Raw genomic sequence first — 57,671 nt, forward strand, 5'->3', positions numbered from 1 at the left:
CTTCGACAGCAGCTCGCGCACTTCCATTTCAACCAGTTCCAGCAGTTCTGCGTCGTCAACCAGATCGCACTTGTTCAGGAACACGATGATGTATGGAACACCAACCTGACGGGCCAGCAGGATGTGCTCGCGAGTCTGTGGCATTGGGCCGTCAGCTGCGGAGCAAACCAGGATTGCGCCGTCCATCTGTGCAGCACCGGTAATCATGTTTTTGATGTAGTCGGCGTGGCCTGGGCAGTCAACGTGAGCGTAGTGACGACCCGAGGTTTCGTACTCAACGTGAGCGGTGTTAATGGTAATACCACGTGCTTTCTCTTCTGGAGCAGCATCGATCTGGTCGTATGCTTTAGCTTCGCCGCCGAATTTTTTCGACAGAACAGTAGCGATTGCAGCGGTCAGGGTGGTCTTGCCGTGGTCAACGTGGCCGATGGTGCCGACGTTAACGTGCGGCTTGGTCCGCTCGAATTTCTCTTTTGCCATTTTAGACTCCTAACGATTTGGTGTAATTACCTGGGCTGACGCCCGACTGTCTTGATAATACTGGGTAGTTTCTGTGACGCCAGCCTTCGGCGCCTTGATCGCTGCAAGTGCAACGACCGGACCTGCGGGATACTGCGAATTCTGGTGCCCTTGACGTGGATTGAACACGTGGCCTCTCCCTTACCAAGGGAGTGCTCTACCACTGAGCTACAAGGGCTTATGGGATACTGCTGCGATGCCGGAGCATCAGACTGCAAACCAACTGGAGCGGGTGAAGGGAATCGAACCCTCGTCGTAAGCTTGGAAGGCTTCTGCTCTACCATTGAGCTACACCCGCGAGGATTTCAATTCAACTTCTTTACTGCATCACTCAGTTTTTTTGCAAAAACTTGGTGGAGGGGGCTGGATTCGAACCAGCGTACTCGAAAGAACAGATTTACAGTCTGTCGCCTTTAACCACTCGGCCACCCCTCCGCAATGAGCCGCAGAGTATGAAGCAACTACTTTGACTTGTCAACCCCGTTTTGCGTTCGTTTTTACTGCTACGCCGCGCTGTCGTGATCAACTGCCTGCTTCGGGGCGAAATTGTAAACGAGGCTGAGGCAAATGTGCAAGTGTTGTTTTTGCGATGAACAATTTACTATACAATCTTTCATCTACCCGAGCCTCGGAGCCCCGCAGTTGAAGCCGCGTCAACGCCACTGGTATAGCACGATCCTGGCCAATCTGGTCCTGTGGGCCTGCTACTTTATTGTTGGCCGGCTAGGCCTGTTGCTGGCCCTGCCGCCCGGCTATGCGGCGCCGATATTCCTGCCGGCCGGTATCGCGCTGGCCGCCGTGGTCGTAGGCGGTATGCGGCTACTACCGGCTGTGTGGCTGGGTTCGCTTAGCATCAATCTGGTCTATCCGGCCCTGTCGCCGGAGGGCATCAGCGCCAGCGCCTTCCATGGCGCCAGTGCAGCCGCCCTCGGCGCCCTGCTGCAAGCCTGGGCCGGCAGCAGCCTGTTCCGCCGCTATATCGATCCCGCGATTGCTTCCGGCCGCGATGTGGTGCGCTTCATCCTGCTGGCCTGCGGGATTACCCTGATCAGCAGCACGGTGTCGGTGGGCGGCATGGCACTGGTGGGCGTAGTGCAGCCCCATACGGCGCTAGCGGACTGGCTGGCATGGTGGATGGGCGACACCATCGGCATATTGCTAGCAGCGCCACTCAGCTGGATCGTCATCGGCCGGCCACGCCTGCTGTGGTCGCGCCGCCGTATGCTGGTCGGCCTGCCACTGCTGCTGTCCACGGCCGCCTTCATTGCCATCTATCTGCAGGCCGATCGCTGGGAGAATATCCAGCAACTGCAGACCTTCCGCCTGAAAGCCCAGCAGACCGGCGATCTGCTGCAGGAACAGTTCAGCGAACATGAACGCTTCATCTACGCCATCGGCAAAGCCCTCAACGACCCGCAGCACGTTTTGAGCAACGAACATTTCGCCACGCTCGCCCACGGTTATCTGGACCAGCGCCCCGAGTTGCTGTCGATGGCCTGGCTGACGCCGATCAAGGATGGCCAGCGCGCCAGTTTCGAGGCGTGGGCCAAACGCCACATTGCGCCCGATTTCGAAGTGCGCCAGCGCACGGCCGATGGCCGGCTGGTGCGCGCCGATCAGGCCGAGCGCTACGTGGTATCGACCTATATCGAACCGGTCGAGCGGCGCGCCTATCTGGGCTACGACCTGCTGACCGAACCGCTGCGCCGTGCCGCCATGGAGCGCGCCCTGCGCTCCGGCCAGCCCACCGCGACCGCACCGCTGGCAGTACTGCCCGGCAGCACGGCAGCGGGCATGCTGCTGCTGCAGACCGCCTACCCCAACAAACAGCAACATGAAGCAGTGGGTGCACTGCTGATCGCCATGCAGTATCAGGCGCTGCTGGAACAGGCGCTCAAGCGTTCCGAATTCCCCCACTTCCTGCTGCGCTTCGAAGACAGCGATGACGAAGGCCCCAACCACGTCATCCACGATACCCTGCAGCGCCCGGCCCAACACGGCGACTTCCAGCGCCAGCTGCATTTCGGCGGCCGCATCTACCAGCTCACGCTGGCCCCCACACCAGCCTATCTGCTGCAGCAGCGGGGCTGGCAAAGCTGGACGGTGCTGACTTGCGGCCTGCTGCTGTCCGGTCTGCTGGGCACACTGATGCTGCTCATTAGCGGCGAGCGCGCACGCATCCAGGCGCAGGTGGCCGATAGCACGGCACGCCTGCGCGAACGCGAAGCGCGTCTGCAGGCCATCCTCAACAAGGCAGCCGACGCCATCCTCACCATCGATAGCGAAGGCGTGCTGATGTCGGCCAATGCCGCGGCAGGCCGGCTGTTCGGCTACAACGCCAGCCATATGACGGCACTGCCGCTATGCCAGCTGATTCCGATCGGCGTGGGCGAAGCGGCCGGCCTCGATGCGGCCGGCATGCTACGCATGATCGCCTGCGGCGTCACCCACGAATACGAACTGCGCGGCTGGCGCAGCGATGGCAGCGAGTTCCCGCTGGCGATGTCGGTGAGCGAAGTGGAACTGCCGGATGAACACCTGTTCGTCGCCATCCTGCATGACCTGACCGAACAGCAGATGGCGCAGGAGCGCATCCACCATCTAGCCCACCACGATACGCTGACGGGGCTGGCCAACCGGCTGTCGCTGAATCTGCGGCTGGATCAATTACTGGCGCAGACCCGGCGCACCAACGGCCGCTGCGCGCTGCTGTTCATCGACCTCGATCACTTCAAGAAGATCAATGACACCCACGGCCACCAGATGGGCGACCTGCTGCTGGTCGCCGTCGCCCAGCGCCTGAAAGACCTGCTGCGCGATGTCGACACCATCGCCCGTCTGGGCGGCGACGAATTCATCGTGGTGACGGCCGGCGATGTGACGCCGGCGGCAACGTCGAATATCGCCGTGCGCATCGTCGAAGCGCTGAACGCGCCCTACCAGCTGCAGGGCATTTCCGTGCACAGCGGCGCCAGCGTGGGGGTTGCCATGTTCCCTGACGACGGCGGCGATGCCAGCATTCTGCTGCGCCATGCCGATACCGCCATGTACGCGGCCAAGAACCGCGGACGCGGCAACTTCCAGTTCTTCTCGGCCGAAATGAACCGCGCCACGCACGAACGCCTGATGCTGGAGAACCGCCTGTGGCTGGCACTGGAACAGAACGAATTCGAACTCTACCTGCAGCCGCAGGTGCATCTGGCCAGCCAGCGCATCATCGGCGCCGAAGCGCTGCTGCGCTGGCACCATCCGGAACTGGGGCTGGTCAAGCCGGACCGCTTCATTCCCATCGCCGAAGAATCGAATCTGATCGTCAGTCTGGGCGAGTGGGTGCTGCAGCGCGCCTTTGCCCTGCTGGCCGGCTGGCGCGGCACGCCGCTGGCGCATTTGCGGCTGGCAGTGAATCTGTCCGCACGCCAGTGCCACAGCCCTGCCCTGCTGCCCCATCTGGACCGCCTGCTGGCCAGCAGCGGCATCGACCCAACACTGCTGGAACTGGAAATCACCGAATCGGCCGCCATGCAGGACCCCGAACGCAGCCGCGCGCTGCTGGTGGAACTGCGCTCGCGCGGCCTGCGCGTGGCGATCGATGATTTCGGTACGGGCTATTCCTCGCTCAGCTACCTGAAGATGTTCGAGATCGACCGCATCAAGATCGACCGCAGCTTCGTCAAGGATATCGAAACCGATCCGGACGATGCCGTGATCGTCGCCGCCACCATCGGACTGGCCCATGCGCTGGGGCTTGCGGTAGTAGGCGAAGGGGTGGAAACGCCGGCCCAGCGCGATTTCCTGCGCGCCAAGCACTGCGATGAAGGCCAGGGCTATCTATGGTCGCAAGCGCTGCCGCGGACCGAATTCGAAGCCCTGCTGCAGGACAGCTTGAGCGATACCGCCTAATAGCGTCGGTCGTAGGACACTGCCGATACGCTCGTACGAAGCTGCAAAAGAAATAGTAAACCGGCTTATCAGCTTGTTTTTCTTGCTACATTAGCTCAAAATAACTTATTGGCAAAAATTACAAATTACCCAATAGGTCTCATCTCCGGCACTGGCGCTGCCTAGTTGGGACTAGTGCTGTGTCGCGTAAATTGCCCCACCCCGTTTTGCTGCCCTAGGCTGCATTTTGCCGCTGATGAATTGTCACTTTCCGGTCTGGTCGCAGAGCCAGTACAGCCTCCAGCCCGCCCCTAGCAAAGACTGTCGCACCCTACTCGGAGAGCATCCATGATGAGGCTCTGCCTGAACAGCGTATGTTCGCGCCGCCTGTTTAGCCCGGTACCCTACTGCCCTTATTGCGGCAGCTCCCAACAGATCAAAAGCAAGGCGCACACCGACACCGATGCTGTGCCCGTCAGCGGGGAGCGTACGCCCGTTGCCAGTAACGGCGCAGTAGCCAACACAAACACCAGTCCGGCGTCGAGCGCCGTCCAGAGCAGCGCAGGCGAGCTGCCGCCACCATCCGTACCCGCGGCCCAAGCAGAGCGGGATACACCGGTGCGAGTGCTAGCGGCACCATGGCGCTGGCTCGCCGTGGCGCTAGCACTACTGGCAGCAAGCTTCTACCTGCTCCGGCCGCACTGGCCCGAAACTGGCTACGCTGCCGTAGCCTGTGATGCGCCTGCGGCTACCGAACTGACTATTTTGCTAGATCTACCGGCACAGCTGGAGCCCTCCACCAGAGCCGAGGTATTGGTCAGGCTCACGCAGGCGCTTGATGCCGAGCATCGCGGTGTGCGACGCATCAGCGTTTTCAGCACCCGCGCACGGCAAAGCGATGTGGCCATGCCTGTGGTTTCTGCCTGCACAGCGCCAACTATGCTGGGAGCGCTGCTTGGCGCGCGTGGTGTGGCCCCGCAACTCAAGACCCACATCCTGGGCAAGGTCGAAAACCAGCTTGCCCTGCAGGACGGTGCTGCCGCACTGACGCAGGTGGTGTCCGATCTGTCGGTCAGCCAGTATCTGCGCGCACCGCAGAACACTTTGCTGATCTTTTCCGATCTGATCGATAAATCGGCCCGCTTCAATCTGTATAGCTGTGACAACAGCCAGGATGTCATATACAACTACCGCGCCAGCCACGCAGGTGCCGTACAGCGCCCCGTTTTCAGTAACACCACGGTCGATCTGAACGCCCTACCCGATATCAGCATCAGCCCGGCGACAGCACGCTGCCGCAAGGCCTTCTGGCAATGGTATTTCAGCGATTCGGAAGGCGCGGGAGCCCAGCTGACCATGCATTTCCTGCCGGGCCGCCTGAAGAAAAAAAATTAACTGTAAAGGGAAATATGAACCACCAAGACTTCGTAAGAATGCGCAATTTGATGCTGCTGTCAGTAGTCATCCTGAGCATCACTACTTTTTTGCATGTACCAGCCCTGTTGTCGATTCCAGTGGCGATAGCCCCCCTCAGCTACTACCATCTCAAGATTCTGTTACCGCGCGCCCATGAAGGCCTGTCCTCCACCACCATCGACAGCGTCTACTATTTTGGCTTTCTCGTCACGGTCGCCGCGCTGTGCGTAAGTGCAATTCTGGTCGGCACACGCGGTGCCGGCCAGAGTATGAGCACCGTTATCATGAATTTCGGCGCAGGTCTGATTGCCACCGCCTATGCCGTGATCGCCCGCATGCATTTGCAGAGCCGCGCCAGCTATGCTTCCGACCTCAGTATGGAGGCTGCCATGGAAAAATACGTCGCCAAGTCCGGCGAACTGGTCAAGCAGGTACAGATCGCCTCGGATCACCTGAGCGGCTTCTCGCAGGAGATCCTGAGCAAAACCATCGAAGCGGGTGAACTGACACGCAAAGCGGCCAGCGACAAAATGCTCGACCTTGCCGAAGAATTTTCCGACCAGATCGCCGAAGCGCTGGATGATGCCCGCTTGGGCGTGCAGGAATTCCGCGCTGTGCTTAACAGCACGGCTTTTGCCAGCGAGCGTGCGCAATATGTCGATAATCTGAAGGAAACCGTACTGGCATCCAGCGCTCTCAACCAAGTGCTGGCGGATCTACTGGTGCAGCGGCGCGAGGAAGTCAGCCTTGCCCAGCAAAATGTCAGTCACACGGGCGAACTGGCAGAACGGCTTGATGCCCTCTCGGCACATGTCCATGCGCTGGGTGCAGCGGACGGCACCATGGCGCAATCGGCCGCAGCCATGCAGCACACTACGACCATGGTAAGCCGTGCCAGCCAGGAGATTGCCGGCACCATCGAGGCGCTGGCAAAGACGCTTGCTCATGCGGAAGATAGCCAAAGCGCGCTCAAAACCATCGGCACCCTGAGCAAGCGCGCTGCTTATCACATCGAAACGCTGAGCCAGTCGTCCAAACAGGCGGCAGAGGCGGCGCAGCACATGAACGAACTGTCAGAATCGGCCAAGGTGCTGGTGCGGCGCGTGCGCGCGCTCGATGGTCTGGTCGAGAATCTGTCCGACAGCACCGCCACGCTGGCCAACAATTTCGGCCGGGCCGATGCCGCCAGCAGTAGCCTGGACCAGCGCCTGGCTCACTTCCCTGCGCAGGCCGACGCGATCGCCGCCTTCGGCACCCGGGTCGAGCAATCGCTCGAGGCAATCGCCCGTAAATCCGAACAACATCTGCCACCCGCCCAGGCGCCGATTGACGTAGCGTCCCGACCATGAAAAAAAATAATGACGTCTATTTCATCACGCTGATCGATCTGCTGGTGCAAGTGGTGTTTCTCGGCCTGCTGCTTTACGTGGTGGCAGAAGCCGACCAAGAAGGCCCCGCTACGACAGTGGAAGTCGACCGCAACACCGTGGAACGCCTATTGGCTGCCTCCGGCGTCTCCAACCTGACCGAGCTGACCGATGAATTAAGCAAATTGGCGCCGGTCAAAGAACTCAAAGGTATGGCCGACTTTATCCAGAAAGCCGGCGGACCTGATGCGGCCAAACAGATCGTCGAAGTGGTGAAGCAAGCCGGCGGCGCGAAACAACTGGGGCCTTATCTGCAGGATGCAAGAGACGCCAAGGAGATGATAGACAAGGCGGGGGGCAAGGAAAAAGTCGCAGCCATCATCAAAAAAGCGGAAGAAGGCAGCGGCAAACCGCCGTGCCTATTCACCGAGGAAAATGGCAAGAAAATCGTTAAACCGCTGGCCAGCATAGACGCAGACAATGCCGAACTGGTCTTCGAAGCCACAACGCCTGAGCTGGAAAAAGTGCTGACGCAAATGAACACGTCCTATGCAGCGATCCGGAAACTGACGTTTGCGGAGTTCTCATCGGCCTTCGCGCCCCTGACCCGTATCAAGCCTGAATGCCGCTACACGCTGCGCTTTATCGAACGAACCAACTTCGTCCACGCACGTGATGCCGCCAGCAAAGTGTTCTACCTGAACATCGTCAAGTCGAAACCGCAGAGCGCGGCACCGGAGGCCAGCAACTAGCAGCCACAGGCTATGCACACGGTCGCAGTGAGCGGCCGTGCCGCCTAGTCCGGCGTGTGGCCGATATTCGGATCGCGCTCGATCAGGTCGAGCAGCGCCGCCACCACTTCCGGATCGAACTGCTTGCCGGAACGCTCGGTGATGTAGCTCATCACTTCCGTATGGGGCCATGGCTCCTTGTAGGGGCGCTCATGCAGCAGCGAATCGAAGACATCGACCACGGCCACGATACGGGCCGAGACGGGAATTGCATTGCCCTTCAACTGATTCGGGTAGCCATTGCCGTCGAAGTGCTCGTGGTGGCCGCCCGCAATCTCGGCGCCGTAAGTCAGATAGCTGACGCCATCGACCATATTGGCGGCGCGTTCGAGGATGGACTTGCCGACGGCGGCATGGGTCTGCATCTGGCTGCGTTCTTCCGGCGTATGCTGGCCCGGCTTGAGCAGGATGTGATCCGGCGTGGCCACCTTGCCCACATCATGCAGAATACTGGCCAGCCCTATCATGTCCAGCAACTGCGGCGTCAGCTGGTCGGCATACACGCCCCGTTCCGCCATCCGGCGCGCCAGCGCCGACGACAGGTTCTGCACGCGCCGCACATGGCCACCCGTGCCACTATCGCGGAACTCGGCCAGATCGGCCAGCGCCACCACGGTAGCTTCCTGGGCCTTGCGCAGCTGGCCGAACATATACAGATTATCGAAAGCGGCGGCGATCCGCTGGCAGAACACTTCCAGCAGATCGCGCTGGATTTGCGCCAGCGGCCACGGTGGCGTGACGGAAATCGCCACTTCGCGGTTTTCCTGCGTGTGGATGAACAGCACATTGGCCGGATGATCGAACTGGCTCTTCTTTTCCGCAAAAGCTTTGGCGATGGTGGGCCACAGCGGGTGCTGGTGCGGCATCAGTTCGTGCTCGCTGAGCGGGGTGTAATTGCCGGTCGCCGCCACCACGGTGGTACGGCCCAGATCACCCTGCATCAGGCACAGCACGCCATCCGCACCCACATCAAGAATCGCGCTGACCTGATTCAGCACGCCGGAGGCAAATTCGCGCAGCGAATGGATCTGGTACAGATTGGTGGCACCGGCCAGTATCTTGCCCAGCCCGATGCGGCTGCGCTCCAGCATGTTCAGGCTTTCGTAGGCGCGCAGCGCCGAGATCACGGTAGTGAACAGCTTCTGCGTGGTCAGTTCCGTCTTGGCTTTATAGTCGTTGATATCGTATTCGATGATCACGCGCTGCTCCGGTGCCTGACCGGGCTGGCCAGTGCGCAGCACTACCCGCACGATACCGTTATGCAGTTCCTCGCGGATGCGGCGCGCCAGCAGCAGACCGGCATCGTCGGTTTCCATCACCACATCCAGCAATACCAGCGCGATGTCGGGCGTGGTGCGCAGGAATTCGTAGGCTTCCTTGCCGCTATAGGCCGAGAACAGTTCCAGCTCGCGTCCTTTGAACGAGACATTGCGCAGCGCCAGCCGGGTCACGGCATGGACATCGACATCGTCGTCGACGATCAGCACTCGCCACAGCCGCTGTTCTGGCGATTCCTGTCCGGCGGCGGGCGCATCGTCCTCATCCTCCTGAATCAGCCAGTTGTCGTCTGCGTTGGAATCGGTCATACACATCTCCAGAGGTGCGTTGTCGTTCTAGCATAAACAGATTCCCCCCCTATGACAACCTTTTTGCAAGGGCGAGCCGACTCTGTTACCCTGCCGGTATGGATCGCCGCTAACGCGCCGCACAGGCGTTGCCAGTGGCCCCCAAACGTTCAAGGAACCCCATCATGCAAGAGACAGCAAGCGATATCACGGGCCGCGAATTCCTCGCCTTTACCCTGGGTGCGGAAGAATACGGCATCGATATCCTCAAAGTGCAGGAAATCCGTGGCTATGAAACAGTGACGCGTATTGCCAACGCACCAGCCTTCATCAAGGGTGTGATCAACCTGCGCGGCATCATCATCCCCGTGGTGGACATGCGCATCAAGTTCAATCTGGGCGAGCCCGTGTACGACCAGTTCACCGTGGTGATCATCCTGAATATCGGCGGCCGCGTGGTCGGTATGGTGGTGGACTCGGTATCGGATGTGACCACCCTGATGCCGGAACAGCTGAAACCGGCGCCCGACATGGGCAATGCCTTCAGCCATGAATACATGATAGGGCTGGGCACCATCGACGAGCGCATGCTGATTCTGGTCGATATCGACCGCCTGATGGCCAGCGAAGAAATGGGGCTGTCGGACGTCGAAGTGTCCGCCTGAGCCAGCGGCGGACTAGTTACTCACTGGCGGCGTCAGCGCCGCCGGCGTGGCCGCTGCCGTGCGGCTATTAGTACTTTGGGTGGCACAACCGCTGCGGTTGGCACCCTGATCGAGATTCTGGTAGCGCACTTCGTACTTGCCGTTCGCCAGCTTATCCACCACCAGTTTGTCATGCGCCTGCACATAGGCATAGCGCACATTCGAATGGCGCTCGGTATCGTAAATCTTGATGAACACGGCCGAAGCATTGGCGCCGTTATCCAGCAGTAGTTGCATATCGTCGCCCTTGTTGGCGACGGGGAAGCCGGCCATATAACCCGACTGTTCCGGCCACGGTTCGCCATTCGGCGCCACCAGCGTCTGCGGCTCTGCTTCGCACTCGGGCGCCATATTCGGCAACTGCACCTGCGATAGCGCCTGCACCTTGATGGGCGCCGGCTTGCTGTTATTCGCTTCCGGATAATACGGCTGGGCGGTAGCCCAGGCTTCGCGCATTTCCACTTTCGGATCGCGCGCCGGCGGCCGCGCTGCGGCACGGGCCGCCCGCTCCGGACTCTCGGCCTTGCTGCCCCACGCCGCCGCCAGTGCGCTCGACAGCAGGTGCGGCTCGTTAACCATGGTCACGCCGCCCACCCAGCCCAGCACCAGACAGGCAGCCATGCCGCCCCACCAGCGCCAGGCGCTACGGCGGAACGGCCGTGGCGCGTCATCCACCGGCTCCGGACTCCAGGCCCGCTCGGGGCCATCCTGACGTGGCTTGTCGCCGCTACGCTGGTCTTCGTTGCGGGTACTTTCCAGCCACTCGATTTCCCACTCTTCGGCCGCGATCCACTCGTCGTGCTCTTTGCGCCGCTGCGGATCGGACAGGGTGTTGTAGGCGCCGTTCAAGATCGCCATGATGCGCGCAGCCTTCTCGTCACCCGGATTCTTATCAGGGTGGTATTTCTGACTGAGTGCCTTGTAGGCGGCACGTATGACCTCCTGCGGTGCCATCCGGGACACCTTCAGATTGTCATAGTGAGTGTGTATCTTTGCCATCGTTCCAATTATTGTTCGGCCAGCGCGCGTCCTTCATGATAGCCGATCTTGCGTGGTGCAACGCAATGATCTGGCATGGAAAGACCTTGCAATTCTAGCCACTGTGCTTTTCTGTCTACAGGCGGTGGCTGCGATCCTGCGCCAGCAGAGTTTCCGGCAGGCTCACGGCATGACCGATCAGCAGTACTTTGAACAATTCTCCCATTTCTGCCGGTGACAGCAGCTTCTGCAAAGCGCGCGCCTGCGGCAGATAGCGCAGGCTATCGGCCGGATCGGTACGCAACAGTAATTCGCTGGCACCGGCCGCCAGCAGGAAGCCCGCTTGATTCAGATAGCCCAGCACTTCCGCACCGGCATCCTGCGCCGCCAGCGCCATGGCCGTGAAATCCACGTGGGCGGTAATGTCCTGCAGGCCCGGATAGTAAAACGGATCGGGATGGGCATGGTGGCGGTAGTGGCACATCAGCGTGCCGGTGGCGCGCTGGAAGAAATAGTATTCGTGGCCGGGGAAGCCGTAATCGAACAGCAGCGCGGCGCCGCCCCGTCCGGCCGTCAGCATCTGGCTCAGGGTCGCCATGAAGGCGCAGGCCACGCTGTGCACTTCCGTCACATAGCCCACCGGCAGACTGTCATGTTCGGGGATCTGGCGTTCGATCTGGGCCAGCACGGCAGCGCTGGCCGGCACCGGCAGATAGTCGAAGCGGCCATCCTTGACGGTGACTTTCAGCTCCTGCCAGCCTTCCGGATGGCGGATCACCAGTTCCACCGGCATGGCGTCCAGCACTTCATTACCCAGCACCACCCCTTCGAACGATGGCGGCAGCGCATCGAGCCACTCCACCTGCGGGAAGGCGCGCAGCTTGTCCTGCTGGCGGCCGCGCAGCTCGCCGGACAGTTCGACAATGACGTAACGCTCGATGGTAATGCCCAGCACGGCCATCTCGCTCAGCACATCAAAGGCTAGCTGACCCGTGCCGGCGCCAAATTCGAGGATCTGCGGCGCAGTTTGGGCGATAATAGCGGCTGCCGCATGGGCCAGCGCCGCACCGAACAGGGGCGTGAGCTCAGGTGCAGTTGTAAAATCGCCATCTTTACCCAGCTTGGCCGAGCCGCCGCTGTAGTACCCCAGACCGGGGGCGTACAGCGCCAGTTCCATATAGCGGGAGAAGGACATAGCACCATCGTGGGCCGCAATCTCGGCGGCGATCTGCTGCTGCAGGGCGTGGGACGCGGCCAGCGCGTCACTGGTAGGGACAGGTAAGGACATAGGCGGCATTGTAACGAATCGGCAGGCCGCGCCGCCATTTTAAGCATCACAATAGCTATGAATCAGCCACAACACAGCGCGCCAGCGGCTTCGGCCGGCGCAACAGCACCAGTAGCGGCCCCCGTCGCCCTCGTCACGGGCGCGGGCCGCCGCATCGGCCGCGTGATCGCTCTGGCGCTAGCCCGCGCCGGCTGGGATATCGCCGTGCATTACCGCAGTTCGGCCGGCGAAGCGCATCTGCTAGTCGACGAAATTACTGCGCTGGGCCGGCGTGCCGTGGCCCTGCAGGCCGATCTGGCCGACGAAACGGCCGTGCGCACGCTGGTACCGGCCTGCGTGGCAGCGCTGGGTAGCCTGCGCTGCGTGGTGAATAACGCCTCGCTATTCGAATATGACAGCGCGGCCGATTTTTCCATCCGCATGCTGGATGCCCACATGCACGCCAATCTGGCCGCCCCGATATTACTGGCACAGGCCTTGCACGGCGCCACCGGCACCGGCCAGCAGGCCGTGGTCATCAACCTGCTCGACCAGAAACTGTACAATCTCAATCCGGATTTCCTGTCCTACACCCTGTCCAAGGCAGCGCTACACACGGCCACCACCATGCTGGCCCAGCAACTAGCGCCCAAAGTACGGGTGGTGGGGGTGGCGCCCGGCATCACCATGGTATCTGGCGACCAGACCGAAGCAGGTTTTGCCAACGCCCACCAGCAAACCCCGCTGGGCCGTTCCAGCACGCCGGAAGATATTGCCGAGAGCGTCGTCTACGCTGCCTCGGCCCGTGCCCTGACGGGCACTACCCTGCTGGTCGACGGTGGCCAGCATCTGATGCCACTGCCGCGCGACGTGATGTTTCTGGCGCAGTAAGCGCCCGCGCTGACCGAATAATTTAAACGAAAGAAGGTATTCCCCATGCTGTCCGCCCTGTACCACCCGCAATTGAGCGATTGCCGCCGCCTATTCCTGCGCAACTATGAAGTGCTGATCAATATCGGCGTGTACGAATTCGAGAAAAAGGGCGAGCAGCGCTTGATGATCAACGTCGATCTGTACATCCCGCTGGCCGTCTCGACCCCGACCAAGGACCAGCTCGACGAAGTGGTGGACTACGATTTCATCCGCGACACCATCGCCAAGCTGATGGCACGCGGCCATATCCAGCTGCAGGAAAGCCTGTGCGATGACATCGTGCGTGCCATGCTGGCTCACCCCCATGTACGCGCAGCGCGTGTTTCCACCATGAAGCCCGATGTCTATCCCGACTGCGAAGGCGTGGGCGTGGAAGTATTCAGCATCAAGGAGGGCGTATGAGCGTCGTTAGCGAAAACGCGCAGCCAGTCGTCAGCGGTAAGGCGGCAGAAAAGATCGCACTGGAGAACAACAAGCTGCACAAGCGTTTGTGCCGTCTGGTCGGTCAGGCCATCGGTGACTTCAACATGATCGAAGACGGCGACAAGGTGATGGTCTGCCTGTCCGGCGGCAAGGATAGCTACGCCCTGCTGGATATTCTGCTGACCTTGCGCGAGCGCGCACCGATCCACTTCGACGTGGTAGCCGTGAATCTGGACCAGAAGCAGCCGGGCTTCCCGGAAGATGTGCTGCCGACCTATCTGACCAGTCTGGGCATCCCCTTCCACATCGAAAATCAGGATACCTACAGCATCGTCAAACGCCTGATCCCCGAAGGTAAAACCACCTGCTCGCTGTGCTCTCGCCTGCGCCGCGGCATTCTGTACCGCGTAGCCGATGAACTGGGCTGCAACAAGATCGCGCTGGGTCACCACCGCGACGACATCCTCGAAACCTTCTTCCTGAATATGTTCTTCGGCGGGAAGCTGAAAGGCATGCCGGCCAAGCTGGTGTCCGACGATGGCAAGCACATGGTGATCCGTCCCATGGCCTACGTCAAAGAAGAAGATACCGAGCGCTATGCGGAAGTGAAGAACTTCCCCATCATTCCATGCAATCTGTGCGGCTCGCAGGAAAACCTGCAGCGCAAGCACATCAAGGGCATGCTGCGCGAATGGGAGAAAAAGCATCCGGGCCGGGTGGAGAACATCTACTCCTCGCTGTCCACGGTGGTGCCGTCGCACCTGATGGACCGGGATCTGTTCAGTTTCACCGATCTGCAGATCGACGGGGTCGCCAATCCTAACGGCGATGTCGCATTCGATGAAGATCCATGCTCGACGCCAGACACGACGCCCGGCATCATTACACTGCAACGCGAGCTCTAGGCGCTTGCTGCTCCCCCCGGCTAGAAAGGGTAGGCGCCGCAAGCGCGGTGCCGCCATTCACTTACAGGGAGCAGTAGACAAGATGAATCTGAAAATACAGAGCGATGCCTTGCAGGCATCCATGCAGGCGAATTTTCCGGCCAGCCGCAGCAGCGGCAGTGATAATAGCTTTCAAGCCGCACTGGAAAAGGCCAAGAAACCCAGCGCTGCACAGGAACTCGACGACTACATGAAAAAATCGCCGACCGAACGCATGGTCGACGCTATCCTGAAAGGGATGGGGCTCACACGTGAAGAACTCGCCGCCAAGCCACCGAAGGAGCAGGCCGAGATCATGGAAAAGGTCAACCAGATACTCAAAGAGAAACTGGAACACACCGCCGCCAAGCAAAGCAATGGCAGCGGCAGTATTAATACTCTAGCCTAAGTCGGCCTAGAAAGTCTGGGCCGAACGTAACACCGGATACAGGTTGTAGCGCTCATCCCACGAGGCGTGGCGGCGGGCAAAGAACTCCAGCCGCTTGGCCGGGCTCTTGTTGAACTCCGCATCGCTGTCACGCTTCTTCTGGAATTCCTCGCGCAGGGCCGGATCGGTTTCCAGCTGCTCGCGCGCCACCTGCTCGGCCACGTAGTCCTCCATATATTCCTTGCGCTCGAAAGCGTTATTGAACTCGCCCCATGCCAGCAGCGAATCGGCACCACGTGGTTCCAGCATGGTCATCACCAGACGTGCCTTGGGCTGGGCGATCGGCACGAACAGCGAACCTTTGAGCAGGCTGCGACGCTCGCGCGCCCAGTCGCCTTCCACCGTCAGCCCCTGATGGCCCTCGAACGACTGCTTGGCAAAGGTGGCTTTACTGGCGCGGAACACTTCCACTTCGGCCGCCATCTGGTCGGCGCCCAGCACCTTGTACTGGATACCGTGCAGCTTCAGGCGCGGCGCCACACGGGCAGCTTCGGCCAGCGGCACCAGATAGCCGCCTTTGGGTGCCGTCACGCGCAGATCAGGCACCACTTCATCCCGCAACGGCACGCTCCAGATCTGCGGCTTGCTTTCGTCGTACACCGTCATGGTGCCGCCAGAGATCTCGGAATAGCCACGCGTGTATTCATAGCCGGGGAATTCGATGGTCTTGCTGTTGAAAGTGGTGCGGTAGCTGAGCGGGAACTCGGCACCGGCCAGTGTGCTGGCACGCTGGTCAGCCTGCTGCACCTGCTGCTGCCACGTTTTGCCATGCTGCGCCACCTGCGCCAGCAGCGAGACGATGGTGTTGCGGGTAATGCGCACACGGGTCGGATAGTCTTTCCACGAATGGGTCTCGACCAGCACGGCAAAGCGGTTACGCATCGGGAAGTAGCCGGTCGAGAAGCGCGGCGTGGACATCGAATCGACGAAGCCGGACATCGGATCATCTTCCTTGGCGAACGAGATGTAGTAAGGCTTGGGATCGGAGCCCTGCTGCTTCAGATCAGCCATCACGGCAGTCTGCAGCGCCAGACCGGCGCGCTTGAGTTCTTCATCGCCGCCATGCACTGGCTCCACCTGTATCGACACGTCAGGCTGGAACTTGGCACCATCGGTCACGTGCAGATCGATGTAGGCCAGCGGGTCCCACGCGTTCACCAGCGCCAGCATGGCCTGCATCTCCGGCGCGTCGGCTTTGACATAGTCGCGGTTCAGATTGTAGTTCTGCGCCGTGGTGCGCCAGCCCATTTCCACCGGACCGCGCTGGTTAGGACGGTTCCACTTGCCGAAGCGCTCGTGACCGTCGACGTTAAAGACCGGCACGAACAGCAGCACCTGCTTATCCAGCGCACCGGCTGCCGCCTTGTTCTCCAGCGCTTCACGCAGCGCGAGGAAGCCGGCATCCTTGCCATCGATCTCGCCAGCGTGGATACCGCCCTGCACCAGCATCACCGGCAGCCCACGTTGTTTGGCCTGTTGCGGCGTCAGCGCGCCCGTACGCGACACGGCCAGCGCCAGCATGGGGCGGCCTTCCGGCGTACGGCCGAATTCGAAGCAGCGCACCGCCTTGGGATAGGCTTGCTGGAAGCGCGCGCACAGCGCGATCACTTCATCGTAGCGGCCCGTATGCTGGAAGCCGGAGCGCTCGGAAATGGTGCTGAGGGCAGCGCTGGCAGGTGTCGCTGGCGTAGCAGCATTCGCCGCCACGGCAGCACCCAGTGGTGCGCCGGCAAAGGCAATCGAGAGAGACAGTAACAGGTCAGAACGTCGCATCGGCATGACTCCAGTTAGATGCCGGTGCTCACACTGGCACCGGACAGATCAAAAATTATAATCGGCTTTACTGCACGCCGCCGGCAGCTCAGCGCTGCGCTGGCAGGATGCTGATTTCCTTCAGTGGCGAGCGCACCTGCACGCTAGCCGCATCGCTATCGCCCGCGAGCGGCGCGGCTGCCGCGCTGCGCCCGCCCTGGCGCGGTGCCGCACTCGCGCAGGCAGCACCGGCATTTAGTCGCAAGGCCGTAGCCAGCAAGCTTTCCGCCGGATCGCCCAGCGCGTGACTCATATCATCTTCTACCCTGCAGTCAGGAGCAAAACCTTCGTCAAATTCACCCCAGCCTTTATCGTTGGTGCCACGGTACTGCACCATGAAATAAGTGGTGCCGCAATTGGCCATCGGGATAAAAGCATACGGCTTGCCGCAGGTCTGCCCTCCTACCAAGCGCACTTCCACATCGATGCCACGCAAGCCATTAATCAGCGCCTCGCTGGCGGAACAGGTGGAAGGGCCCGTCAGCAGGGTAACCCGCTTCAGATCCAGATGGGGCAGCACGGTACCGAAGGGCACAGGCTTAGGACCAGCAAGACCGGTGGTGCGATCAAAGAAGATGCTGGGACGGCCCGCACCCAGACGGCCGTTGGTGGTGTAGCGCATGAACACCTTGCCGCTAGTAGCTTGCGGGCCAGCGATCATGTAAGCCAGTTCGCTAGCGAGGTTGATCAGACCACCGCCGTTGTAGCGCATGTCCAGCACCAGCTCGCGCACACCCGCTTTGCTGAAAGTGCTCATAGCATCATACAGCTGACGCTCGGCCGGTCCGTTGTGGAAAGTGAAGTGCAGATAGCCGGTCTTGCCGGCTGCACTATCAAGTATCTGCACGGCCTGCACCGGCTCCGCGTTCACGGCACCCGGCAGCATAGTGGTTTCGAATAAGCGACCTTCGCGCCACCAGGTAAAAGTATGCGGCTGATCAGCCTTGGACGGCGTGAGTGCCGCGTTGAAGCGCGCCACCGCCGCGGAATCGCCGCGGTTGATGAAATCCTCGCCATCGATCATGATCAGCTGATCACCACGCCGTACACCGGCATTGGCGGCGGGCGAAACAGCATCCACCATGGAAACGCGCCACTGGCGCGGCACGCGATTAGCCCCCACGCTCCAGTTCAGGCCATAGGAAAATTCCACTCCGCGCGACAGGGCTTCCCACACCTCATTGGGATAGCTGTAATGAAAGCGGTCCTTGGGCCGGCCATTGGCCAGCAGTGCTGGCGTCTTGAGTGCATTGAAATAGGCAACCACGCTCGGATAGTCACTCGCCTTAATGGCGGGAAGTTCGGCACTCCAGAGATAGGTTTCCTCCGTGGCGGAACGGATAAAGCCTTTTTCATCGGCCTGACTTCCGGCCAGCGCGCCAGCAGTTTTCAGCTCGCAGCGGTTCATCAGCTCCACCGCGGAACCAGCGGTCGCATCGGCATACACCGTGGGAACAGGATCGGGGGGTAGCACGGGATCCGGCGGCGGCACAGGAACCACCACCGCAGGTGAAGATGAGCCGCCGCACGCTGTCAGCGTGAGTGCCAGCGCAGCGGAATAAAGCAGGTAGAAAGGAATTTTCATCGACGGGAATTATAGACAGAATGTCTAAGATTCCCGCCGATGTTTATGATTGCTTACAAATTTATAACAATCAGGCAGCGTGCGGTGCCACCTGCTTGTCCGCTTTGGCGAAATCGGCCAGCAATGCGGCCTCCTTGCGCTTGGCGGCAGCAAAATGACGCTCCTTCACGTGGCCATAGCCGCGGATATCTTCCGGTATGCTGGCAATCGCCACCGCCTGCGCCAGATTCTCCGCCGTCAGCTTGGGCAGCAGGCCCGCTACTGTCTGGCGGTAATCCACGATCAGCTGGCGTTCCATGCGACGCTCGGCCGTGTAGCCGAAGATATCCAGAGCGGTACCACGCAGGCCTTTGAAGCGCGCCATCACGGCAAAGGCTTTCATCAGCCACGGACCGTACTCTTTCTTCACCAGATGGCCCTGCGCATCGTGCTTGGCGAACATCGGCGGCGCCAGATGGAACTTCAGCTTGATATCGCCATCGAACATGCCGGCGATCTTCTGCTGGAACGCACCATCGCTGTACAGACGCGCTACTTCATACTCGTCCTTGTAGGCCATCAGCTTGTAGTAGTAACGCGCTACGGCTTCGGTCAGACGGGTAGTCTTGCCCAGCTTGGCTTCCTCGCCACGCACCTGATCAACAAACGATTTATACTGTTTAGCATAATTCGCATCCTGATAGGCCGTCAGCAGCTCCACCCGCTTGCTGATGATGTCGTCCAGCGTCTGGATACGCTTGAACTCGATCACCTTGGCCGGCGTGGTCATGCGGGCAACGGCAGCCAGATCCTGCGCCGCCGTGCGGCCCCAGTTGAAGGCCGCCTTGTTGAAGCCGACCGAAACCCCATTCAGTTCGATGGCTTTGAGCAGCGACGCTTCGCTCAGCGGCACATGGCCTTTCTGGAAGGCGTAGCCCAGCATGAACATATTGGTGGCGATCGAATCGCCCATCAGCGCCGTCGCAATCTGGCCGGCATCGACGAAGTCCACCTGACCAGCGCCGCAGGCACGGCTGATTTCATTGCGCGACGGCTCGTCAGGGAACTGCCAGTTCGGATTCTTCACAAAAGCCGCGGTGGAAGAACCGGTCGAGTTGATCATGGCGTGGGTACGTCCTTCGCCCATGCGCGACAGCGCATCGCGCGAAGCCGTTACGATCAGATCGCAACCGATCACCAGATCAGCGCTACCGGTACCGACGCGGGTCGAATGCAGATCGCTCTGATTATCGGCCAGACGCACGTGCGACATCACCGGGCCACCCTTCTGGGCCAGACCGCTCATGTCCAGCACAATGGCACCCTTGCCTTCCACGTGCGCCGCCACGGCCAGAATCTGCCCCACCGTTACCACACCCGTACCACCGATACCGGTGATCAGAATGCCGTAAGGCTGGGCCGTCGATGGCAGCACCGGTGCCGGCAGCGCCACTTGCGGCGCTTCGCCGGTGGCAGCTTTCTTCGGCTTCTTCAGCGCACCGCCTTCCACCGTCACAAAGCTCGGGCAGAAACCGGTCACGCAGGAGAAGTCCTTGTTGCAGGAGGACTGGTTGATCTGGCGCTTGCGCCCCAGATCCGTTTCCAGCGGCTCCACCGACAGGCAGTTCGACTGCACCGAACAGTCACCGCAGCCTTCGCACACGGCTTCGTTGATCACGGCGCGCTTGGCCGGATCAGGGTATTCGTTGCGCTTGCGGCGGCGGCGCTTCTCCGAAGCGCAGGTCTGATCATAGATCATGGCCGACACACCGGGCTTATCGCGCAGTTCGCGCTGCACATCCATCAGTTCCGAGCGGTGACGCACCGTGACGCCGGGTGCCCAGTTGTAATCGGACGGATATTTTTCCGGCTCGTCGGTCACGACAATAATCGGGCTCACGCCTTCCGCTGCGATCTGGCGCGAAATCATGCCGGGATCAAGCGGGCCATCGAAGTTCTGCCCGCCCGTCATGGCCACGGCATCGTTGAACAGAATCTTGTAGGTGATGTTGACCTTGGCCGCTACCGCAGCGCGGATCGCCAGTATGCCGGAGTGGAAATAGGTACCGTCACCGAGGTTGGTGAACACATGCTTCTCGTTGGTGAACGGCGCCTGTCCCACCCACGTCACGCCTTCTGCACCCATGTGGGTGAAGGTGGAAGTTTCGCGATCCATCCACAGCACCATGTAGTGGCAGCCGATACCGGCCAGCGCACGCGAGCCTTCCGGCACTTTGGTGGACGAATTGTGCGGGCATCCGGAGCAGAAGTATGGCGTACGGTCGGTTTCCGGATTCGATTTCAGCGGCAGCGACTTCAGTGCCAGCTCTTTCGCTTCGAGGAAGGCCACCCGTTCGCGCACGCGCTCGGCCACCGGATGGCCGTCGCAGTAATGCGCAATACGCGAAGCGATGGCACGCGCGATCTGGGCCGGATTGAGTTCGTAAGTAGCCGGCAGCAGCCAGTCGCCGTGACCGGTCTTGCTGTTCTTGCTCCACTCGCCCGTATCGTCGAACTTGCCCACCACGCGCGGACGCTTACCGTCCGGCAGGTTATACAGTTCTTCCTTCAGCGCGTATTCGAGGATCTGGCGCTTTTCTTCCACCACCAGAATCTCGTCCAGACCTTCGGCGAATTCCTGCACGCCTTCCGCTTCCAGCGGCCAGGTCATACCAATCTTGTACAGACGGATACCGATATCGGCTGCGGCCTGCTCGTCGATGCCCAGATCGGCCAGCGCCTGACGGGTATCGAGGTAGGATTTACCGGCCGTGATAATGCCGATCTTCGGCTTCGGGCTATCCCAGATGATCTTGTTGAGCTTATTCGCGCGGCAGTAGGCCAGTGCGGCGTACCACTTGTAGCTGTTCATCCGTACTTCCATATCCAGTACGGTGTCGGGCCAGCGGATATTCAGGCCGCCTTCAGGCAGTTCGAAATCTTCCGGAATCTTGATCTGTACGCGATCCGGATCGAAATCGATCACGGCACCCGATTCGATGATGTCGGTGACGCACTTCATCGACACCCACAGACCCGTATAGCGGCTCATGGCCCATGCGTGCAGGCCATAGTCGATGTACTCCTGCACCGAGGACGGATACAGCACAGGGATGCCGCAGGCATTCAGGATGTGGTCGGACTGGTGCGCCGTCGAGGACGATTTGGCGGCGTGGTCATCGCCAGCCAGCACCAGCACGCCGCCATGTTTGGCCGAACCGGCGTTGTTGGCATGTTTGAACACGTCGCCGCAGCGGTCCACGCCGGGGCCTTTGCCATACCACATGGAGAACACGCCATCGTACTTGGCGTCTTCGAACAGATTGGTCTGCTGCGTACCCCACACGGCGGTGGCAGCCAGATCTTCATTCATGCCGGGATGGAATTTAACGTGGTGCGCGTCCAGATACTTCTTGGCCTTCACGGCCGTCATATCCACACTGGTAACGGGGGAACCACGGTAGCCGGTGATGTAGCCAGCCGTATTCAGGCCCGCTTTGAGGTCGCGTTCGCGCTGCATCATGGGCAGGCGGATCAGCGCCTGCGTACCCGTCATAAAGGCACGGCCGCGCTCTAGCGTCCACTTATCGTCGAGGGAAATTTCGTGGTCCGAGTGCGAGCCCGGCTCCAGTTGCGAGCCCTTGTGAGGTGCGTTCATATTGTCTCCATTATTGTTTTGACCATGCACTGCAGGGCCGTGTTCGGCCCGTTCGTGCGCGCCGTGCAAACTCTTGTGAAGTTCTCCCGGCGGTTATGTATGTGGTTTGGTTTAGGGTACCACAGGCCGCTGCCCCGTTCTGTGCGGGACTCGCGGCTTTTCACCCTTGTTGTTTATGCGGCAGCAGGATCTTTCAGCACGCCACGACGGATCTGATCGAGTTCGATCGATTCGAACAGCGCGCGGAAATTACCCTCGCCGAAACCTTCATCACCTTTACGCTGGATGATCTCGAAGAAGATCGGGCCGATCACGTTCTGGCTGAAGATCTGCAGCAGCAGTTCGCGCGAGTGCTCGCTGCTGCGGCCATCGATCAGAATGCGCAGACGGCGCAGTTCGTCCAGATTCTCGCCATGCTCGGGCAGGCGGCGGTTGACCAGATCGTAGTAAGTCTCGATGGTGTCCTGGAACACGATGCCCGCGTCTTTCAGCGACTGCACGGTCTTGTAGATGTCATCGGTACCGAGCGCGATGTGCTGGATGCCTTCGCCGTGGTATTCGTCGAGGTACTCGGCGATCTGGGATTTGTCATCCGACGATTCGTTGATCGGAATGCGGATTTTGCCGCAAGGCGAAGTCATGGCCTTCGACTTCAGGCCGGTCAGCTTGCCTTCGATATCGAAGTAGCGCACTTCGCGGAAGTTGAACATCTTCTCGTAGAAGTCCGCCCATTCCTTCATGCGGCCACGGTAGACGTTATTGGTCAGGTGGTCGATATAGGTCAGGCCATGGCCGACCGGATTGGCGACCGTGCCCGGGATGGCGACGAAGTCCACATCGTAGATGCTGATATCGCCGATCGCGCCTTCGGCGCCACCGTTCTTGCCGCGCCAGCGGTCGACCAGATACACCAGCGAATCGCCCACGCCTTTGATGGCAGGGATATTCAGCTCCATCGGGCCGGTCTTGTTATCGAAGCCCCAGGCACCCTGCTCCAGCGCGCGCTGATAGGCGAATGCGGCATCCTTGACGCGCAATGCGATCGCGCAGACGGACGGGCCATGAGTGCGGGCGAAACGCTGAGCGAAGGAATCCTGCTCGGCGTTGATGAGGAAATTGATATCGCCCTGACGATACAAGGTGACGTTTTTATGGCGGTGGCGGGCGATGGCGGTGAAGCCCATGCTCTCGAACAGCTTGCCCAGCGCGACAGGATCAGGGGCGGCGTACTCGACGAACTCGAAGCCATCCGTGCCCATCGGGTTATCCCAGGGGGTAAATTGCATGCTAGTCTCCTTGTTTGAATGAGGCACAGTATAGTGGCCTTCCGACGGCATTAAATTGCAAACAATTCCCCAAGTTCGCGCTTATGCGCAATAATATTGCATGTTTTTCCGAATTAAGAGGGTTTTATGACCAAAATTACGCTAGACAAAACCGACCGCAAAATTTTGGGGATTTTGCAGGCCGATGGCCGCCTGTCGAACCAGGATGTAGCTGAACTCGTAGCACTGTCGCCCTCGCCGTGCCTGCGCCGCATCAAGCGGCTGGAAGAAGCGGGCGTGATCCGCCAGTACGTCGCGCTGCTCGACCCCGACAAAATCGGCCTTGGCCTGCTGGCCTATGTCAACGTGCGGCTAGAGAAGCACAGCGAAGCGGGTGCGCACAGCAATGCCCGTGCACTGGGGGCAGCCAATGCACCCGCCTCGCCCCGCGCCGACTTTGCCGTCTCGGTGGAGCAGTGGCCGGAAGTGGTGGCCTGCTACGCCATGACGGGCGAAATGGATTATTTATTGCGTGTGCACGTCGAAGACATGGATCACTTCTCGCGCTTCATGATGGCCACCCTGCTGCGCCATCCGGCCGTGCTGGACGTGAAATCCAGCTTTGCCCTGCAGCGCATCAAAGACACCACCGCCCTACCCCTCGTCTAAAACGCCGGGCCTAACTTCGGGGTCAGATCTGTCATTCGGACATCAGGAGCGCACTTTTGAGATCACTCAAGCTGCGCTCTTTACTTGTTAGTCCTGATTGACCATCAGACTCTGCTGATTAGCAAGCTGCAACTAAATACCCGCACTAATAGGCTAGCCAGGGTATTGCGCTAGCTTAAAGGTACACCCTCGATGTCCGAATGACAGATCTGACCCCGAAGTTATTTGCGGCCTAGCAGGCGGTCCAGCCATTTGAGGGCGAAGCGTTTGTTGGCTTTCAGGGTGTAGTCGAGTGTGGCGAACTGTTCGTCTAGCGCTTCCTGCAGTACGCTGGCCGGATTGGCCGGCGGTAATTTCAGGTAGGCGTCCGCTTCGCCATAGTCTCGGTGGATTTCCATGCCCGCCTTGCGGGCGATGTGCATCATGGTTTTGTTCGACGATAGGCAGTGCATATATAAGGTGTCTACGTCGCTATTGCGGCAATGGATGGCGGCCCGTTCGAACAGTTTGGAGCCCACGCCCTTGCCGCGCGCCGATCGGCTGACCGAGACGCCAAATTCGGCTACCCGCTCTTTTTCTGTCACTTCGCCACGGCTTGCGTCGCGCGGGGCAAACGCCAGATGGCCGACCGCCACCAGCTTGAAGACGCGGTTGTAGACGCCAAACACCATGTCGCGCGTGAAATCGATGCCGTTCGCATAGTTCTCTACTTGTTCGTCCGGCAGCATGCTGCCGAAGCGCAGCAGGCGGTCGCTGGCTTCCAGTCCGAGAAAGTGTTTGACCACGCGGCGGCGGTCCCGCTCATGCAATTCCTTGACCAGCACCGTGGGCCGGCGCTTGCCAGCACGCCAGCGGCGCAAAGGGTTCTGGAACAGATCAGGCGATTCCATCGTCGCCTACCTGACTCGATGGTAGCGCTGCCGCCACCGCATGCACGCGCGCCTGATGTACGCGCTGGGGTATCTGCGCGGGCTGCTCGCTGCAACTGCGCGCAATCGCGCCAGCATCGACCGCGCGGGCTGCTGCCAGTGCTTGCTCCAGATGGGCGCGCTGGGGGAACGGTGTATCACGGAAGCTGGCCTGCGCGCCGATGCGGCCGCGCGAATCGCATTCCGTGGCGGCCAGCATCTGGATAAAGCGGGCCGGTTTGCGGAACGCGTCGCAGCGCTCCAGCAGCTTCACCATGGTGTTGGCGCGCAGTTGCAGCGCCCGTCCCACATTGCCATGTTCGCGCGTGGTCATCACGGCCAGATCGCGGCATTCGGTCGGTACGCGCAGGCGCTGGCATACGGCTTCTACCAGCGCCACGCCCAGCTCTTCATGACCATGGTGGGCCGGCCAGTTGGCGGACGGCGTCACGCCCTTGCCCAGATCGTGTAGCAAACAGGCCACTCGCACCGGCAGTTCCATGCCCAGTTCGGCCGCACAGTCGATCACCTGCAGCACATGGAGGCCCGTATCGATTTCGGGATGCCATTTCTCCGGCTGCGGCACGCCCCACAGGGCATTAAGCTCCGGCACGATGCGCGCCAGTGCGCCACAGGCGCGTAGCACTTCCAGCATGCGCGATGGCTTAGCTTCCATCAGCCCGCGCGAGAGTTCCTGCCATACCCGTTCCGGCACCAGTGCATCGACTTCGCCCTTGGCCACCATCTGCTGCATCAGCTCCATGGTTTCCGGCGCTATGGTGAAATCAGCAAAGCGGGCAGCAAAGCGCGCCAGCCGCAGTATGCGCACGGGATCTTCCTCGAACGCGGGCGAGACATGGCGGAAGATGCGCTGCTCCAGATCGCGCACGCCGCCATATGGGTCGGTCAGCGTGCCATCTTCCGCGCGGGCGATGGCGTTGATGGTGAGGTCGCGCCGGATCAGGTCTTCTTCCAGCGTGACGTCGGGCGAAGTGTGGAACACAAAGCCTTTGTAGCCGGGCGCGGTCTTGCGCTCGGTACGGGCCAGGGCATATTCTTCCTGGGTTTTTGGATGCAGGAACACGGGGAAGTCCTTGCCGACGGGACGGAAGCCCTGCGCCAGCATGTCCTCGGGTGTGGCACCAACCACCACGTGATCGTGATCCTGCACGTCCAGCCCCAGCAGGCGATCGCGCACGGCGCCACCGACAACATAGATCTGCATGGCTTAATCCGGCATATCGGCGTCGTGCTTGGCGGCGCGCTCGGTTTCGGCCAGCGCTTCGCTGATCCAGCGCGCCACGGCCGGATGGGCGATCACGCGCTGGCAGTAGGCTTCCAGCGCCGGCGCCAGTGCCACGCCATAGGTACGGAAGCGCATCACCACGGGTGCGTAGAAGGCATCGGCCAGCGAGAATTCGCCGAACAGGAACTGGTGGTGGCCGAAGCGCGCCAGGCATTCTTCCCAGATTTCGCAGATGCGGCCGATATCGGCCTGCGAGCCGTTGGTGCGGCCTTTGCCCGGATAGCTGGCGCGGATATTCATCGACATGGCGTTACGCAGATCGCTGAACCCTGCGTGCATCTCTGCGCAGATGGAACGCGCCATGGCGCGCGCAGCTACATCCTGCGGCCACAAATGCAGTTCGGGGAACTGCTCGGCCAGATATTCGCAGATGGCCAGACTGTCCCAGATGGTCATCTCGCCCGCCAGCAGCACGGGCACGCGGCCACTGGCCGTGTATTCGCAGATGCGGTTGGCCGTGTCGGGCTGGTCCAGCAGCACGCGCACTTCCTGGAACGGTATGCCGAACGCCGTCATGGCCACCCACGGCCGCATCGACCACGACGAGTAGTTTTTGTTACCGATGACCAGCGTCAGGCCGGGAGCGCGCGCGGCGGCCAGAGTCTGGGTCAGGCTAGGATCGAGTTTGGTAGTGTGCATGGCGGTTCCGTATGAGTGGTGCTTCAGCGTGCGCCGAAGCTGCTTTCCTGCTGTTCCTGTTCGCTATAGCCTTTGGGCGCGACATTCCCCAGCCGCAGCTTGAGCGACTGTGGCCGGCCCTCGAACAGAGCGGCGTAATAGGCGGTATTCGACATCACGTTTTTCACATACACGCGGGTCTCGAAGAACGGGATCGATTCGATGAACACGGCGCCTTCCATCGGCTTGTTCAAGGTGCTGCGCCAGCTGCGCAGACGGCCCGGCCCCGCGTTATACGCGGCCGTGGCCAGCACCTGCGAGCCGTCCATATTCCCCAGCACCATATTCATGTAATTGGCGCCGAGCAGAATATTGGTACGCACATCGCTCAGCATTTCCTGGGCAAAGTCGGTCAGGCCGATTTTCTTGGCCACCCAGCGTCCCGTCGACGGCATCACCTGCATCAGACCGGACGCCCCCACATGCGACTGCGCATCCATGATGAAGCGCGATTCCTGCCGGATCAAACCATACACCCATGCCTTGTCCAGCCCCAGCGTCTGGGTGGTGGGGTGCATGATGTCATGGTGGGGCGAAGGGAAGCGCTGGGTGTAGTCCACCTGCAATCGGGTGCGGTCCGAGGTGTTGACCATGCGGTCGAGGATGTTGTTCTGGCGGGCGAATTCGGCCGCCGCCAGATGTTCGCGTTCGCTCAGGCCGCGCAAGCCCCAGTTCCATTCGCGTGTACCTTCAAAGCGCAGGCGCATGGAGAAGAACTTGAGCGCGCGCTGGAAATTCGGATTGCTGGCAAACGGCGCTACCTCGGCCTGACTGATGGGCGGGCCAGCCTGCGGAATGGTGACCAGTCTGCCCAGTTCTTCACCGGCCAGCTGGCCATAGAAATTCGGCTGCTCGGCGATGCTGCGCAGCAGCTGGGCCGCTTCGCCACTCGGCTGGCTACTGCCTGCATCGGCCATCTGAGCGCGCGCCAGCCAGTACACCCAGACCGGTTCGCTGCGCAGCGAGGCGGGCATGGCACGGATAGTCTGGCGCACGGTTTTCCAGTCGCCGTTACGCAGGGCGATGCGGGTTTTCCATTGCAACTGGTCGATGGACAGAGCTGCGCCCTGCGATTTATGCCAGTAGTCGCTAGTCTCCGGCGCCAGTGTGTAGGACGATTGCAGCGCAATCGCCGCCCATGCCTCCTGCTGTTCCAGCGCACTCAGTTTGGGTGTCGCGCGCTGCAGCGCCAGCTTGGCCAGCTTGACGCTGGTCTTGGCCATGCGCCCCAGCGCGACGATGAAGATTTCATGTTCGGTGCGGCCGCTGCCCACGCCCTTGGTCAGGGCAACTGCCGGCAGATCCACCGCCTGCACGGCGCGCTTCTCGTTACCGTTTAACAGCGCAACGATGCGGCGTGCCTGCCCCGTGGCGTTGTACTCGCCGGACAGGCGCAACTGCGCATACAGGTCGTCGGTATTGAACTGGCCGGCCGCATACAGGGTGGCGATCAGGCCCGCGCACGGTTCGCCGTAACCATTCGGCGCCGTCAGCACTTCGCGCGCATCGCTGGCGACTTTCTGGCCCTTCAGCGCACGCGATTGCAGCGCATAGCATTTCACCTGCACGTCGTCGTTCAACACAAACAACGGCAGTTGTTCGTCAAAGGTGGTCCAGTCGCGCTTGCGGCCCAGTTCCAGCAGCCAGTCGTTACGCAGACGGTCAACGATAGCCTGACCTTCGTAGCGCTTGAAAAAATCGCGGATTTCGCCATTGCTGGCATCCTTCAGACGCGGTTTCAGCCGATAATAATCAACGTAGGAAGGAATCGAATAACTGGCCAGACGGTTGGCATAGAAATCGGCCTTGGCTGCATCATCCTGCCGCACCGCGTCGCGCAGCAGCAGGAAGGCGTCGTCGGCGCGACGGCCGTCATCGCCGATATCTTCGGCGTGGGCCGTCAGGGTCAGCGCCAGCAAGGCTGCGCTGGCGATCCATTTCAATGCATAACTCAATCTACAACTCTCTAAAGTCTGAAAAACCGAAGCGATGACCAGCGACCCTAGAATACCATGCGCCACGACGGAACCACCAGCCCTGCCGGCCGAGCAGAAGGCGTTATGGCGCAAGCAGTTGCGCCTGCGCCGCCGCGCCATCGATAGCGCCAGCAAGGCGGCGTGGGATCAGGCCATAGGCCAGCGCCTGCTAACATGGTGGCAGCAGGCGCAGCCAGCCTCGCTGGCCGTGTACTGGCCCCTCAAGGATGAGCCCGATCTGCATGTGGCCTATGCGGAACTGGCCGCACGCGGTGCCCGTCTGCTACTGCCGGTGGTACTGGAAAAAGATGCGCCGCTGGCCTTTGCGGAATGGCGTATCGGTGAAGCCATGCTGCAAGATGCAATGGGAGTGGCGGTGCCGCAGGACTTGCGTCTGCAGGCCGAGTATCCGGCTGCCATGCTGGTGCCCTGTCTGGGCTTTAATGAAGGGAATTACCGTATGGGCTACGGTGGCGGGTATTACGATCGCACGCTGGCCGCGACACCGCGGCCGCAGACACTGGGCATTGCCTACCAGTGCCTGCGCGCTGATTTTGCTGCAGACCGCCATGATGTGGCGCTCGACCACATCATCACGGAATAGAACGCCAACAAGCGTTCAAGCACGCTATTACTTGACCAGCCGCTGCCACAGCGCCGTGGTGGCCGCTGCCTGATTCATGCTGTAGAAGTGCAGCCCCGGTGCGCCACCGGCCAGCAGGCGTTCGCACAGTGCGCTCACTACATCCAGACCGAAAGCCTTGATGGACGCGCTATCGTCGCCGAAGCTGGCCAGTTTCAGGCGTACCCAGCGTGGGATCTCGGCACCGCACATATCCGAGAAACGCATCAGCTGGGTGTAGTTGGTGATCGGCATGATGCCGGCCACCACCGGTACATCGATACCCAGCTTCCGGGTCTGCTCGACGAACTGGAAGTAAGCGTCGGCATTGTAGAAATACTGGGTAATGGCGGAATTGGCACCGGCTTTTACCTTGCGCTCGAAGGCCAACAGGTCATCCTGCGGCGAACGGGCCTGCGGGTGGACTTCCGGATAGGCCGCCACTTCGATGTGGAACCAGTCGCCCGTTTCGGCACGGATGAATTCCACCAGCTCATTGGCGTAACGGAATTCGCCGGCCGCCCCATAACCGCTGGGCAGGTCGCCGCGTAGCGCCACCAGACGGCGGATATTGTGCGACTTGTATTCGTTGAGAATCTGGCGGATCGATGCACGCGTGCCACCCACGCAGGACAGGTGGGGCGCAGCATCTTCACCGGCTGCCAGAATTTCCACCACGGTATCGAGCGTACCGCGCTGGGTGGTGCCGCCAGCACCAAAGGTTACCGAGAAATACTTGGGATGCAGCTCGGACAGCTTGGCGCGCGTGACGCGCAGCTTTTCCGCCCCTTCCGCCGTCTTGGGCGGAAAGAATTCAATACTGAAATTATGATTAGCCATCGGAGTTCTTCAAGAAAAGAGTCGTGAGGGCCCAGGAAATCACGCTGTACAGCAATGCGCCACCGATGGCCGACAGGAAGCTGTCGACATGGAAACCGTCCACCCACTGGGCGACCAGCCAGAACATGAAGCCATTGATGATGAAGATGAACAGACCCAGCGACACCAGAGTCACGGGCAAGGTCAGCAGCAGCAATACGGGGCGGATCAGCGTATTTACCAGACCCAGAACCAAAGCCGCGACGAGGGCTGCACCGAGGCTTGTGACCTCGACGGAATGCATCAGGTAGGGAATCGCCAGCAAGGCAATTGCATTGATTAACCAGGTAAGGACCAAACGCATAATAGAGACTCGCTGCAAGTAGGGAAGCTGTGCCGCTGCCTGCCATTGCTGGCAGCGACACAACGCCGGCCTAGGCCGGATTACAGTTAATAGCGCAGATTAATAGCGGTAGTGCTCAGGCTTGTACGGACCTTCCTGCGACACGCCGATGTAGGCAGCCTGTTCAGCGGTCAGCACGGTCAGCTGGGCATTCAGCTTCTTCAGCTGCAGACGGGCGACTTTCTCGTCCAGATGCTTAGGCAGCACGTACACGCCAACCGGATATTTGTCGGTGTTAGCGTACAGCTCGATCTGGGCGATGGTCTGGTTGGCGAACGAGGACGACATCACGTACGAAGGGTGACCCGTACCGCAACCCAGATTCACCAGACGGCCTTCGGCCAGCAGAATGATGCGCTTGCCCGATGGGAAGATCACGTGATCGACCTGTGGCTTGATGTTTTCCCAGGTGTACTTCTTCAGCGCAGCAACATCGATCTCGTTGTCGAAGTGGCCGATGTTGCAGACGATGGCCTGATCCTTCATCTTCAGCATGTGCTCTTCGGTCAGGATATGGTAGTTGCCGGTGCAGGTGACGAAGATGTCGCCGTGTTCGGCAGCGTAGTCCATGGTGACAACGCGGTAGCCTTCCATCGCCGCCTGCAGTGCGCAGATCGGATCGATTTCGGTCACCCATACTTGGGCCGACAGCGCGCGCATAGCCTGAGCCGAACCTTTGCCCACGTCACCGTAACCGGCGATCACGGCGATCTTACCGGCCACCATCACGTCGGTAGCGCGCTTGATACCGTCGACCAGCGATTCGCGGCAGCCGTACAGGTTGTCGAACTTCGATTTGGTGACGGAGTCGTTAACGTTGATTGCTGGGAAGTGCAGCTTGCCTTCCTTGTGCATCTGGTACAGGCGGTGCACGCCGGTAGTGGTTTCTTCGGTCACGCCCAGAATGTGCGGCAGACGCTTGGAGTACCACTGCGGATCTTTCGCCAGATGGGCTTTGATGGCGTTGAACAGGCAGATTTCTTCTTCCGAACCGGGGTTGGCCAGCACCGAGATATCGGTTTCGGCACGGGCGCCCAGATGCAGCAGCAGGGTTGCGTCGCCGCCATCGTCCAGAATCATGTTGGAGTACACGGCATTGCCGGCCGCATCGGCTGGCCACTCGAAGATGCGGTGGGTGTAGTCCCAGTATTCATCCAGCGTTTCGCCTTTGATGGCGAACACAGGGGTGCCGTTGGCGGCGATGGCAGCAGCGGCGTGATCCTGCGTCGAGTAGATGTTGCACGAAGCCCAGCGTACCTGTGCACCCAGCGCTTCCAGCGTCTGGATCAGTACGGCGGTCTGGATGGTCATGTGCAGCGAACCGGTGATGCGTGCGCCTTTCAGCGGCTGGCTAGCGGCGTATTCCTCGCGGATCGCCATCAGGCCCGGCATTTCGGTTTCTGCAATCTTGATTTCTTTGTTACCCCAGCCTGCCAGCGAAATGTCGGCAACCAGATAGTCTTGGGAAGATTTGAGTACGGCGTTCATCACGCCCTCCTTTCATGTGGTGAAAAAAGTAACGTGAGCGCGGTTTGGGACTCCGAGCCTGGCGCATCAAAGTTTTGATGCGTCGCAACGCTCCTCGGAAGCAGGATTTTACCATCAAATGCAGCAAAAATCAGCAAGACGGTGCTGCGACGGGAGCGAAAACCATGGTAACCGATCCACGTGATGCAATCTGGGCGGAAGCCTACCAACTGCACTATCAGGTGCACTACGCCTTGCAAATCGAACATCAACTACTTTCTCGCTGGGTGAAGCTGGATAGCACGACACGTATCATGCTGGCCATTGCATCGGCAGGCTCTGCGCTTGCCGGACTGATATTCTGGAATAACGCGAGCTACACTGTCCTGTGGCCGTTGCTAACATCGGCCAGTACGCTGCTCGCCATCATTTCGAAGCAACTTAATGTCATCGAACGAGTCAAACAGCACACTGCTTCGGCATCTGGTATGAAGACACTAAAGATCGACGTAGAAACACTCATGGTACGAATGCGCATCAATACACGCTTTCCCATCGTGCTGTTTGAGCGTCGCTTACTGGCACTGCGCGAACGCTTTCGCGCCGAATTGCAAAGTACGGATTTCGACCTGTTGCTGACTCGCGGCATACGGCAAGCCGCCCAGAGCGCTGTCGATGCAGAAATCAAAAACCGGAGTACGTTATGAATCGCGATGAATATCTGCGGCGCTATCTGCCGCTTAAACCACCGCCACCACCACCACCACGTCCCAAATGAAACGCCCCGCTGACGCAGGGCGAGCGGGGCGTTTGATGACAGGCGGCGTGGGCCGCGCTGGGCGGGATTACTTCAGACCGGCAGCGTCGCGCAGGATGGCAGCCTTGTCGGTGCGCTCCCAGGTGAACTCCGGCTCTTCACGGCCGAAGTGACCGTAAGCTGCCGTTTTGGCGTAGATAGGACGCAGCAGATCGAGCATCTGCACGATGCCTTTCGGACGCAGGTCGAAGTGCGCCATCACCAGTTCGGCGATTTTCTCGTCCGGAATCACGCCCGTACCTTCGGTGTACACGGTGATATTGATCGGACGGGCCACACCGATCGCGTAGCTGACCTGCACCTGGCACTGGCGCGCCAGACCGGCCGCTACCACGTTCTTCGCCACGTAACGGGCCGCGTAGGCTGCCGAGCGGTCGACTTTCGATGGGTCTTTACCGGAGAACGCACCGCCGCCGTGCGGGCTGGCGCCACCATAGGTATCGACGATGATCTTGCGGCCCGTCAGACCGCAGTCACCCTGCGGGCCACCGATCACGAAACGGCCGGTCGGGTTGACCAGATAGCGGGTGTTGGTCAGCCATTCGCGTGGCAGCACCGGCTTGATGATCTCTTCGATCACCGCTTCTTCGATCTGCTTGTGCTCCATTTCCGGCGCATGCTGGGTCGACAGCACAACCGTATCCACCGCCACCGGACGGCCGTTGACGTAGCGCAGAGTCACCTGCGATTTGGCATCCGGACGCAGCCATGGCAGACGGCCATCTTTACGCAGTTGCGACTGGCGCTCGACCAGACGGTGCGAATAGTGAATGGCAGCTGGCATCAGTTCCGCCGTTTCATCGCAGGCGTAGCCGAACATCAGGCCCTGATCGCCCGCGCCTTGATCGAGATCAATGCCTGCGCCTTCATCCACGCCTTGCGCGATGTCGGGCGACTGCTTGTCGTAGGCCACCAGCACAGCGCAGCCTTTGTAATCGATACCGTATTCGGTGTTGTCGTAACCGATACGTTTGATGGTTTCGCGCGCAACTTGAATATAATCAACATTGGCGTGGGTGGTGATTTCACCGGCCAGTACAACCAGACCGGTATTGCACAGGGTTTCTGCGGCAACACGGGCTTTCGGGTCCTGGGTCAGAATCGCGTCCAGAATCGCATCGGAAATCTGGTCGGCAACTTTGTCGGGGTGGCCTTCCGAAACGGATTCGGAAGTGAAAAGATAATCATTAGACATCGCAAGCTCCTGAAGATTGGTGAAGAATAACGGTCGCTTACCAATACGGCTTGCGACGCTTTAGCGACATTTATATTCCGCTTCGCAAGTTGTCTGTTAACTCAGCGGTTACTGCTAACGTGGTATTTTACGCTTCTTTGAAAATTTTGGCACAGCAACACCTGCCCGCAGCACCGTAACCTAGATGAATTTCTCATGTTAGTTCCCATATTTCGCGCTTTTTCCATCTTACCTTTGCCAATTTTGCATGCTTTAGGCAGCGTGCTGGGCTGGCTGGTATATCTGAGCTCGGCCTCGTATCGCCGCCGCATGCGCGACAATCTGCGTCAGGCCGGCTATGGCCAGCACCTGTCCGCCGCCATTGCCGAAGCGGGCAAATCCATCGTCGAACTGCCCTTCATCTGGTGCGCCAAGCCGGAACGGGTTTCGCGCCATGCCAGCGATGAAGGCTGGTCGCTAGTCCAGACGGAACTTGATGCAGGTCGCGGGATTGTGTTTCTGACCCCCCATCTGGGCTGCTTCGAAATCGTTGCACAGGAAATCGCTCTGCGCACGGAACTGATGGTGATGTACCGCCCACCGAAAAAAGCCGCGCTCAAGCCGCTGATCGAAGGCGCCCGTGCGCGCGACAACCTGCTGCTGGCGCCGGCCAATATGTCGGGCGTGCGCATGCTGGCCAAGACCCTGAAAAAGGGCAAGCCTATCGGCCTGCTGCCCGATCAGGTGCCGCAGGAAGGCGAAGGCGTCTGGGCCACTTTCTTCGGCCGACAGGCCTACACCATGACGCTGCCGGCCAAACTGGCGCAAATGGGCGACGCCACCATCATCGTCACCTACGCCGAACGTCTGCCGGGCGGACGCGGCTATGTGATCCGCTTCGTACCGTTTGAAGGGTCGCTGGAAGGCAGTGCGGCCGAACAGGCCCAGACCATCAACCACGCAATGGAATGCCTGATTGCCCGTTGCCCGTCGCAATATTTCTGGAGCTATAACCGCTACAAAGTACCAGCCGGCATCAGCGCACCGGACGCAGGAGCGCAGTCATGAAGTTATTACTCGGTTTTATGTGGCTGCTGCACTGGCTGCCCCTGCCCCTGCTGGGCCGCTTCGGTAATCTGATCGGCAGCCTGTTGTTCATCCTGCTGCCGGCACGCCGCCATATCACCCTGACCAACTTGCGCCTGTGCATGCCGGAACTGACGGAAGCTGAACGCGTCGTACTGGCACGCCAGCACTTTCAGGCCTACTCGCGCAGCGTGTGGGAGCGGGGCGTGCTGTGGTGGGCATCGGAAGCCCGTCTGCGCCGCCTGATCCAGCTCGATCCGGCCAGCGTTCCTGTCGAGCAGATGACGGCCCAGCCCACCATTCTGCTGTGCCCCCACTTCGTCTGCCTCGATGTGGCCGGTGCCGCGGTGGCGATGGAAACCAGTGCGTCCTCGATGTATGTGCAGCAAAAGAATCTGGCTTTCGACCGCGTGCTGCGCGCCGGCCGTTCGCGCTTCAAGCCCGTCAAGCTGTTCACCCGTCAGGATGGCATCAAGCCCATCATGCGGGCGCTGCGCGACAAGCTGCCCTACTTCATGTTGCCGGATATGGACTTCGGCGAGAAAGATGCCGAGTTCGTGCCCTTCTTCGGCATCGACGCTGCCACGCTGACGGCCACGGCACGGATTGCCGCCACCACGGGTGCGCAGGTAATGCCGGTGATCGCCACCTTCCTGCCGAATTTCCAGGGCTGGCGTGTGAAATTCTATCCGGTGTGGGACAATTACCCCGGCACCGACATGGTGGCCGCCACCCGCCGCATGAATGCCTTTATCGAGGAACGCGTGCGCGAAGCGCCGGCAGAGTACTTCTGGACCCACAAACGCTTCAAAACCCGTCCGAATGGCGAACCGTCGCTGTACCAGCGCGCGCCCAAACCGTAAGCACAGAATACTGCAATGAAACTCAAATTCACCAAAATGCATGGCGCCGGCAATGACTTCGTGGTCATCGACGGGATTAATCAGGATATCCGCTTCACGCCGCAACAATGGCAGCTGCTGGGCGACCGCCGCTTCGGCGTGGGCGCCGACCAGATACTGCTGGTGGAAAAACCAACCGAAGCGGGCTGTGATTTCCGCTACCGGATTTTCAACGCCGATGGCGGTGAGGTGGAACAGTGCGGCAATGGTTCCCGTGCCTTCGTGAAATTCGTCGCGGAAAAAGGCCTGACCAATCAGCGCAGCATCACGGTGCAGACCAAGGCCGGCATCATTGCCCCACGGCTGGAAGACGATGGCAGCATTACCGTGGACATGGGGGCACCCGTGCTGGAACCGGCCCGCGTGCCGTTCGATGCGGAAAATCTGCAAGGCCAGCCGCAAGGTACTGACCTGCTGTGGCCGCTGATGCTGGAACTGGGAGGTGCGCGCGAAGAAGTGCTGGTCTCGGTAGTATCGATGGGCAACCCGCACGCGGTACAGGTAGTGGACGATGTGGATACGGCACCAGTAGAGCTGAGCGGCCCGCTGATCGAACGCCATGCGCGCTTCCCTAACCGCGTCAACGCGGGTTTCATGCAGATCGTCGACCGCCATCACATCCGTCTGCGCGTGTTCGAACGGGGCGTGGGCGAAACGCTGGCCTGCGGTACGGGCGCTTGCGCGGCTGCCGTGGCCGGTATCCGCCGTGGCCTGCTCGATAGTCCCGTGCGGGTCGATGCCCGTGGTGGTCAGCTGTCCATCAGCTGGGCCGGCGCGGGTCAGCCGGTCTTCCTCACCGGCCCTGCCGTCACCGTGTTCGAAGGCGAAATCGAGATCTGATCAGCGTCTCAGGCAGCCAGCAGGTCGTCCACGTGGGCGGCCACAGGCGCCCACGTTTTCAGCCGGTACAGGCGCTGACGGTAATTGCCTTCGATGCCGTCGGCACTGTTATCGAACGGTTCAAACAGCCGTACCAGCCGGTCCAGTGCCTGCCGTTCGCGCGCCGTGCGCAGCAGCACCAGCCGGCGCTTGCTGCGGCCATAGCTGGCACGGATATCGATCACCAGACAATGGCCCTGATCGGCTGCGGGTATATCCAGCAGCAATGCTTCCGGCCGGCTCAGGCCAAACAGACAGGCCAGTTCCAGCCGTGCCGTCAGCAAAGGCTGGCATTCCAGCGATTCGCGGCTCAGACTATTGAGTATGGTTTCCGCCCACAGGGCAGGCTTGGGCGGCGCGGCCACCCGCGCCAGCGCCACTTCGGCTTCGCGACAGCCTTGTGCCACGGCTTTCTGCAGCCAGTAAGCGGCGCGCACATCGCTCTGTTCATCGGTACGACGGTTACGCCAGGCATACATGCCGCATTCCAGCTGGGCAGCGCTATGCCCCATCTCCGCGGCGCGCTCCAGGTAGCGCTGGGCTTCGGCCACGCAGCGCTGGGAAAATTCCGGTTTCAGATAGATGCGCGACAGGGCAAACCACGCTTCCGCCAGCCCCTGCTCGCCCGCCAGCGTCAGCCAGCGGATGGCGCGCTTGAAGTTGGCCGCAGCAATGCCGTGCGTCTGCCGTCGCCCTTCGCCATCCATGCGGGCAAACCACAACCCTAGCGCCAGCTGGGCCTGCCGGTCGCCGCCATAGGCCGCCAGTTCGCGATATTGCAGCAACTCGGCCTGGGCCTGATCGCTGTCGTCGGCGCGCGCTTCCAGCAGTTCGGCACAGCGCGACAGCATAGTCAGTTGCACCGGCAGCACAGCCCACTCTACATTGCGCGCCGCTTCGGCATCGATGGGGGCACTGGCCAGCAACTGGCGCGACAGCGGCAGCGCGCGCTCCAGATAGGCGGTGGGATCACTATTCCATGCCTGTTCCAGCACGGCATACTGGGCTGCGGCCAGACCGTTGTCGGCCGCCCGTGCCAGCCACTGCTGGCCGCTGGCCGGCACCAGTGCCGGCTCGGCACACTCGCCTGCGCTGTCGGTAACGCAAGCCGCCACACGCGCAACCGGCTGCTGGGCCAGCAACCACTGGGCTTCGGCACAGCCACTACGGGCCGACGCTTCGAGTAATTGCAGGGCCTTGCCCTGCAGCGCCTGCACGGCCGGCGCGCTGCCGCCATGGAGTACCAGCTGGGCCAGCGCCAGACCGGCCTGTTCGATCCCGGCCCCATAGGCGCGTTCGTACCATGCCAGCACTTCAGGCATTTTGTGCTGTGCCTGTTCGTAAGGAATGTAACTACCAATCAACATCCACGCTTCATCCTGCTGCTGGCTAGCCGCTCTATCCAGCCAGTGCAACGCGGTTGGCAGACTACGCGGCAGGCTGGCGCCGCCAAACAGATAAAGCTTGCCAAGTGCCAACTGGCACGCTGCATCCCCTGCGCGCGCGCCACGTATGATCCCCAGTTCTTCTCGATTCGCCATGGTCTCTCTATTACTCCGATTCATAGAAGCGGATGGTGCTCTCTGCCTGTAAGCTCAGGTCTATGGCAACCATTGGTAACGGAGAGTGTAGCGTGCCATTGGCGCCACACAGCAAAGAATATGGTGAACATTTTGATATCGCTCAAAGGCCGCCTGCCACGGAACAGAGTACGCTAGAGCTAAATTGATGCCTGTGTGAAAGGAATTGATGGTTGAGACAGGACAGGCAGGGAGCCGCTAGCGCGTTTCATTAATACAACAGGAACGCCATTTTGACGGGCTTTCGACCAAAATTAAGCGTCCTAATCGACCATTTCAACGATTTTGCCGCAGCAGCAGATTAAGGTTTCAGCATCCGCGGGGCTCAAACCACGCCCTTCAGCTTCAGAAGTATTGATGTTCACTCTTAAAGGAATAGCTAAAATGAAAAAATCTTTAGTGGCTCTGGCGCTCATGGGCGCATTTACGGGCGCAGCCTATGCCCAATCGTCCGTGACCATCTATGGCACTGTAGATGCAGGTATTTCCAAACTGACGGGCGGCACCACCTCCGTTGGCAAGCGCGATAACAACAAGCTGGGCTTCAAAGGCGTGGAAGATCTGGGCAGCGGCCTGAGCGCTCTGTTCCAGCTGGAAATCCGCTACGAGCCAGACACCGGCACCATCGAAAACACTTCGGGCGCGAATAGCCGTCCGCTGTTCCAGGGTCAGAGCCGCGTCGGTCTGCAAGGCGACTTCGGTACCGTTCGTCTGGGCCGCGGTCTCACCGCCTTCCAGGAAACCAGCACCCTGTTCGAACCATGGAGCGGCCTGCCAGCCGTGGCCGGTTACCAGACCGACCTGCAAGTAGCCGGCTACACCAGCGATCCGATGAGCACCACCGGCAACTCGCGCAACCGTTTCTCCAACTCGGTGTTCTACAACAGCCCTGTCGTTGGCGGCATGTTCCAGCTGAACGTCACGGTACAGGCCAAAGAAGCCAACCAGAATCCTGTCATCATCGGCAAAGGTACGGCGGCCAACCCGCAATTCCCGGCTAACTCGGCACCAACCACCACCCCTTACTCGCTCAGCGCTACGGCCATGAATGGCCCGTTCGGCGCCTACGCTGCCTACGAAAAGAATGCCATCGCTACCAAGATCTGGTCGCTGGGCGCTTCGTACAAACCGATGCCTGAGCTGAAGCTGATGGGTTCCTACCAGTCGCAAGACCAGACGGAAAACGTCACCGTCAATCCTAAGACCAAAGCCTGGCTGGTGGGCGCCAACTACACCGTGGGTGCCGGTCTGGTACGCTTCGGTTATGGCCAGAAAGATCCGGACAATGTCCTGCATAGCGCCGCCATCGCCAAAACCAAACAGGTATCGATCGGCTACGACTACAACCTGTCGCCACGCACCTATCTGTACATCGATGCCTCGAACAAGAAGGCAACGACCACGGCTAACTTCTACAGCCTGGGTATCCACCACAACTTCTAATCAACACCGGCCCGTCAGGGCCGGTAGCGGACGGAAGCCAACACGGACATGGGTGACCATGTCCGTTTTTTTCGTTTAGAATGAAGCTCGATCTTTCACCAAGTTAATAAAGCACCACCATGACTGTCCCACTGGATTCCACCCTCGTCGCCCAGTACCTGAGCGACAACCCGAAATTTTTCGAAGAACACGCTGACCTGCTGGCGGAAATCAAGCTGTCCAGCCCGGTAACTGGCCGCGCTGTCTCGCTGCAGGAACGCCAGATGGAAGTCATGCGCGACAAATACAAGACGCTGGAGTTGCGCATGGGCAATCTCATGCGTCTGGCCTCGGAAAACGAAGCCATCGCCAACAAGTTCCACCGCTGGACTCGCACCCTGCTGGAATCGGAAGATGTGGGTTCCATACCACACGCTGTGACCAGCGGCCTGAAGACCGCTTTTGATGTGCCGCAAGTAACTTTGCGTATCTGGGGCGCCGAAGCCGACTATCAGGACGAGTGGTTTGTGCGCGGCGTTACAGACGATGCCCGCATCTTCGCCAACAGCCTGCAATCCCCTTACTGCGGTACCAACAAGGATTTCGAAGCCGTGCGCTGGCTGGATGATCCGACCGGCATCACCTCGACCGTGATCATTCCCCTGCGCAAGCTGGGCAACAAGGATGCCTTCGGCCTGCTGATCCTCGGCTCGGAAGATCCGGCCCGCTTCACCTCGCTGATGGCGACCGACTTCCTGGTACATATCGGCGAAACCAGCAGCACGGCACTGGCCTGGCTGCTGGCCTGATCGGTCCCCCATGAACGCCTATCCAGACCCCAGACTGGGCTGGATAGACGGCTATCTGGCGCAGCTACGCACGCAGCGCCAGCTGTCCCCCCATACCGTCAGCGCCTACGGGCGCGACCTGCAGCAACTGGCCAGCCTTACCCAGGGGCAAGACTGGCCGGCCATCCAGAGCAACCAGATCCGCCGCCTTGCGGCCAGCTTGCACGCACAGGGCTTAGATCCCCGCTCCATTGCCCGCAAGCTATCGAGCTGGCGCGGCTTTTTCGACTGGCTGGGCGAACAGCAACTGGTCAGTAGCAATCCTGTGCAGAGCGTACGCGCGCCGAAACGGGCCAAAAGCCTGCCGCGCGCACTGGCGATCGACGATGCCGTGGCTCTCGTCAGCGGCAGTGCAGTGCATGCCGGTAGCAGCCCCGAACCTGCCCAGCTGTGCAATCGCGCCATGTTCGAACTACTGTATTCCAGCGGCTTGCGGGTATCCGAACTGACGGCGCTCGATCTACAGGCCGGCCCCGCTGCCAAAGGCTGGCTATTGCCCGACAGCGCAGAAGTCATCGTCACCGGCAAAGGCAACAAGCAGCGCGTGGTGCCCGTCGGGCAAGCTGCGCTGGAGGCAGTGCGAGCCTGGCTGGCCGTACGCCCCGCCCCTAGCGATGGCAGCAATGCCCTGTTTCTCAGCACACGGGGCAGCCGGATCAGCCCGCGCGTGCTACAGCAGCGTCTGCAAGCGCAGGGACTAGCGCAAGGCCTGCCCGTGCATGTGCATCCGCACATGCTACGCCACTCGTTTGCTTCCCATTTGCTGCAATCTTCCGGCGATCTGCGCGCCGTGCAGGAAATGCTGGGCCATACCAGCATCAGTTCGACGCAAGTCTATACCGCGCTGGACTTCCAGCATCTGGCCGCCGTGTACGATCAGACCCACCCGCGCGCCAAAGTAAAATAAACGCCCCCTGCGCTGGCTCAATCGTGCGGTTTGCGCGCTGGCGCGGAATTCCGGCATAATCAGGCGCTTGCATTTCCGCACTTCACCCCCATCTAGGTTGCCCCTAGATCAGACTGGTAAGCACCATGGCATTGATACCCACCACCATCCTCACCGGCTTTCTCGGCGCCGGCAAAACCACCCTGCTCAACCGCATCCTGCAGGAACAGCATGGCATGCGCATTGCCGTGATCGAAAACGAGTTTGGTCAGGAAAATATCGACAATGAAATCCTGGTGCAGGATAGCGGCGAACAGATCATCGAAATGAATAACGGCTGCATCTGCTGCACCGTGCGCGGCGATCTGATCGTGGCCCTCAGCAAGCTGGCACAGCAGCGCGAAGCGGGCACACTGAATTTCGACCGCGTAGTGATCGAAACCACAGGGCTGGCCAATCCCGGTCCGGTGGCGCAGACCTTCTTCGTCGACGAAGAAGTGGGCACTTACTACATGCTCGATGCCGTGGTCACGGTGGTGGATGCCCGTCACGCCATGGACCAGCTGGATCAGCATGAAGAAGCCCAGCGTCAGGTCGGGTTTGCCGACAAGCTGCTGCTGTCCAAGACTGATCTGGTCACGCCGGAACAGCTGGCCGCGCTGACGGAACGCCTGAAACGCATCAACCCCCGTGCGCCTATCAGCACCAGCGATTTCGGCCGTGCCCCACTGACCGAAGTGCTGGATCTGAAAGGTTTCATGCTCAACGATAAGCTGGAACTGGACCCGGACTTCCTGCGTACCGAGCAGACCCATGAAGAAGGCCATGTGCACGACGAGCACTGCGGCCATCATCATCACGAACATGAGCATTGCGATCACCATGAACACCATGGCCATGGCCATGGCCATAACCACCACCATGCCCACCACAGCGACGATATCGCCGCCTTCGTGTTCAAGAGCAACCGCCCGTTCGATCCCGCCAAACTCGACGATTTCCTCGGCGGGCTGGTAAATGCCTACGGTCCCCGCATGCTGCGCTACAAGGGCGTGCTGTGGATGCGCGAAGCCGACCGCAAGGTGGTGTTCCAGGGCGTGCATCAAATCATGGGCAGCGACCTCGGTGCCAAATGGGGAGAAAACGACGTTCGTGGCAGCAAAATGGTATTTATCGGCAAAAATCTGCCGAAAGACATCTTTATTAGCGGTTTAGAACAATGTCTGGTATAAACTATCGGGGTTTTGTGGGGATGGCTAAAAAGCCACAAAATTCGGGCTGATTAAATGTAAACTCTGTCGTATCGAAGGTAAGCGAAGTTATGACCAAAACTAATAAATCGACCCCCGCCGCCGAAGCCGAACGCATCCTGACTGAAGAAGAAATTCTGAAGATGGATGAGAAGGATTATATGAATCCGGCACAAATGGCCTTTTTCAAAGCCAAGCTGCAAGCGCTGGAAAAAGAGCTGCTGAAGAACGCTGGCGAAACCACCGAACACCTGCGCGAAACCGTGCTGGTGCCGGATCCGGCCGACCGCGCAACCATCGAAGAAGAGCATGCGCTGGAACTGCGTACCCGCGACCGCGAACGCAAACTGCTGAAAAAAGTCCAGCAATCCATCGTAGCCATTGATGGTGGCGACTATGGCTGGTGCGAAGAAACCGGCGAACCAATCGGCATTCCGCGCCTGATCGCCCGTCCGACGGCTACGCTGTCGCTGGAAGCCCAGCAGCGCCGCGAGCTGAAACAGAAGTTGTACGGCGACTAACATCGCACTAAACTAAAAAAGCACGCAAACGCGTGCTTTTTTTTACTCTGCTTCACGAGGATGACCGTGGGTCTGTTTTCCCGCCTAGGCAAGAGCGGCACTGCTGCAGCGACGCCAGCATCGGCCGAGCAGCAGTTGCAGCAACAACAACGCCAGCGCGAACTGGCGCGCGAGGCTGCGCGCAAAATCGACGAAATCGAAGCGGCCATGGCGGCCGATATCTTCCCGTCTGCCAGCGCCAGCACTGCTGCCACGCCCGCCGTCGCTCCAGCGCCAGCGGCTGTGGCGAGCACTGCGCCTGCCGACGATGAACTGCCGCATGCGGCGGCAACCCCGGAAAGCGCTGCGCTGGCCGATGAAATCACCATCCTGTATGCCCATGGCCAGTTCGACGTCGCGGCCGAACTGCTGGCCAGCCGGCTGGCAGAATGCGAGCAACCCGAGCTATGGTGGCTGCTGTTCGACCTGTACCAGCTACTCGAACGGCGCGACGCCTTCGATACCCTGTCGCTGGCCTATGCCCAGCGCTTCGAAACCTCGCCGCCAGACTGGCACGCCCGCGCGCCCGCCAGCACGCCGGCAGCCCGCCTAACGCTAGCCACGCAGCAATTCGACAGCCACACCGCGCAGGCCGATCTGCTAAGCACACTACAGGCCAGCCCGCCCGAACTACGCCTGACGGGTGCCGAAGCGCTAGTCGATGCCCTGCGCGCCACGCTGGTGACGGGCGAGCGCGACAGCACTGCCATTCCATGGCTATTGCTGCTGGAATTGCTGCAGCGGCTGAACCGGGAAGCGGAGTTCGAACAGATTGCGCTCGATTACTGCGCCACGTTCGAAGTGTCGCCCCCCTCTTTCCGCGCGCAACCTGATGCCATCGGCACTGGCCAGCCGGCCAGCCGCGCTGCCGCACTGGCCAACGTCGACGCCTTCGAGTTGCCAGCGGCCATGCATGCGCCGCTGGCTTCACTGCAAACCCGCATCATCGCGTATGCGGCACAGCACCCGCGCCTGATATTCGACGGCAGCCGCCTGCGCCAGCTCGACTACATCTGCGCCCAGCAATTACTGGCCTGCCTGAGCAGCCTGCCCGTCAGCTATATCGAGTTCCGCAACGTCAATCATCTGGTGGCGTCTCTATTGAGGCTGCAAGGCTATGCCACGCTGGCCCAGATCGTGCCACGCCCATACTGAAGCTTGCAATTCACGCCCGCTGCCCCATATGGGAGCTTACGGCAGTATGCAATTACTCTGAGGTCACTATGGAACAATTTCACGGCACCACCATCCTGTGCGTGCGACGCGGCGATCAGGTCGCACTGGGCGGCGATGGTCAGGTAACACTGGGCAACATCGTCATGAAGGGCACGGCCCGCAAAGTCCGCAAAGTCTACGGCGGCAAAGTACTGGTCGGCTTCGCCGGCGGCACGGCCGACGCCTTTACTTTGCTCGACCGCTTCGAGGGCAAACTGGAAAAGCATCAGGGTAATCTGCTACGCGCCTCGGTGGAACTGGCCAAGGACTGGCGTACCGACCGCGTGCTGCGCCGTCTCGAAGCCATGCTGCTGGTGGCCGATGCCAGCTCGACGCTGGTGATTACCGGCAATGGCGACGTGCTGGAACCGGAAGGTGGCGTGGGCGCCATCGGCTCGGGCGGTACGTATGCCCAGTCGGCCGCCAAGGCGCTGGTGGAAAACACTGAACTGGCACCAGCCGAAATCGTCAAGAAATCGCTCACCATCGCGGGCGAACTGTGCATCTACACCAATCTGAACCACATTATCGAAACACTGGATCCAGCATGAACATGACTCCACAAGAAATCGTCGGCGAACTCGACAAGCATGTGGTCGGTCAGGCCAAGGCCAAGAAGGCAGTCGCCATCGCCCTGCGTAACCGCTGGCGCCGCCAGCAGGTGGCCGAGCCCCTGCGCCACGAAATCACGCCGAAAAACATCCTGATGATCGGCCCTACCGGCGTGGGTAAAACGGAAATCGCCCGCCGTCTGGCCAAGTTGGCCGACGCTCCCTTTATCAAGGTGGAAGCCACCAAGTTCACTGAAGTGGGCTATGTGGGGCGCGACGTGGACACCATCATCCGCGACCTGATCGATATCGGCATCAAGCAGACCCGCTCGGCGGAAATGGCCAAGGTGCGCGCGCGCGCCGAAGATGCGGCGGAAGACCGCATCCTCGACATTCTGCTGCCACCGGCACGCGACTTCGGCTTCAATGCCGGTAGCGAAGCGCCGAAAGAAGGCGACAGCACGCGCCAGACTTTCCGCAAGCGTCTGCGTCAGGGCGAACTCGATGACAAGGAAATCGAGATCGAACTGGCCGATGCGGGGCCGCAGATGGAAATCATGGCGCCACCGGGCATGGAAGAAATGACGGAGCAGATCAAGAGCATGTTCTCCGGCATGGGCAACGCGCGCAAGAAGGCGCGCAAGGTCAAGATCCGCGACGCCATGAAAGTGCTGGTGGACGAAGAAGCGGCCAAGCTGGTCAACGAAGAGGAAATGAAACAGAAGGCGATCCAGAACGTCGAGCAGAACGGCATCGTGTTCCTCGACGAAATCGACAAGATCGCTTCGCGCTCGGAAGTGGGCGGCGCCGATGTGTCGCGCGCTGGCGTGCAGCGCGACCTGCTGCCGCTGGTGGAAGGCACCACCGTCAACACCAAGTACGGCATGATCCGCACCGACCATATCCTGTTCATCGCCTCCGGCGCCTTCCATCTGGCCAAGCCGTCCGACCTGATTCCGGAACTGCAGGGTCGCTTCCCCATCCGGGTGGAGCTGGAATCGCTGTCGATCGCCGACTTCGAGCGCATCCTGACCAGCACCGACGCCTGCCTGACGCGCCAGTATGCAGCGCTGCTGGCCACCGAAGAGGTGCAAGTGGAATTCGCACCGGAAGGGATTACCCGTCTGGCTGAAATTGCCCACTCGGTCAACGAGCGCACGGAAAACATCGGCGCACGCCGGCTCTACACGGTGATGGAAAAGCTGCTGGAAGAACTGTCGTTCAGCGCCAGTGAAACTAGCGGCAGCACCATCACCATCGATGCGGCGTATGTGAATGCGCGGCTCGATGCGCTGGCCGTCAACGAAGACCTGTCGCGCTACGTGCTGTAAGCGCGCTCACTGGCAGAGGGCAAAGGGGGCAAAGATGGCCAACAAGGCACTGGCAACACGGCAGAAAATGCGCATCCGGGTAGAGCCGTCGCAGCAGCCACCGCGCAATCCCGTGGCGGTGGCGGCCAAAGCCCGCGCCGGCGGTGCCGGCCCTCACGCCAAACCTCACGCTAACGAACGTCAGGCCGCCAAGCGTCTGCTGGCGCGCCTGACCCAGAAGCTCGATCCCGATCCGGACGCGTGATACGATACCTTTTGTTCTTTGCACAAGGGTCGTCATGAGTTCACCGGAAATCATCCTGCAAGTGCTGCGCAGCCATCTGCGCGCAGCCGATGTCACCTACAAGATGCTGGCCGAGCGTATCGACATGAGCGAATCGAGCGTCAAGCGCATGTTCGGTCAGGCCGATATGCCGCTGTCGCGGCTGGCGCAGATCTGCAAGGCGGCCGGTGTGGCGATGGAAGATGTGCTGCGCGCCGCGGCCGACGCCACGCCGCAGGCCGATACCCTCACGCTGACGCAGGAAAACTCGCTACTGGCCCAGCCCAAGCTGCTGCTCATGGCGATCTGCTGTCTGGGCCACTGGACCCTGGAACAGGTACTGGAAACCTATAGCCTGACCGAGCCTGAATGCATATTGCTGCTGGCGGAACTGGATCGCCTCGGCCTGATCGAACTGAAACCCCTGAACCGCTACCGCCTGCGCGTCTCCAACGCCTTCCGCTGGCTGCCGGACGGCCCCGTGCAGCAGTTCTTCCGCGCCCACGTGGTTGATGATTATTTTGCCGGCAGCTTTAACGGTGCGGGCGAAACCCTGCTATGTCTGCCCGCCCGCCTGTCGCAGCCCAGCGCGCAGGAACTGGTGGGACGGATCCAGCAACTGGCCGGCGAACTGGCGCGGCTGCACCAGAGCGACCGCCGGCTGGCAGCGCAGGAGCGCGACGGCTTCACCCTGCTGATCGGCTTCCGCTCGTGGGAATTCTCCGCCTTCACGGCACTGCGCCGCAACCCTGCTGCGCCTAGCGCTACCAGATAGGGCCGAGGAACAGATAGCCGCTGCTGTTGCCGCCCTTGGTGGTACCGGCGCCGAAATACAGCGGACCGAAACGGGTATCCACTGCCACGAATGCGCTCGCCGCCTGATGCAGCGCGCCCCAGCGCAGCGGGCTGTCGGGGCTGTAAGCGCCGCCCGCTTCCAGCGAGAAGCCCAGCCGCACATCACCGCCCAGCGCAGCCGGCATGGCGCCCACACTGCGCGCCATCACCATCCGTCCCAGTATGGTGCGGCTACCCACCACCGATCCCGGCGTCGATCCCGACAGACGCAGGAAACCGCCCAGGGTATTGGCATTGACGTTACCTAGACTGCGCGACCATTCGGCATATAGGTGACCGGCCCAGCGATCCAGATGAAAGGCCTGCAGGCCCTGCACCGACTGGCGTGCCATCACCGGCCCTTCATCCTTGGAGTGCATCAGGCGCGTCCAGTCCAGCGTGAACAGGGTGCCGCGGGTAGGGAAAGCCACCGTGTCGAGCGTATCGATATTGAACGACAGTTCCTGCACGGAGCGCACTTCGCTCTGTTCCGTATGATCTTCCGGCACCGTCAGGTGCAGCACCTGTTTGACCCGTCCCACCGAGTACCGCAAATCGCCCCAGCGTCCCAGTTGTCGCCCCAGCGCCAGATTGGCCCGCCCAGTCTTGACGCCGTAACGGGCCTGACGGAAGCCGCTGTTATCGAACAAATCGCCGCCCGTGGAGCTGTAACTGAGCTCAGGCGCGAAATACCACGGCGCACCGATGCCCAGCGGCTGCCAGAACTGGGTGCCCAGCGCACGCTCGGTGCCCACCCGCGCGACGGTGCGCAATTCACCGCCCCAGTCGTTCAGGGAGGTCAGCACGTGCATGCCTTTCAGCTCGAAGGCATTGTTGTCGGCGAAATCGCTGGTCAGTTCCAGCCCCACGCGCAAGCGGCTATGCGTCCAGTCAGCCTCGGTGGGTTTAATCAGCACCGAACGGCCATCGCGGTCATCGCGGATTTCCGTTTCCACTCGCGCCAGATCACCGCGTCCGAACAAATGGTTGGCAGCCTGCTGCGCCTGTTCGCTAGTGACTTCCGTGCCCACTTTCAGGCCCGACTGCACCAGCAATTCCTGCGGATTAATGCGGCCACTGGGCGCTACTTCCACCTTGGTCAGCATGACCGGATGATCGATACCCACGGGCGCTGACAGGCGCTTGAGTTCATAGGCGGCATACTGGGCTTCCGGCAGTGCCAGTTGCAGCAGGCGCGCACTCATGGCGCGCACCGCCGCTTCGCCGGACTTCATGGCGCGCTCATGGCGGGCAAAGTCGAGGAAGCCGATGCCGCCCAGATCGGGCTGCAGCAGTACATCGCCGGCGCGCAGTTCCTTGAGCGAGCGCTGCACGTTCTGCTCCGTCAGGATCTGCAGCATCTGCTGCGCCACGCTGACGGCGCTGATCAGTTCCTTTTCCTGCGCCAGCGGGGTACCCACGTTCACCGCGATGATGATCTCGGCCCCCATCTCGCGCGCCACATCCACCGGCAGGTTGCGCACCAGACCACCATCGACCAGCAGGCGCTGATTTACCCGCACGGGGGCAAATACGCCCGGCACAGCCAGTGATGCACGCATGGCCAGAAACAGCGGCGTGTCGCTCAGTTCCACCAGTTCGCCCGTTACCAGATCGGACGCCACGGAACGGAACGGCAGTTGCAGCAGGTTTACCGGCTTGTCGCGCGCACCATGGGGCAGCACGCGGGTCAGCGCCAGTTCCAGCGCTTCATTGCCGGCCGCAGCAGGCGGCAGCGACACCCCGTCCATGCGTGCGCCGAATTCGATGCGCGAAGGTAGCAGCAGATCTTCTTCACGGCGGCGATACACCAGTTCATCACGGGGCGGCCGGTCGGCCACTACGGCATTCCAGTCGGTGCGCCGTACCAGCCGCTCCATCTGGTCCACCGAACTACCGGCCGCATAGGCACCACCCACCACGCTGCCCATACTGGTGCCGACCACGATATCCACCGGCACGCGCAATTCCTGCAAAGCGCGCAGCACGCCGATGTGGGCAAAGCCGCGCGCCCCGCCGCCGGACAGCACCAGCGCTACTTTCGGCCGTGGCTTGAGTGCTGCATCGGGCGCCGGTGCGGGCGCCACCGAACTAGCGGCAGGGCCGCTGTCCTGCGCCTGCGCAGAGTTGAACAGACTGGAAAGCAAAAGGCCGCAGCAGACAGCGGCGGCCAGAGTACGGGAGATCAGCATAGAGGTCCTATTGCAGTCGGTCGAAGCCGGGCACGGGAGCAATCTGGGTGGGGGTACTGGCAGCACGCGCCGCCGATGTCGGTGGGGCGGGCGCCGGAGCGGGCGGCTGCGGCTGCGGCTGCGCTTGCGGCGTTACTGCTGCACCGGCCGGTAACAGCGACGGCGCCGGCGTGCTGCTCACGCCAGCATCGCTGGCCAGTTCGATGCGCTTGAGCGCACCGCCTTCCGACAGCACCACATATTTAGCCTGCACTTCCTTGATGGTGACACCGGGCGCAATCTCGCGGCCCTGCCCGTAGGCCATGGCCGGCTGGCCATCCACCGAAATGATGGCGGCACTATCGCTGCCCTGTGCCGCTACCACGCCTTTCAGCTGGTAGTTGCTGGCTGCCGCCACCGTGATCTGGCCACCAAACAGACCTTTGGCCGCATCGAGATTAAGCGGCATGGCCAGTTGCTGCGGTGGCGCGGCCAGCGCACGCTGGGCCGGTTTGAAAAACTGCAGCGCCCAGTAGGCCAGCGATGCCGACAACAGCACCACGGCACAGACAGTAAGAATCAAAGGCAAACGCTTCATGGTCTAGAATTTTTCCGGTTTAGCGAACCAGCTGGTTAATTTCGATAATCGGCATCAGCACAGCCAGCACGATCAGTAGCACTACCACGCCCATGGCCAGTATCAAGGCCGGTTCCAGCAGGCCGGCTATGGTCAAGGTGCGGCGTTCCAGATCGGCTTCCTGCGCAGCGGCAGCGCGGTTCAGCATGGCCGGCAGCTCGCCCGTGATTTCACCGGCCCGTATCATGTGGATCAGCATGGGCGGGAAGTGCTTCTGCGCCGACAACGCCCGCGCCAGACTAACACCTTCGCGCACGGCATCGCTGGCCTGCTCCACCAGTTCGCGCATGGCGACGTTGGACAAGGTATCGCGGCTGGTTTCCAGCGCGCGCAAAATCGGTACGCCGGAGCCGGTGGTGATTGCCAGCGTGCTGGCAAAGCGCGAAGTATTCAGACTGCGCTCGAACTTGCCGTACAAAGGTGCCGTCAGCAGCCAGGTATGCCAGCGCCGCTTGAGGTCTGGGTTCTGCAGTGCGCGGCGCCAGCCCACCCATGCCCCCACCAGTGCGATGGCCACCACGATGCCGTAATGGCGCACGAAATCGGACACCGCCAGCATGATGATGGTCAGCAGCGGCAGCTTCTGTTTGGTATTGGCGAACACGGAGACAATCTGCGGCACCACATAGGTCAGCAGGAAGATCACGATGGCAAATGCCACCACCGTGACGATGGCCGGATAGGTAAATGCCAGCCGTACTTTCTGGATCAGCGCATTACGCCGCTCGATGTAGTCGGCCAGCCGCGACAGCACGCGTGACAGCTGGCCAATCTGCTCTCCGGAAGCTACCAGCGCACGATAAATTTCAGCGAAGTCGCGCGGGTGGCGCGACAGGGCATCGGACAACGACGCACCGCCTATCACTTCCGAGCGGATCGAGGCGATCAGGTCACGCACATAACTGCGCTCGGCCTGCTCCAGCAGCGCGGTGAAAGCCTGCTCCAGCGGCAGACCCGCTTCCAGCAAGCTGGCGAGTTGGCGCGTGAACAGCGCCAGCTCATTGGCCGACAGGCTTTCGCCGAAACCACGGCTGCGCGCCGCACCACTGCCATCCACTTGCGCAGCGATCACTTCAACCTTCAGCGGCACCAGTCCCTGCGCGCGCAGTTCGGCGCGGGCCGAACGGGCGCTATCGGCATTCAGGACACCCTTCTTGCTGGCGCCACCGGCATCGGCGGCTTCATAACGGAATGCTGGCATGGTCGCTCGTCTAGTCCTTGGTCACACGCAGCAGTTCGGCGCGGGTGGTCACGCCCTGCTCCAGCCAGCGCTCGCCATCCTCGCGCATGGTCTGCATGCCACCTGCCAGCGCACTGGTGCGCACTTCCGCTTCCGACGCGCGGTTGTGAATCTGGGCGCGGATCTGTTCTGTCGTCTGCAGCAGTTCGTAAATACCCACGCGGCCCTGATAGCCCGTGTGGCCGCAATGCTCGCAACCAACCGCATGCCACTCGCCATTGTCATGACGCTTGCAGCTACCGCACAGTTTGCGCACCAGCCGCTGCGCCAGCACGCCCAGCAGCGAAGACGACAGCAGGAACGGTTCTATGCCCATGTCCAGCAGACGGGTGACAGCAGCGGCAGCATCGTTGGTGTGCAGCGTGGCCAGCACCAGGTGGCCGGTCAGCGAGGCCTGCACGGCGATCTGCGCGGTTTCCAGATCACGAATCTCGCCGATCATGATCACGTCCGGGTCCTGCCGCAGGATCGCCCGCAGCGCCTTGGCAAACGTCATGTCGATACGCGGGTTGACCTGCGTCTGGCCAACGCCGTTCAGGTCATACTCGATCGGGTCTTCCACCGTCATGATGTTGGTACTGGTGGCGTTCAGCATCGACAGCGCGGCATACAGCGTGGTGGTTTTACCGGAGCCGGTCGGCCCCGTCACCAGCACGATGCCGTGCGGCTGCTTGATCAGCGCATCGAACTCGCCCAGCATGGCTGCGCCCATGCCCAGATGCTGCAGATCGAGCCGGCCCGCTTCCTTGTCCAGCAAACGCAGCACGGCACGTTCGCCGTGGCCGGTCGGCAGGGTAGATACCCGCACATCCACCGGTTTACCGCCGATGCGCAAGGTGATGCGGCCATCCTGCGGCAGACGCTTCTCGGCGATATCCAGTTGCGCCATGATCTTGATACGCGAAATCAGCGAGCCGTGGATGGCTTTGCGCGGCCGCACAATATCGCGCAGCGCACCGTCGATGCGGAAGCGCACCACGGAAGTCTGCTCGAACGGTTCGATGTGGATGTCCGAGGCGCTGTCGCGCAATGCCTGCGTCAGCAGCGCATTGATCATGCGGATCACGGGCGCATCGTCGGATGATTCCAGCAGATCCTCAATCGCCGGTACGTCCTGCAGCAAACGGGTCAGATCGAGATCGGCATCGAATTCTTCCGCCACCACCGACGCATTGCCGCCCGAACTGGCGTAGGCGGCGGCAATCGCTGCATCCAGATCGGCACGCGCCAGCATAGTCAGCTGGATGCGGCCGAAGCGGCGCGAGACTTCGGCAATGGCTGCCGGCGCTGTAGCGGCGCAAACGCGCACCTCCACCGTGCCTTCGGCCGTATCGCTGGGCTGAGCCAGCAGCAGAAAATCGCGCGCAAACGCGTAAGGTAACAGGTTGCTCATGTTATTGCTGCTTGCCGCTTTCGCCTGCGCCCGGCGCACGGCTAGGGAACGGTGCTGGCGGCACCGGACGCGCTACCGCACCGCTGCCGACTGGCACGCCATTCTGCAGTTGCGGCAGCAGCGGCTGGCCCAGATCCTTGACCAGTATGCTGTCAGCCGGCTTCACGGCTTCCTGCGCTGCACGCATATAGTCGTAGCGGTCGGTGGCCAGCGAAGTGCTCTGCTCCTTGTTACGGATTACCACCGGACGCAGGAACACCATCAGATTGGTTTTCTTGCGCGTGCGGGTCTGGTACTTGAACAGATTGCCCAGCACGGGAATGTCACCCAGACCACGCACCTTGTCAGTGCCATCACCTTCGGTATCTTCGATCAGACCACCAAGCACAATGATCTGTCCATCGTCGGCGATCACGTTATTCTCGATCACGCGCTTGTTCAGGGTGATGCCGGCCGATGCCGTCAAAGTGGACTTATCCACGCTGGAAGTCTCGTGGTAGATCGCCATCTTGATGGTGCCGCCTTCGGAAATCTGCGGCCGTACTTTCAGCGTCAGACCCACTTCGCGCCGGTCGATGGTCTGGAACGGATTGCTGGCCGTGCCGGAAGTGGTGGTGAACTGGCCGCTCAGAATCGGCACGTTCTGCCCCACCTGTATCGAAGCCAGTTCGTTATCCAGCGTGATCATGTTAGGCGTCGACAGAATGTTGGCATTGCCATCCGATTCCAGCGAGTGCGCCAGTGCGCCCAGACCCAGCCCGCCCGCCACCTGCTTGAACACGCCGATCGATAGACCGTTGCCGGGCATGGTACTGCTGCTGGAAGTACTGGTAGTGGTCGTCTTGCCGAGCAGGGAGTTGGCCAGCGTGGCGATATTATTGTTGGTGCCGCCCGTCGAATACGACTGCAGGCCACCGACGCGATAGGTACTGTTTTCATTGCCGGTAGCACCGACCCACTGCACGCCAAACTCGGAGGCCTTGTCGGACGAGACTTCCACGATCAGCGATTCAATATACACCTGCGCACGGCGCACATCGAGCTGGTCGATCACGGCGCGCAGATTGCGGTACACCGATTCCGGTGCCGTGATGATCAGGGTATTGGTGGTGGAATCAGCCTGTATGTAGCCGGCCGTGCCGCCACCAGCCTGTTGCTGCTGCGAGCTGCTGGTCAGCAGCGGATTGGTGGGGCCGCCCGACGAGCTACCGCTGCTGCCGCTGTTGCTGCTCTGGTTATTCATGCTGCTCTGGTTCTGGCCCGACTGCCCGCTGCTAGGCATACCGGTGGCCGTGGCGGCCGACGTATCGCCCGACATCACAGAACGCAGCGTCTGCGCCAGCTTGGCTGCTTCGGCATTCTTCAGGTAGACCACATGCACATTACCCAGTTCTGCCGTCGGCTGATCCAGCTTGGCGATCAGCGATTTGGCCAGATTGGCGCGTGCCGCCGATGGTGCGCGCAGCACCAGCGAGTTGGTACGCGGGTCGGCCAGCACCGTGGTCTTGCCTGCATCGCCAGCACTGGCGCCGCCTTCCAGCAGCTTGTTGATCATGGTCGCCAGATCGCTGGCGATCGCGTAGCGCACCGGGATCACATCCAGATCGGCGACCGCGGGCACGTCGAGTGCGGCCACAATCTTGGCCAGCCGCTTGACGTTATCAGCGTAATCGGTCACCACCACGCTGTTGTTGCCGGGGTTGGCGTTGATGGTATTGTTCGGCGAAATCAGCGGACGCAGCACCGTCACCACGTTGGCGGCCGATTCGTAATTGAGCTGGAAGATCTGACTGACCACCTGATCGCCCTTGGCCGCGGCCTGTCCGGCACCCACCTGCGTCGGGCCGGCCTGCAACTTGGCATCGGCTTCCGGCACCACCTTGGCATAACCGTCACCACTGACCACGGCAAAGCCCTGCAGGCGCAATGCGGAGGTGAGCAGATTGAAGGCCTGCGCCTTGCTGATGGATTTCTCCGACACCAGCGTCAGCGTGCCTTTCACGCGCGGATCGATCACGAAGGTGATGTTGGTGTAGTGGCCCACCGCCTTGATGACGGACTCGATATCGGCGCCGACAAAGTTCAGAGCCGCTTCTTCCGCCGCCTGCGCGCTGAATGGCAGCAGCATCAGGGCAGTAGGCAGGGTGCCGAGCGCGCAGCACAGCATCGCACCGGCGCTCAGGCGACGCAGCGCAGGAAGGTGGGTTCGTTGCAGGGACGGTGTTTTCATTGTCTGAACTTTTTCTGAACTTAGTGGAACTCTAAAGCGATGATATTGCGCTCACTATTCGGCTTGCGCTGGCCCAGCAGATTAAGCAGGTTGGCCAGTGCTTCTTCACTTCCTCGTGCTGCTTCGGCCTGACCGGAAAACTGCAGCCGGCCATGATCGAGACTGCCTTTGCCGCTTAACAGCAAAGGCCCGCTAGTCGATGCCAGCGTCAGCGCCGCCGACTGGCCCTGCCAGTCCAGCGCCAGCTGGTAACTCCCCAGCGGCCGTACCGACGACAGGCGCGACGCCATTTCTGTCATCTCCAGCGTAGTACGCCCCTGTACCTTCAACTGGCGCTGTTCCAGCGCCAGTTCCAGCGTACTCCACGACAGCCGCATGACGCCGCTAGGCGCAATAGTATTCAGCGGCGCGCCCAGTCCGGACAAACCATTGGCCGGCAACAGCAGCGCCGATGGACTGAGCTGCCAGTGGGTCCAGCCTCCCTTGACGGTTAGCGGCTGCGCCAGCGATTCGCTATTCGCCAGCTGCATCTCCACCATGCCCAGCAAGGCTAGCGGCGAAATCGTCCAGCTAAAACGCCCCGGCAGCAGCGGCGTTACAGCACTGTTATTGCCCGGTGCACCACCGATAAACGCCGAACCGCGCCACAGCGTACCCTGCGCATCTCCCAGCGTCAAACGCCCGCCACTCTGCTGCTCCACCAGCACACCCAGCCAGCTGGCCGGCAGAAACACGGCCAGCGTCAGCAGCACGCTCAGTAACACCGTCAACAACCATAACACGCTACGCTTCATCGTCACGCTTTCCGCCTAGCGACCGGTGCCGCTCTGGCGCAGCGTCAGCGTGGCATTCACCATCCCGGCGCTGTCCTGCGCGCTGATGCTGGCTTCCTGCACCTGTATCTTGCTCTCGACCCGCAACGCATCGAGCCATACCACCAGCGCAGCAAACGGCACGCCGTTCAGCTGCACTCTGGCGTATTCGCCCGTCACCGACAGCGACTGGGCGCTCAGCCCTCGCGCCGTCAGGCTGGTCGCCAGCGTATCGCGCGACATAGGCGACGGTGCAATGCTGTTCTGGCTACGCAGCGCAGCGGCCTGCGCCGCTAAGGCCTGTAACTCGGCCGCCTGCTGACGCAGTTCCGGCAGCGCCTTGCGCAGCTTGTCGCGTCCCTCCAGCGCTGGTCCTAGCAGCACGGAATAGAACAGCGCGGCGCCCAGCACCACACCACCGACGCGCAGGAAAGTACGTTCCTGCTCCGTACGCACACTCCAGAAAGCTGCTGCGCGGGCCCGGTAATCATTCATCATCTGGTTTATCGCGCTCATGGTTTTCCTCCTGCTGCGCCACGCAGTACACGCACTTGCCAGTTACCGGCCGAGCTTTCGGCCAGATCCAGCTGGCGTGCCGCCAGCGCTGCGCGCAACTGCGCCTGTGCGGCGCTGTCCACCATATTCGGTTTCACTTTCAGGAACAGCGCGCGGTCGCGGTATTCCAGCGTGGCGATGATGTCCTTGCGCGGCAACACGGCCAGCGCCTCGCCCAGTGCTGCACTGAGGGCGGTAAATTCGTCGGCGGCTGCTTCGCCACCATCGGCCTTGGCCAGCGCGACATTCTTGCGCATCTGTTCAAGCGGATAGATGGCCGGTTCGTTCGGGTAGGCCGCCTTGAAAGTCTGCTGCATGGACTGGCGCACACTATCGGCCGCGCGCCGCAAACCCAGCCACTCGAGATTCAGACCCGCCACATTCACCAGCAGCGCCGCTACGGCGATACGCAGCGGCCAGCGCCAGCGCTGCCACTGGCGGCCAGCATTGCCGGTAGTACCCAGCGCCGGCGCCAGATCCAGCGCGCCCGCTCCGGCGCCGGCGCGAATAGCCGCAACCCAGTGCACCCACTGGTCTTCCAGCACGGTGATGCCGTGCACTGCCTCGCTGCCGGCCTGCAGGGCGGCAAACTGGGACAGCAGACCAGCCGGCAGATACAGCGTGACGGGATCGCTGCCGGCCAGCGCGCGCAAGGTCTGCAAAGCCGCCAGCGCAT

Annotated in this window: 50 protein-coding genes, 3 tRNA genes and 1 riboswitch (1 of these 54 running past the window's edge); of the genes, 25 read left to right on the forward strand and 28 right to left on the reverse strand. The window is 61.0% G+C overall.

The features are described 5' to 3' along the window. The 4 genes from ABNT42_RS20470 to ABNT42_RS20485 all read right to left on the reverse strand — a co-directional run. The coding region (locus ABNT42_RS20470) for a GTP-binding protein (protein ID WP_348700156.1) at positions 1–480 on the reverse strand (480 nt) is incomplete at its 3' end. A 142-nt stretch (positions 481–622) separates the two neighbouring features. Further along, positions 623–697, reverse strand: a tRNA-Thr gene (locus tag ABNT42_RS20475). A 46-nt stretch (positions 698–743) separates the two neighbouring features. Next, positions 744–817 (reverse strand) — tRNA-Gly (locus ABNT42_RS20480). A gap of 53 nt (positions 818–870) precedes the next feature. Further along, positions 871–954, reverse strand: a tRNA-Tyr gene (locus ABNT42_RS20485). A 207-nt stretch (positions 955–1,161) separates the two neighbouring features. Between ABNT42_RS20485 and ABNT42_RS20490 the strand changes: the two genes are divergently transcribed. From ABNT42_RS20490 to ABNT42_RS20505, 4 genes are all read left to right on the forward strand, one after another. After that, positions 1,162–4,419 (forward strand): EAL domain-containing protein, encoded by a 3,258-nt coding sequence (locus ABNT42_RS20490; protein WP_348700158.1) that lies wholly within the window; start codon positions 1,162–1,164, stop codon positions 4,417–4,419. 327 nt (positions 4,420–4,746) lie between these two features. Beyond that, the gene (locus tag ABNT42_RS20495) at positions 4,747–5,793 is read left to right on the forward strand and encodes a hypothetical protein (protein ID WP_348700160.1); all 1,047 of its coding nucleotides are present in this window, start codon (positions 4,747–4,749) and stop codon (positions 5,791–5,793) included. A gap of 50 nt (positions 5,794–5,843) precedes the next feature. Next, positions 5,844–7,163, forward strand: a complete 1,320-nt coding sequence (locus ABNT42_RS20500) for a hypothetical protein (RefSeq protein WP_348700161.1) — start codon at positions 5,844–5,846, stop codon at positions 7,161–7,163. Continuing rightward, positions 7,160–7,933, forward strand: coding sequence for a hypothetical protein (locus ABNT42_RS20505; RefSeq protein ID WP_348700163.1), 774 nt, complete (start codon positions 7,160–7,162; stop codon positions 7,931–7,933). The genes ABNT42_RS20500 and ABNT42_RS20505 overlap by 4 nt, the downstream gene beginning before the upstream one ends. A gap of 44 nt (positions 7,934–7,977) precedes the next feature. Here ABNT42_RS20505 and ABNT42_RS20510 read toward each other — a convergent pair whose 3' ends face one another. Then, positions 7,978–9,558 carry a DUF3369 domain-containing protein gene (locus tag ABNT42_RS20510; protein ID WP_348700165.1) on the reverse strand — a complete coding sequence of 527 codons (1,581 nt, stop codon included), beginning with the start codon at positions 9,556–9,558 and terminating at the stop codon, positions 7,978–7,980. 164 nt (positions 9,559–9,722) lie between these two features. On the opposite strand from ABNT42_RS20510, the gene ABNT42_RS20515 reads away from it, so the two are divergent. Further along, a complete protein-coding gene (locus tag ABNT42_RS20515; protein WP_348700167.1) occupies positions 9,723–10,202 on the forward strand; it encodes a chemotaxis protein CheW in 480 nt (159 codons plus the stop codon). Between the two features lie 12 nt (positions 10,203–10,214). Here the strand turns inward: ABNT42_RS20515 and ABNT42_RS20520 are convergent, their stop codons facing one another. Both ABNT42_RS20520 and ABNT42_RS20525 read right to left on the reverse strand, forming a co-directional pair. Next, positions 10,215–11,240: a J domain-containing protein gene (locus tag ABNT42_RS20520; protein WP_348700170.1), complete on the reverse strand. Its 1,026-nt coding sequence runs from the start codon at positions 11,238–11,240 to the stop codon at positions 10,215–10,217. Between the two features lie 115 nt (positions 11,241–11,355). Beyond that, complete coding sequence (locus tag ABNT42_RS20525; RefSeq protein ID WP_348700172.1) at positions 11,356–12,507, reverse strand: SAM-dependent methyltransferase; 1,152 nt, start codon at positions 12,505–12,507, stop codon at positions 11,356–11,358. A gap of 57 nt (positions 12,508–12,564) precedes the next feature. On the opposite strand from ABNT42_RS20525, the gene ABNT42_RS20530 reads away from it, so the two are divergent. From ABNT42_RS20530 to ABNT42_RS20545, 4 genes are all read left to right on the forward strand, one after another. Then, positions 12,565–13,377 carry an SDR family oxidoreductase gene (locus ABNT42_RS20530; protein ID WP_348700174.1) on the forward strand — a complete coding sequence of 271 codons (813 nt, stop codon included), beginning with the start codon at positions 12,565–12,567 and terminating at the stop codon, positions 13,375–13,377. Between the two features lie 45 nt (positions 13,378–13,422). Further along, positions 13,423–13,821 carry a dihydroneopterin aldolase gene (locus tag ABNT42_RS20535; RefSeq protein ID WP_348700176.1) on the forward strand — a complete coding sequence of 133 codons (399 nt, stop codon included), beginning with the start codon at positions 13,423–13,425 and terminating at the stop codon, positions 13,819–13,821. Beyond that, positions 13,818–14,747 carry a tRNA 2-thiocytidine(32) synthetase TtcA gene (ttcA, locus tag ABNT42_RS20540; RefSeq protein ID WP_348700177.1) on the forward strand — a complete coding sequence of 310 codons (930 nt, stop codon included), beginning with the start codon at positions 13,818–13,820 and terminating at the stop codon, positions 14,745–14,747. Before ABNT42_RS20535 ends, ttcA begins: the two co-directional genes overlap by 4 nt. Positions 14,748–14,829: 82 nt before the next feature. Next, positions 14,830–15,174, forward strand: a complete 345-nt coding sequence (locus ABNT42_RS20545; RefSeq protein ID WP_348700179.1) for a hypothetical protein — start codon at positions 14,830–14,832, stop codon at positions 15,172–15,174. Between the two features lie 6 nt (positions 15,175–15,180). On the opposite strand, the gene ABNT42_RS20550 is transcribed toward ABNT42_RS20545, so the two are convergent. The 4 genes from ABNT42_RS20550 to hppD form a co-directional block, all read right to left on the reverse strand. Further along, positions 15,181–16,986, reverse strand: a complete 1,806-nt coding sequence (locus tag ABNT42_RS20550) for a M14 family metallopeptidase (protein ID WP_348700182.1) — start codon at positions 16,984–16,986, stop codon at positions 15,181–15,183. An 88-nt stretch (positions 16,987–17,074) separates the two neighbouring features. After that, a complete protein-coding gene (locus ABNT42_RS20555; RefSeq protein ID WP_348700184.1) occupies positions 17,075–18,610 on the reverse strand; it encodes a S41 family peptidase in 1,536 nt (511 codons plus the stop codon). 70 nt (positions 18,611–18,680) lie between these two features. Beyond that, on the reverse strand, positions 18,681–22,247 hold the full coding sequence (locus ABNT42_RS20560) for an indolepyruvate ferredoxin oxidoreductase family protein (RefSeq protein ID WP_348700186.1): 3,567 nt from the start codon (positions 22,245–22,247) through the stop codon (positions 18,681–18,683). Positions 22,248–22,420: 173 nt separating this feature from the next. Continuing rightward, entirely contained in the window at positions 22,421–23,533 is a 1,113-nt protein-coding gene (gene hppD, locus ABNT42_RS20565; protein ID WP_348700188.1) for a 4-hydroxyphenylpyruvate dioxygenase, read from the reverse strand. Between the two features lie 126 nt (positions 23,534–23,659). On the opposite strand from hppD, the gene ABNT42_RS20570 reads away from it, so the two are divergent. After that, positions 23,660–24,181, forward strand: a complete 522-nt coding sequence (locus ABNT42_RS20570) for an Lrp/AsnC family transcriptional regulator (RefSeq protein ID WP_348700190.1) — start codon at positions 23,660–23,662, stop codon at positions 24,179–24,181. Between the two features lie 221 nt (positions 24,182–24,402). On the opposite strand, the gene ABNT42_RS20575 is transcribed toward ABNT42_RS20570, so the two are convergent. The 4 genes from ABNT42_RS20575 to ABNT42_RS20590 are packed head-to-tail and all read right to left on the reverse strand — an operon-like array spanning position 24,403 to position 29,028. Beyond that, entirely contained in the window at positions 24,403–25,071 is a 669-nt protein-coding gene (locus ABNT42_RS20575; RefSeq protein ID WP_348700192.1) for a GNAT family N-acetyltransferase, read from the reverse strand. Then, on the reverse strand, positions 25,058–26,314 hold the full coding sequence (locus ABNT42_RS20580; RefSeq protein ID WP_348700194.1) for a multifunctional CCA addition/repair protein: 1,257 nt from the start codon (positions 26,312–26,314) through the stop codon (positions 25,058–25,060). Before ABNT42_RS20580 ends, ABNT42_RS20575 begins: the two co-directional genes overlap by 14 nt. A 3-nt stretch (positions 26,315–26,317) precedes the next feature. Continuing rightward, positions 26,318–27,034, reverse strand: a complete 717-nt coding sequence (locus ABNT42_RS20585) for a glutathione S-transferase family protein (protein ID WP_348700196.1) — start codon at positions 27,032–27,034, stop codon at positions 26,318–26,320. A 23-nt stretch (positions 27,035–27,057) separates the two neighbouring features. After that, on the reverse strand, positions 27,058–29,028 hold the full coding sequence (locus ABNT42_RS20590) for a transglycosylase SLT domain-containing protein (protein WP_348700198.1): 1,971 nt from the start codon (positions 29,026–29,028) through the stop codon (positions 27,058–27,060). Positions 29,029–29,062: 34 nt separating this feature from the next. Here ABNT42_RS20590 and ABNT42_RS20595 point away from each other — a divergent pair, with 34 nt between their 5' ends. After that, on the forward strand, positions 29,063–29,653 hold the full coding sequence (locus ABNT42_RS20595; protein ID WP_348700200.1) for a 5-formyltetrahydrofolate cyclo-ligase: 591 nt from the start codon (positions 29,063–29,065) through the stop codon (positions 29,651–29,653). 27 nt (positions 29,654–29,680) lie between these two features. Here ABNT42_RS20595 and metF read toward each other — a convergent pair whose 3' ends face one another. The 3 genes from metF to ahcY form a co-directional block, all read right to left on the reverse strand. Beyond that, complete coding sequence (metF, locus tag ABNT42_RS20600) at positions 29,681–30,511, reverse strand: methylenetetrahydrofolate reductase [NAD(P)H] (protein WP_348700202.1); 831 nt, start codon at positions 30,509–30,511, stop codon at positions 29,681–29,683. Next, complete coding sequence (locus ABNT42_RS20605) at positions 30,504–30,854, reverse strand: phage holin family protein (RefSeq protein WP_155435409.1); 351 nt, start codon at positions 30,852–30,854, stop codon at positions 30,504–30,506. The genes metF and ABNT42_RS20605 overlap by 8 nt, the downstream gene beginning before the upstream one ends. A 99-nt stretch (positions 30,855–30,953) precedes the next feature. Continuing rightward, entirely contained in the window at positions 30,954–32,381 is a 1,428-nt protein-coding gene (ahcY, locus tag ABNT42_RS20610; protein WP_348700205.1) for an adenosylhomocysteinase, read from the reverse strand. A 28-nt stretch (positions 32,382–32,409) separates the two neighbouring features. After that, a riboswitch (S-adenosyl-L-homocysteine riboswitch) is annotated at positions 32,410–32,482 on the reverse strand. On the opposite strand from ahcY, the gene ABNT42_RS20615 reads away from it, so the two are divergent. Next, positions 32,459–33,067: a hypothetical protein gene (locus ABNT42_RS20615; protein ID WP_348700207.1), complete on the forward strand. Its 609-nt coding sequence runs from the start codon at positions 32,459–32,461 to the stop codon at positions 33,065–33,067. Its footprint overlaps the riboswitch before it by 24 nt. 138 nt (positions 33,068–33,205) lie before the next feature. Here ABNT42_RS20615 and metK read toward each other — a convergent pair whose 3' ends face one another. Beyond that, positions 33,206–34,372: a methionine adenosyltransferase gene (metK, locus tag ABNT42_RS20620; protein WP_348700209.1), complete on the reverse strand. Its 1,167-nt coding sequence runs from the start codon at positions 34,370–34,372 to the stop codon at positions 33,206–33,208. A gap of 195 nt (positions 34,373–34,567) precedes the next feature. On the opposite strand from metK, the gene ABNT42_RS20625 reads away from it, so the two are divergent. The 3 genes from ABNT42_RS20625 to dapF are packed head-to-tail and all read left to right on the forward strand — an operon-like array spanning position 34,568 to position 37,179. Beyond that, positions 34,568–35,419 carry a lysophospholipid acyltransferase family protein gene (locus tag ABNT42_RS20625; RefSeq protein ID WP_348700211.1) on the forward strand — a complete coding sequence of 284 codons (852 nt, stop codon included), beginning with the start codon at positions 34,568–34,570 and terminating at the stop codon, positions 35,417–35,419. After that, positions 35,416–36,300, forward strand: a complete 885-nt coding sequence (locus tag ABNT42_RS20630; RefSeq protein ID WP_348700213.1) for a lipid A biosynthesis acyltransferase — start codon at positions 35,416–35,418, stop codon at positions 36,298–36,300. The genes ABNT42_RS20625 and ABNT42_RS20630 overlap by 4 nt, the downstream gene beginning before the upstream one ends. Before the next feature lie 15 nt (positions 36,301–36,315). Beyond that, entirely contained in the window at positions 36,316–37,179 is an 864-nt protein-coding gene (gene dapF, locus ABNT42_RS20635) for a diaminopimelate epimerase (RefSeq protein ID WP_348700215.1), read from the forward strand. A gap of 8 nt (positions 37,180–37,187) precedes the next feature. Here the strand turns inward: dapF and ABNT42_RS20640 are convergent, their stop codons facing one another. Further along, entirely contained in the window at positions 37,188–38,759 is a 1,572-nt protein-coding gene (locus ABNT42_RS20640; RefSeq protein WP_348700217.1) for a hypothetical protein, read from the reverse strand. Between the two features lie 423 nt (positions 38,760–39,182). On the opposite strand from ABNT42_RS20640, the gene ABNT42_RS20645 reads away from it, so the two are divergent. The 10 genes from ABNT42_RS20645 (at position 39,183) to ABNT42_RS20690 (ending at position 47,898) form a co-directional block, all read left to right on the forward strand. Then, positions 39,183–40,241 carry a porin gene (locus ABNT42_RS20645; RefSeq protein ID WP_348700219.1) on the forward strand — a complete coding sequence of 353 codons (1,059 nt, stop codon included), beginning with the start codon at positions 39,183–39,185 and terminating at the stop codon, positions 40,239–40,241. A 119-nt stretch (positions 40,242–40,360) separates the two neighbouring features. Beyond that, positions 40,361–41,029, forward strand: coding sequence for a DUF484 family protein (locus ABNT42_RS20650; RefSeq protein WP_348700221.1), 669 nt, complete (start codon positions 40,361–40,363; stop codon positions 41,027–41,029). A 10-nt stretch (positions 41,030–41,039) separates the two neighbouring features. Then, positions 41,040–41,975, forward strand: a complete 936-nt coding sequence (gene xerC, locus ABNT42_RS20655) for a tyrosine recombinase XerC (RefSeq protein WP_348700222.1) — start codon at positions 41,040–41,042, stop codon at positions 41,973–41,975. 125 nt (positions 41,976–42,100) lie between these two features. After that, complete coding sequence (locus ABNT42_RS20660; RefSeq protein ID WP_348700224.1) at positions 42,101–43,186, forward strand: GTP-binding protein; 1,086 nt, start codon at positions 42,101–42,103, stop codon at positions 43,184–43,186. Positions 43,187–43,275: 89 nt separating this feature from the next. Further along, positions 43,276–43,725: an RNA polymerase-binding protein DksA gene (dksA, locus tag ABNT42_RS20665; protein ID WP_155435421.1), complete on the forward strand. Its 450-nt coding sequence runs from the start codon at positions 43,276–43,278 to the stop codon at positions 43,723–43,725. A 66-nt stretch (positions 43,726–43,791) separates the two neighbouring features. Further along, on the forward strand, positions 43,792–44,919 hold the full coding sequence (locus ABNT42_RS20670; RefSeq protein WP_348700229.1) for a hypothetical protein: 1,128 nt from the start codon (positions 43,792–43,794) through the stop codon (positions 44,917–44,919). Positions 44,920–44,987: 68 nt separating this feature from the next. Next, positions 44,988–45,530, forward strand: a complete 543-nt coding sequence (hslV, locus tag ABNT42_RS20675) for an ATP-dependent protease subunit HslV (RefSeq protein ID WP_348700234.1) — start codon at positions 44,988–44,990, stop codon at positions 45,528–45,530. Beyond that, complete coding sequence (gene hslU / locus ABNT42_RS20680) at positions 45,527–46,861, forward strand: ATP-dependent protease ATPase subunit HslU (protein WP_348700236.1); 1,335 nt, start codon at positions 45,527–45,529, stop codon at positions 46,859–46,861. Before hslV ends, hslU begins: the two co-directional genes overlap by 4 nt. Before the next feature lie 34 nt (positions 46,862–46,895). Further along, the gene (locus ABNT42_RS20685; RefSeq protein WP_348700238.1) at positions 46,896–47,105 is read left to right on the forward strand and encodes a hypothetical protein; all 210 of its coding nucleotides are present in this window, start codon (positions 46,896–46,898) and stop codon (positions 47,103–47,105) included. A 34-nt stretch (positions 47,106–47,139) separates the two neighbouring features. Then, positions 47,140–47,898, forward strand: a complete 759-nt coding sequence (locus ABNT42_RS20690; RefSeq protein ID WP_348700241.1) for a helix-turn-helix domain-containing protein — start codon at positions 47,140–47,142, stop codon at positions 47,896–47,898. On the opposite strand, the gene ABNT42_RS20695 is transcribed toward ABNT42_RS20690, so the two are convergent. The 8 genes in view from ABNT42_RS20695 to gspL are tightly spaced (at most 20 nt apart) and all read right to left on the reverse strand, a layout consistent with a single transcriptional unit that may run on beyond the window. Further along, complete coding sequence (locus ABNT42_RS20695; RefSeq protein WP_348700243.1) at positions 47,888–50,149, reverse strand: patatin-like phospholipase family protein; 2,262 nt, start codon at positions 50,147–50,149, stop codon at positions 47,888–47,890. The genes ABNT42_RS20690 and ABNT42_RS20695 overlap by 11 nt on opposite strands. A 7-nt stretch (positions 50,150–50,156) precedes the next feature. Next, entirely contained in the window at positions 50,157–50,726 is a 570-nt protein-coding gene (locus tag ABNT42_RS20700) for a type II secretion system protein N (RefSeq protein WP_348700245.1), read from the reverse strand. Positions 50,727–50,745: 19 nt separating this feature from the next. Next, on the reverse strand, positions 50,746–51,966 hold the full coding sequence (gspF, locus tag ABNT42_RS20705; RefSeq protein ID WP_348700247.1) for a type II secretion system inner membrane protein GspF: 1,221 nt from the start codon (positions 51,964–51,966) through the stop codon (positions 50,746–50,748). A gap of 10 nt (positions 51,967–51,976) precedes the next feature. Then, positions 51,977–53,398: a type II secretion system ATPase GspE gene (gene gspE, locus ABNT42_RS20710; RefSeq protein WP_348700248.1), complete on the reverse strand. Its 1,422-nt coding sequence runs from the start codon at positions 53,396–53,398 to the stop codon at positions 51,977–51,979. 1 nt (position 53,399) lies between these two features. Then, positions 53,400–55,628, reverse strand: coding sequence for a type II secretion system secretin GspD (gene gspD / locus ABNT42_RS20715; RefSeq protein ID WP_348700250.1), 2,229 nt, complete (start codon positions 55,626–55,628; stop codon positions 53,400–53,402). Between the two features lie 20 nt (positions 55,629–55,648). After that, positions 55,649–56,422, reverse strand: a complete 774-nt coding sequence (gene gspN / locus ABNT42_RS20720; protein WP_348700462.1) for a type II secretion system protein N — start codon at positions 56,420–56,422, stop codon at positions 55,649–55,651. Positions 56,423–56,437: 15 nt separating this feature from the next. After that, positions 56,438–56,956 carry a type II secretion system protein GspM gene (gene gspM / locus ABNT42_RS20725; protein ID WP_348700252.1) on the reverse strand — a complete coding sequence of 173 codons (519 nt, stop codon included), beginning with the start codon at positions 56,954–56,956 and terminating at the stop codon, positions 56,438–56,440. Next, a protein-coding gene (gspL, locus tag ABNT42_RS20730; protein WP_348700254.1) for a type II secretion system protein GspL crosses the window boundary here: on the reverse strand, positions 56,953–57,671 show its 3' portion. The gene runs 541 nt beyond the window's last position; only the last 719 of its 1,260 coding nucleotides appear in the window; the start codon falls outside the window, past its right edge; the stop codon is at positions 56,953–56,955. Before gspL ends, gspM begins: the two co-directional genes overlap by 4 nt.

Source organism: Duganella fentianensis (genome assembly GCF_964031615.1).
Classification (GTDB): domain Bacteria; phylum Pseudomonadota; class Gammaproteobacteria; order Burkholderiales; family Burkholderiaceae_D; genus Rugamonas; species Rugamonas fentianensis_A.

Coding starts and splice junctions, on each gene's coding strand:
- ABNT42_RS20690 (WP_348700241.1), top strand. CDS start 47,140: ATGAGTTCACCGGAAATCATCCTGCAAGTGCTGCGCAGCCATCTGCGC.
- ABNT42_RS20580 (WP_348700194.1), bottom strand. CDS start 26,314: ATGCAGATCTATGTTGTCGGTGGCGCCGTGCGCGATCGCCTGCTGGGG.
- ABNT42_RS20555 (WP_348700184.1), bottom strand. CDS start 18,610: ATGAAAATTCCTTTCTACCTGCTTTATTCCGCTGCGCTGGCACTCACG.
- ABNT42_RS20615 (WP_348700207.1), top strand. CDS start 32,459: ATGCGTCGCAACGCTCCTCGGAAGCAGGATTTTACCATCAAATGCAGC.
- ttcA (WP_348700177.1), top strand. CDS start 13,818: ATGAGCGTCGTTAGCGAAAACGCGCAGCCAGTCGTCAGCGGTAAGGCG.
- ABNT42_RS20510 (WP_348700165.1), bottom strand. CDS start 9,558: ATGACCGATTCCAACGCAGACGACAACTGGCTGATTCAGGAGGATGAG.
- ABNT42_RS20645 (WP_348700219.1), top strand. CDS start 39,183: ATGAAAAAATCTTTAGTGGCTCTGGCGCTCATGGGCGCATTTACGGGC.
- ABNT42_RS20535 (WP_348700176.1), top strand. CDS start 13,423: ATGCTGTCCGCCCTGTACCACCCGCAATTGAGCGATTGCCGCCGCCTA.
- ABNT42_RS20700 (WP_348700245.1), bottom strand. CDS start 50,726: ATGAAGCGTTTGCCTTTGATTCTTACTGTCTGTGCCGTGGTGCTGTTG.
- ABNT42_RS20695 (WP_348700243.1), bottom strand. CDS start 50,149: ATGCTGATCTCCCGTACTCTGGCCGCCGCTGTCTGCTGCGGCCTTTTG.
- ABNT42_RS20605 (WP_155435409.1), bottom strand. CDS start 30,854: ATGCGTTTGGTCCTTACCTGGTTAATCAATGCAATTGCCTTGCTGGCG.
- ABNT42_RS20625 (WP_348700211.1), top strand. CDS start 34,568: ATGTTAGTTCCCATATTTCGCGCTTTTTCCATCTTACCTTTGCCAATT.
- ABNT42_RS20570 (WP_348700190.1), top strand. CDS start 23,660: ATGACCAAAATTACGCTAGACAAAACCGACCGCAAAATTTTGGGGATT.
- ABNT42_RS20630 (WP_348700213.1), top strand. CDS start 35,416: ATGAAGTTATTACTCGGTTTTATGTGGCTGCTGCACTGGCTGCCCCTG.
- ABNT42_RS20500 (WP_348700161.1), top strand. CDS start 5,844: ATGCTGCTGTCAGTAGTCATCCTGAGCATCACTACTTTTTTGCATGTA.
- ABNT42_RS20585 (WP_348700196.1), bottom strand. CDS start 27,034: ATGCACACTACCAAACTCGATCCTAGCCTGACCCAGACTCTGGCCGCC.
- dksA (WP_155435421.1), top strand. CDS start 43,276: ATGACCAAAACTAATAAATCGACCCCCGCCGCCGAAGCCGAACGCATC.
- ABNT42_RS20650 (WP_348700221.1), top strand. CDS start 40,361: ATGACTGTCCCACTGGATTCCACCCTCGTCGCCCAGTACCTGAGCGAC.
- gspD (WP_348700250.1), bottom strand. CDS start 55,628: ATGAAAACACCGTCCCTGCAACGAACCCACCTTCCTGCGCTGCGTCGC.
- gspF (WP_348700247.1), bottom strand. CDS start 51,966: ATGCCAGCATTCCGTTATGAAGCCGCCGATGCCGGTGGCGCCAGCAAG.
- metK (WP_348700209.1), bottom strand. CDS start 34,372: ATGTCTAATGATTATCTTTTCACTTCCGAATCCGTTTCGGAAGGCCAC.
- ABNT42_RS20660 (WP_348700224.1), top strand. CDS start 42,101: ATGGCATTGATACCCACCACCATCCTCACCGGCTTTCTCGGCGCCGGC.
- hppD (WP_348700188.1), bottom strand. CDS start 23,533: ATGCAATTTACCCCCTGGGATAACCCGATGGGCACGGATGGCTTCGAG.
- gspE (WP_348700248.1), bottom strand. CDS start 53,398: ATGAGCAACCTGTTACCTTACGCGTTTGCGCGCGATTTTCTGCTGCTG.
- hslU (WP_348700236.1), top strand. CDS start 45,527: ATGAACATGACTCCACAAGAAATCGTCGGCGAACTCGACAAGCATGTG.
- dapF (WP_348700215.1), top strand. CDS start 36,316: ATGAAACTCAAATTCACCAAAATGCATGGCGCCGGCAATGACTTCGTG.
- ABNT42_RS20550 (WP_348700182.1), bottom strand. CDS start 16,986: ATGCGACGTTCTGACCTGTTACTGTCTCTCTCGATTGCCTTTGCCGGC.
- ABNT42_RS20545 (WP_348700179.1), top strand. CDS start 14,830: ATGAATCTGAAAATACAGAGCGATGCCTTGCAGGCATCCATGCAGGCG.
- ABNT42_RS20640 (WP_348700217.1), bottom strand. CDS start 38,759: ATGGCGAATCGAGAAGAACTGGGGATCATACGTGGCGCGCGCGCAGGG.
- ABNT42_RS20560 (WP_348700186.1), bottom strand. CDS start 22,247: ATGAACGCACCTCACAAGGGCTCGCAACTGGAGCCGGGCTCGCACTCG.
- xerC (WP_348700222.1), top strand. CDS start 41,040: ATGAACGCCTATCCAGACCCCAGACTGGGCTGGATAGACGGCTATCTG.
- gspM (WP_348700252.1), bottom strand. CDS start 56,956: ATGAGCGCGATAAACCAGATGATGAATGATTACCGGGCCCGCGCAGCA.
- ABNT42_RS20515 (WP_348700167.1), top strand. CDS start 9,723: ATGCAAGAGACAGCAAGCGATATCACGGGCCGCGAATTCCTCGCCTTT.
- ABNT42_RS20525 (WP_348700172.1), bottom strand. CDS start 12,507: ATGTCCTTACCTGTCCCTACCAGTGACGCGCTGGCCGCGTCCCACGCC.
- hslV (WP_348700234.1), top strand. CDS start 44,988: ATGGAACAATTTCACGGCACCACCATCCTGTGCGTGCGACGCGGCGAT.
- gspN (WP_348700462.1), bottom strand. CDS start 56,422: ATGAAGCGTAGCGTGTTATGGTTGTTGACGGTGTTACTGAGCGTGCTG.
- ABNT42_RS20595 (WP_348700200.1), top strand. CDS start 29,063: ATGACCAGCGACCCTAGAATACCATGCGCCACGACGGAACCACCAGCC.
- metF (WP_348700202.1), bottom strand. CDS start 30,511: ATGGCTAATCATAATTTCAGTATTGAATTCTTTCCGCCCAAGACGGCG.
- ABNT42_RS20520 (WP_348700170.1), bottom strand. CDS start 11,240: ATGGCAAAGATACACACTCACTATGACAATCTGAAGGTGTCCCGGATG.
- ABNT42_RS20495 (WP_348700160.1), top strand. CDS start 4,747: ATGATGAGGCTCTGCCTGAACAGCGTATGTTCGCGCCGCCTGTTTAGC.
- ABNT42_RS20505 (WP_348700163.1), top strand. CDS start 7,160: ATGAAAAAAAATAATGACGTCTATTTCATCACGCTGATCGATCTGCTG.
- ahcY (WP_348700205.1), bottom strand. CDS start 32,381: ATGAACGCCGTACTCAAATCTTCCCAAGACTATCTGGTTGCCGACATT.
- ABNT42_RS20685 (WP_348700238.1), top strand. CDS start 46,896: ATGGCCAACAAGGCACTGGCAACACGGCAGAAAATGCGCATCCGGGTA.
- ABNT42_RS20575 (WP_348700192.1), bottom strand. CDS start 25,071: ATGGAATCGCCTGATCTGTTCCAGAACCCTTTGCGCCGCTGGCGTGCT.
- ABNT42_RS20530 (WP_348700174.1), top strand. CDS start 12,565: ATGAATCAGCCACAACACAGCGCGCCAGCGGCTTCGGCCGGCGCAACA.